This window comes from Arminella tubonensis (assembly GCF_003240585.1).
GTDB lineage: Bacteria > Pseudomonadota > Alphaproteobacteria > Rhizobiales > Rhizobiaceae > Rhizobium > Rhizobium tubonense.
Genome location: NZ_PCDP01000002.1, coordinates 1 through 55792 on the forward strand (window position 1 = coordinate 1; position 55792 = coordinate 55792).

Here is a 55792-nt window from a genome sequence, read left to right on the forward strand (position 1 = left end):
GGCAATCCTGAAGCGCTCGAACTGGGTCGATCCGGTAGAGCGTCGCAACGCGTACACCGCGCAGGGCTGGTCGAAGTTCGACGACACGCTCGATCCGTACGGCCCTGAGCAGATTGCCCAGGAACGCGCCCGGTACGGTCAGGCACGCGTCTAATGTGATTTGGGTCCCAGTCCGGAAGGTCTGGGGCCCTCATCGGTCCGTGGGCTGGGATTAGGGTCGGGTTCCTCTGAGGCGCGCGGCGCTGCCACTGGCACGTTAAATTTCGCTTTATAACTTCTCAGGACGAAGGCAACGAGAAGAGGTTCTCGAGCTTGGTAGTCTGGGTGGAGGCCTTGCAACCGGCAGCGGGCTCAATGCAGTTTCCGTTGTTTTCTGCTGAACCGGGCCGACGCCAAAAGGCCAGAAGGATCCTGCCACTACGACGCGCAAGTGACGAGCCAAGTATTGATTGGATGGCGTCGCCCAAGGAGGCCAACTGCTGCAATCAGTAAAGTCCCCACTTTTAACATGAGTATCCTCCCCGCATTCATGTGGCCAAGCCTCTCAGAGCCGCTCGGGCGTCAACGTATGTACCGTTGCCGTGCGGGAACCTGGGCAGATAAATCGCAATGTTGCGCCTAGAAACGGGATTAGTTCCCAATCCGGTGCCGATCTCTAGTTCGCTTGGAATAAGGCTCAGAAACGCTCGAGCATTTTTCGGAGCTGAGCGTTTTGCGCCTGCAACTTCGCAACCAATTGGGTTCTCAAGTGCTTGATTTCATCGTCGAGGTTGGCCGCTTCTTGAACGAAAGGATCCGCAGGCGGCGACAGTTTCGCGACCGGCTTCGCGGCGTGCACGACGAAACTTGGAACACCCGCCTCACCACCGAGGTTGCCCCCGGTCTTTCGGAACGTGCTCCGCGGCTTCCTGGGCGGCTTTGCAGGTGCTTTGCCCGCCGGCGGCGGAACTGTTGTCTTAGCCTTTGGCTCCTCGTCATCATCAATGGTTTTTAGCTTTATCTCTTCGCTTTCGGATTGCTCCGTGCCAAACCTCTCCGCTTGATCAGCGAATGGCGGACCAATATCGTCAGGGGAAGGAACTGCTTCCGGTGACGCGAGAAGTGGTGCTGAGATTGCCAGCGCCTCAACCTCTATGAGCCTACTATCGCTTTCCCGCGCAATCGGTTGCTCGGGAGTCTCGGCTGTCCGCTTCCGGGACACCAATTGAGCAAGATATTTCCATGGCGGTTTCATCAAGCTTCATCCCGCGCAATGCGCCCCACCGCGGCAACGCGGCTCTTTAACTCGGCTTGCAACGCAAGCCGAGTTTCCAACTGCCCTATATAATTGAGACTGACGCAATCGTGCAACTAACGACCGCTTCCCCAACGATCAGTCGCGGCCAAGACGCTTACGCAGGTCTGCATTTTCCGCACGCAACTTGTCAGCCAAAGCCTTACGAAGGCTTTTGTTTTCTTCTTCAAGCTGAATGAGATCAGCCATCTCATCGCTGGCCGTCACAGGCGACTTTGCGGCAGGTTCGGCAGGTACAACCACCTTGGTTTTTCCCGTGGCTTTGATGCCGTCCTTTGGTGCTGCTATCGCCGCGGCGAGCGCTTTAGAAGCGGCCGGCAGCGCTTCAGGTCGGGCGCTACGCTTCTTGCTGATCTTGGGGGACTTAGTTGCAGACGACGCAGACAGCGCTGCTTCGATTTCTGCCTTCGAACGCCGCGGCGCCCGCTGCGTCTTTGGCTCTGGCGCCGATACCGGCGCATTTGTCGCCCCAACTTCAACTGTCGCGTTCGTATTGTTCTCGTCAGCCATCTCAATTCTCCATCAGTGGTGTGGATCTTTTCGACGCAGCAACGGTCGGTGTCAACATGAACATCACAAAGCGCAGGCAGTTCAGACCGGAATGCAGCAAAAAAATCCACCACACTAATAGAAGTGGCCCATTGGGGCATATTGCGGGATTACCGTGCCGCAGCGGCGAGCTCCAGCGGTTTCGTAAACAGCGATTGAAAACCGAATTCACCTTTTGGCGCATCGCTCTCTTGTTTTGGGCGCTTCAAGGCTGGCAAACACGCTCAAGCGAAATCGATTAGCGCACTTTTGTGGCGCATGTTCGCTTCCACGGCTTGGCGTCCGAGATCTTTGCCGATCCCTGAGCTGTTGTAGCCGCCGGTTGGAATAATGTAATCCGCGGTCCGACCATAACGATTGACCCAGACTGTTCCGGCCTTGATGCTTCGCACCGCGCGCATCGCCTTGCCCAGGTCAGCTGTATGAACGCCTGCGGCAAGGCCGTAGATGGGATGGGAAGCAAGGCTCAGGCCCTCTTCCTCGTCCTCGAAGGATTGGCATGTTAAGACCGGACCGAATACCTCTTCTCGAGCGGCCTCCATGTCCGGGGTCACGTGAGTGAGAATGGTGGGTTCGTAGAAGGCGCCGTCCTGGATTGCAGCGAACCTCCGCCCGCCCACCACCGCCTCGGCACCGGCCTGAATGGTTCGGCGCACCATGCCATCAATCCGATCGAGTTGCGCCGTTGAGACAATTGGCGAGAGGCTGGTCTGAGAAGACCAGGTGGGACCGGCTTTGAGCGTGTCGGACAGGCCCGCAATCCGTTCGATCATCTCGTCCGCCACCGACCGGGCCACGATCAGGCGAGAGCCCGCGACGCAGACCTGGCCTGCATTGCCAAAAATGGAACGAGCAATATTGCGTGCGACCTTGTCTAGGTCGGCATCTGCGAAGACCAATTGCGGGCTCTTGCCCCCCAGTTCCAAGGTCAACGGCTTCACACCGCTTTCGGCCGCTGCCGCCATGATCGCAGCACCTGTTCGCGTCGAGCCGGTAAAGGAGATCTTACCCACCGTGGGATGCCTGCACAAAGCGTCGCCTGTCACCGGCCCGGTGCCTTGGACGACGTTGAGGACACCGGCCGGCATGCCCGCCTCGCTGGCGAGCTGAGCGAGCCGAACAGCTGTGAATGGCGTCAGTTCCGAGGGCTTCAGGACGACCGCATTGCCCGCTGCGAGCGCTGGGCCAACTTTAGTTACCGATTGCGTGACGGGGAAGTTCCAAGGTGAAATTGCTGCCACGACGCCATAGGGCTCCGAAATCACCATGCCAAGCATGTCGGTTCGGGTCGCCGCGATCTCACCGCCGAGCTTGTCTGCGAATTCAGCGAAGAAGCGGATGCAATCGGCCGCGTATGGCAGATCGACGGCCAAAAAATCCTTGATCGGGCGGGTCGATCCCATAGCCTCCATGCGGCCGAGTTCGATGGAGTACGCCTCGATCAAGTCTGCCCACCGGCGCAGAATGCGGGCGCGATCCCGCGGTGCTCCCGTTGCCCAGCTCGTGGTTCGGAAGGCGCGCTCAGAACTTGCGACCGCGCGATCCACCATGGCCGGCCCGGCGATAGCAAGATCCGCGTAGACTTGGTTGTCAGATGGGCGCCTGACTGGAAGGGAGTCCGAGCTTTCTAACACCAGTGCTCCGTCGATATAGTGCCCGTTCTGGACAATGACGTCGTCTGGATTGAAATCGAGCATGGCGGCACCTCTGAACTGGCTTTGGTAGAAAGCTAGGGGCGATGTCGCAGGCTTTGTCCCTTTTCCCAGTCTGCTCGCGGCAGCTTCTGCCGAAGATTGGCGGGCCGACGGCAAATGCGTAATCAGCGGGCCCTGGTTCGAACTTAAGCGGGGGCCTCACGTTCAAACAAAACTGGGCACGCCTGCGGGAGCGGCCCCACCGCCCATCACCAGCCCTTCGAGAACTGCCTGGCGGCCATGAATGCGGATTTCGGTATCGTCCACTTCCACCTGATCGATGACCGAGCGGATATAGAGCAGATGGGTCATCGTTCTTGAGGAGGCGCACAACTATGCTCGCCCCGCGCGACAGGGCGGGGATCGTCGTCAGTCGCTTTCGCGCAGGACCTTCGAGCGGATTGCAAAGAGGAACGGAATTTGGGCTTTCACCAATGGTCGCCAGCAGCGCCCTAGCGAAATTAACGCGACGATAATCAGCCAGTGAGCCAATTTCTTCTCGCACGGGCTTCAAAATCCTGACGTCCTTGCATCTGGAGAAGCGATTGTGTTTGGCAGCGCCGTCCATGTTCCGTCGCGGGTTCAGATCAACATACCCAGCCAAGAAACTTTAGCATAACATCAGCCCCTTACGCAGATTGGGGTAACCCGCCGTCCAAGCGGCGACAATCCTGCGAGGGGGCCGGGCTGTCTGGCCCGTCGTCAGCGTCGCCTCGACGCCAACGGCCCATTTTGCCGAGGAACTTGCCGGAGTGACCGAAGTCCGTGCGGGGGTCTTCGTGTTTTTCGATCTGTTCATGGCAGGCGTCGGCATCTGCGCGGTTACCGATATCGCGCTGTCCGCCCTTGCCACCGTCATCGATCACCAACGCGAAAAAAGCTGGATTTTGTCGATGCCGGATGGATGGCAATGTCCCGCGATCGCGGTACCGCCAGACAGCCGATCGACCAGGGCTATGGCCTGGTTTGCGATCTCGACGGTCGGCCCCATCCCGATCTCATCTTATCCGACGCGCACCAGGAGCACGGTGTTGTCACCGCAAGGGTCGGATCCGGCGCGCCGCTTCCCGAACTTGCGACCGGCGCGCGCGTACGCATTCTTCCCAATCATGCCTGCGCAACGGGCGCACAGCATTCGAGCTACAATGCGGTTCGCTCGGGCAGCAACGTCGTCGTCGCGGAGTGGCCGCGCTTTTCAGGATGGCGACCGCTATGATCGAGACGATATTGCCACAGTCCTCACGCGCAAAGCGCCGGTTCCGGCGGGACGTTACGTTAAGTGACGCGGCCGTTGTTTTGCAACTCATATAGATATGTCAATCCGATCCAGTTTCGCCGACGCGCTGCCCTTCTCGGATTGGTGTTTCCAGCCACCGCAGAAATGTTGCAATCGGGGCATGATGACAAAAGGATCGACCAGATCACCCACCTGCCGGCCCGCCGATCGGAACATTCATCTGTGGCATGCGGGAGGAACGGAAGAAAATACTGGTCCACCGCCAACTCCAGTCACTTCCGGCGACCTCCAAAGTTAGAATAGGCGCAACAAATTCACGCTCGTGCTGAAGCCGGAGAATGTTCATGACCGCCCCTTTGCAGATGGTCCAAACGGACGTGTCGCAGCCGATGACTGCGGATGTCGTTGTCATTGGTGGCGGAATCGTCGGCGTATTCACGGGTTATTATCTTGCCCTGCGCGGATTAAAAGTCGTCCTGCTTGAAAAAGGTCGGATCGGTGCGGAACAATCCAGCCGCAACTGGGGCTGGTGCCGCCAGCAGAACCGCGATGAGCGTGAACTGCCGATCGCGACGAAAAGCCTCGAGTTGTGGGAGCGTTTTGCCGCTGAAACCGGCGAGGACACCGGCTTCAGCCGTTGCGGGCTGTTGTATCTCAGCAATGACGACATCGAGATCGAAAAATGGGCGCGCTGGCGGGACTTCGCCAAAGCAGCAGGTGTCGTAACGAAGATGCTGGACAGTCGGGAAGCCAGCGAGCGCGGTCGTCAGACCGGCCGCGCATGGAAGGGCGGTGTTTTCTCGGCAACCGACGGCACCGCGGATCCCTCCCGTGCGGCCCCCGCCGTTGCGCGGGCGATCATGAAATTGGGCGGCACGGTCCTGCAGAGCTGCGCTGCGCGCGGCGTCGAGACAAGCGGTGGGCGACTGAGCGCAGTTGTCACCGAAAAAGGCACCATCCGGACGCCGATTGCCATCATGGCGGGCGGAGCTTGGGCTTCGTCCTTCTGCCACCAACTGGGGATTCGCTTCCCTCAAGCTACGATCCGATCCTCCATCATGTCCGTCACAGCGGGGTCGGACGTCCTTCCTGAAGCGCTCCATACGTCGCAGGTTTCAGTGACGCGGCACGGCGCCGGCTACCGACTTGCTATCACCGGACGCGGAAGGGTCGATCCCACCCTTCAGCAGATGCGTTTCGCGCCGCAGTTTTTGCCAATGTTCCTGCGTCGGTGGCGTGTTCTGGCTCCCGGTGGACTGGAAGGTTGGCGCTCCGGCCACGAGACGCTACGGCGCTGGACTTTCGACCGTCCGACACCGATGGAGCGGATGCGCGTTCTCGACCCGCGCCCCGATGCGGGAACGATAGCGCTCACGCGCCGGCGCGCGGTTGCCCTGCTTCCCGCGCTGGCACGGTCGCGCGTGATTGCTGAATGGGGCGGCTACATCGACTCAACACCCGATGGGGTGCCAGGTATCGGCGAAGTCGGCAGCATCCCAGGTTTTATCCTGGCCGCCGGGTTCAGCGGCCACGGCTTCGGGATCGGCCCGGGCGCGGGTCACATGATCGCTGATATCGCCACCGGTCAAACGCCGATCGTCGACCCTTGCCCTTATCAGCCGGAACGGTTCATGTCTTCCGTATGGGGCAAAGTCGCCGATTTCTGAGCCAACCCCGACATGCCCCAGATATCGGATTGACTGGTCGTCACCCATCACCGGCGTTGAGGGCTGATTAAATGCTGACACTGAGCCTTGTTTCGGGAAAACAGAAGAGCGAGCTGAGGCCTCCCGATGGCATCGCCGCCTTGACCACGCCATAGAAACAGGGCTCCCTTTTGAAGGAATCCTGTCGAGCGACAAGGCCTTTTTCTTCGAATAGAGAACGCGCATAGCCCTTTCTGGCTTCGGAATTGAAAACAGCTCAGTCAGAACGTTTGCCTTGAGGTAGCAACCTACTTACAATGGAGCAATGCAGTGGGGCTGCATAGCGCTGGGCACCCAAGTCCCGTCATCGATGGGAGGTGTCTAATGGGACGGAGCGATGGGGTTCGCCCGGCGATATTGCGCGTAAAAGAGCACCGCGCGCCGGATGTCCACCTCGATGTCATTGCATAGCACATCGTATTCCTTGAGGTTCGTGCGCGGCTTAGTGCCCCGAACTATCGCCTCCCGGTACATTACAGCCTCAGCGTAACCCGCGACCAGCTGCCTGAAATCATCGGATTGCTTAAAGGCGCTTTCGAGCTGGCCGCGCAAGCCGGGCCACTTGAGCTTGAGTAACGCGAGCCCAGACGCTTCTAAAGACATAAGCCGCACCCCCGGTTAATTCGGTGTGTCTACCTATAGGCCTGTTTAAGATTGGAAGTTATCCGTCTCCCCCACACAGCCTTTAAAGAGCAGCCTTTGAAGGAATCGAAGGATTGTTCCTAACCTGCGGGAACTCACTTGGGACTTCGTAGTTCTCAGCTTGATCGCCTGCAAATCGCGGTTGGCCAGTTGCATGAAAGAAGGCCCCTTCCAAAGCTGCAACTGGCCATTTCTTGTCGCCCACTATTAGCCGCAAAGACAAGACCGTCTACCCGTCAATTAATGAGAATCAAAATATGACTTCTACAAATCTCAGCCGCCATTCAGCGAGCCGTCCATCCACCTTGAATTTGGAGGATTTCAAATATCGCTTCATTGAACGCATGGTTCGGGGCGCTGCCGTCGGTGCCCTGAGGGAGGGTTTGTCCACGCGGAAATATGCTGAAGCGGTTGCTGCTTCCTACTGGGTCGAATTGCACTCGGGGGGAGCATCTCCCGAGGACTGTGCGGATAGCGATATGAGTTATTCTGACTGAGCACATGAGACCGTTGCCTTGCCTTGTCGGCTTGTAGAGGACTTTGGCGTGACCCACGCCCAAACACGGCCGCTGAAGCAAAGGTCGTTGACCGCCCCGCGCAATCAGGCGCTTCTTTACGGTTATGATCGGCGAGGCATTGGTGACAATCGTTGTTCGCAGGCTATCTTCGAAGACGATCGGGCTGAATATCTTGGGTTGTCGATCAAGGCAGCTTCTCGAAGGCCGAAAAAAAATTAATCGCACGCGGTCCGCAGGGATTTTCTTCGTCCGCAAGCCACCGGCTACAGCCAAATCGTAGCGGAGCAGGCCGAGACCGGTCTCCCTTGAGGAGCCTGAGCTAGGACCGGACGCCGCCTAGAGGGCGGCAGAACGAAGGTCGGTTAACCCAGCGACCGGCAATATCGCTGGCGACTTCGAAGGGCAAGGTGGATCTGTCAGCTTTGGCGGTTTTGAGGCTCGGCAAAAATAGCTCTCGCCGTCAACCTACCCTCGTCTTCGAAGCGCAATTCGATTGCGAACGTCGTAGCCGACGATTTCGCTGGCAATTGCCACCGCCTGGCCGATTGCATGTAGGTCTGGCGCGGTTCCCCTAAGGCAAATCCGACCGTTTTCCACCATCACCTCAATTTGAGAGGTTTCCAGGCCTGGGGTGTAAGCAATCTCCGAAGAAATCGATGCGCACGCGCCCGCTGTTGTGGAGCTCAAAAAAAAATTTGCAGGCAAATCCGGGGTGAGCATCAGAGACCTCCCTTCATGAACAACGTCCGAGATTCGGGATTGTTCATCGCCGTTCCTGAACGAATTTTGGGGGTGGCGGGACAACGGCGGCGGTCTGTCCCTGCATCAGTAGACCTTATCCACAGTGGTAGCGACGGCGGCGGGAAGATCTGCATCCTCGACCGACCGGTCCCGATGTAGCCGTCGAAGCCGTTGCTGTCCGAGGTTTTGATGCGGTGGAGATGGAAACCGGTGCAAATAGCGTCGATGACATTTGCTTTCGAAGGCACGTAGTCTGCTGGCAAACCTTCCATAGAAACCTCCTTGGGGTCACTCACGATCATGGGATCGGCTCTGGTTGGTAGAGGGCTTCGGATCGTCCGCTCCTGCTGAGATCGTTGTCGTCCTGCCGGAACTCTTCCATTTGCCTGAGACTGGGCTATGACGTGCGGCCTCAACACGTAGAGCCTCTACGATGCTTTCTTTAGTGTGGGGCTTGGTGACAATTTCAAAGCCTTGCTCGTTGTCGCCGATCAGGTCTGGGTTGCCCGTGACGTAGATGACAGCAACGCCGAAGCCCTTTTCCAGTTTCTGGGCTATTTTAGGACCTGTCAAACCGTCGGCCAGCCTGACATCCACAAATGCAAGGTCCGCTTCATTCGCCAGCTCCAAGGCTTCTCGTTCACATGTAGCGATGCCCACGACTTGATGGCCATCAGCCAAGAGAGCCGCTTCGATATCCAAGGCGATCACGCACTCATCTTCAACGATCAGCGCCCGCATATCATTTCTCCTGTTTTATCCAATCCAACCGATCCGGACTTTCGAGGAGGATAGTGCGCCAATCCAGACTATCGATAACCGTTGGACCATTGCCGGGAAACCTCAGACTTTAGTCGGACACGGGCGATCCGGAGACATAAAAACAGCCTTCAGGCGTTCGGACCTATCAAAATGACTTCACGGCCGCGCGTCGGTATTGACCATGGAGAAATATACGATAGCTCTCACCTGCCAAAGCCTCAGTTAGGGTCGTCATGTCGAGGGGTTCAACACTGCCATCGTCATCGAAACTGGTCTTCAGCACATGGGGCTCTCAATCGCTTGCCAGAAAATTCCTTCTGCTCGGCAGTGTCGTCTCGATAGTGGTGATGGGGGTGGTGGGCGCAGTGGTCACCAGTCTCATCGAAGACGCCGTTACACGAAATTCTGCTGCAGCGACGGCTCTCTACGTCGACAGCGTAATCGCTCCCCTTCTTCCCGACATGCAAACGACCGAGGTCCTGGATGATACGGTCACACGCGCGCTCGATGAAACTCTTGGCGAAGGCGCTCTCGGAGATCGGCTGATTTCCTTCCGCCTTTGGCGGGGCGATGGCACAATCTTGTACTCGAACAACCGAGACATGACGGGACGGCGTTTCGCCGTAAACTACAATCTGAAGACCGCGTTTGGCGGCAGCATGGTTGCCGAGTTCGACAAACTCGACGATCCTGAGGATCAGGAAGAAAAGGCGAGCGGCAAGCCCCTTCTCGAAATATACAACCCCGTTTTGCAGCCTTGGTCAGGTAAGGTGGTGGCGGTCGCCGAATTCTATGAAATTGCCGACGGTTTCCAACACAGCCTGCAAAAGGCGAGAACTCGCAGTTGGTTAGCTGTAGCAGGCTCCACCCTCATTTTTTTTCTGGCACTTTCGATCATCGTACTTCGCGGCAGCTCCACAATCGAAAGCCAACGCTCTGCTCTCAAACAGCGCGTGAAAGATCTGTCCGCTCTTCTGCAACAGAACGAAGCGCTTCGCGCTCGCGTCCAACATGCGTCTCAAATGGCGACGGAAACAAACGAACGCTTTCTCAGGCGACTGGGTGCTGATCTTCACGACGGTCCTGCGCAATTGATCGCCCTCGCCTCGTTGCGGATCGACAGCGAAGCTTTGACCAGCCCCGGAGCCTATGCAGATAAACGGGAAAAGGAGATCGCCTCGATAAAGTCAACCCTCGATGACGCGATGAGAGAGATCAGAGACATTTGCAGAGGCCTTGTCTTGCCGCAGATTGAAACGCTGTCTCTTAGTGAGCTTCTCGACAGGGTCGTTCTTTCTCACCAGCAACGTACCGGGACCACCGTAAGCCTGACAAATCTGACGCATCCTCCGACGTTAACACAGACCGCAAAGATATGCGTCTACCGTTTCGTTCAGGAAGCGCTGAATAATGCTTTCCGCCATGGCGGGGGTGTGGAACAGAGCGTCCATGCCATCGCAAGAGGTCCGAAGCTTACGATTGAGGTTAGGGACAGGGGCGATGGCTTTGATCTTCAAAGTTTGCCTACCACCAGCCTCGGGCTGGCCGGACTGAAAGAGCGGGTCGAAAGCCTCGGCGGCGAATTCGAAATTACGACGTCCCCCGAAGGGACCACCGTTCGGATGTCCCTCAATACGTCGGAACTGGAGACGATATGACCGGAGAAATCAAGATAGCGGTGATTGATGACCACCCGCTTTTCCGGGAAGGGGTTTCTCGAAGCCTGGCAGAGATCGAAGGATTTATGATCGTGGCTGAGGGAGGGAATTGCGAGGATGCGATCAGGATCGCCGAAACACTGAAGCCGGATGTCATTCTTATGGACATCTCCATGCCGGGCGGCGGCCTGGAAGCCTTACGTCAGATACTTCAACGTGAACCTGAACAGAAAATAGTTATGCTGACTGTGTCTGAAATGAACGACGACGTAACCCGAGCACTCGATTATGGGGCGATGGGATATGCCTTGAAGGGCGTCGGATCGCGGCTGCTTGCAGAAATTATACGCACCGTTTCATCTGGCCGAACCTACGTCGCTCCTACACTGAGCGCTCAATTGATCTCGACGGGTGGCAATTCGAAGCAAGCTCGAATGAGAAGGCTTACCGCTCGGGAGCGTGGCGTTCTCGAACTGGTTGCCCAAGGGCTGAGCAACAAACACATTGCCATAAGGCTTGATCTGCACGAGAAGACCATCAAACATCACATGACTCAAATACTGGCGAAACTTGAAGTGTCCAATAGAACCGAAGCGGCGCTTGCCCTGCGCGATGCGGCCAACAACCATTAGTGCAAAAAGCCTCGAAGTCTGTTCTCGTCGGATTTATATGCCGGGCGATTGACAATGGTTCGGCCTTTGGAATCCTTCATCACATAGCGGCCGTTCTGGATGGCCTCGCTCAATCCGTCAGGATGATGGACGGCAAGCGATGAATTGGTGTTCGCCGCTGAGCCCGTGCTGCTCGTTGCAGAAGTGCCGTTTCCGGTTTCAGAGCCGCTTGCTCCTGAATCGGAGTTTGTTGATCCATTGGAATTGGTGCCTTGGCTTTTTCCCGAATTACCATTGCTACTGCCGTTCCCATTCCCATTCCCGTTCCCGTTATTGCCTGATTTGCCGTTCCCCGACCCGTTGCCACCACCGTTTCCGTTTCCGTTTCCGTTGCCCCCGCCATTACCATTGTTGCCGCTGTTCTTTGCCTCTGCAGCGTCGGGTTCGAGTTGGACGGCAAAACCCCTTTGCGCCACCCGAAGGGGAGCCACCGCGAAGGCCGTGAACAATGTTAAAAATAATCTTCGTGAAAACATCGAGCATTCCAAAAGTTGATTTTCTCACCGTTGAGTTCCTACGCAAGGGCAGCGCCTCAGATTACATTCGAGGCGTTTTGTCGTCAAAAGATGTAGCTCAGACTATGGTCTGAACATTCCTTCCAAAGGCGGGGTGAAGAGTTGGACTGAAGTCCTACCGCGGAACGACCGCCCCCAGATCGCGTTTGCGCGCCAGAAACCCCGCTGCAGGAGTAACTGATTTGCGCCCTTGATGGTACACGTTTCTCGACCGCGCCGGCCACCCGATGCGAAGGCCGATTTTCTGCGGCCGCCTTCACATTGCCGGCAATCTTCGAGCTGCATTGAAGATCGTAGAACCAAGCCCGCAGTGCTTTGGTCTGGCAGACCGTGTTCTCGCGCGGGCAAAGGAGTACGGCGACGTTCGCGTCCTCGGTGCTGCCGACCCATTTTCCCCTGCCGGAACCGCACTCGATGAGGCCCTGGCCGCCCTTATGGTCGAGATGAAGATCTGCGCTGCAGCCTCTTCAAAGGATCGCATCGTTGCCACCGTCTTAGTCGTCAAGCTGATACCCAATCATGTGACGATCAGCGGCCTGAGCGCAGAGGCGACGGCCTACGAACCTGGACCAAAGTCTGATCCCTTGTTGGACTGAAGCCCAACTGCGGAACATCTGATGTTACTTGCTGTTTTCCGTATATCTCCATCGTCTGATCTCCAATGACGTCGGGGTATATTTACGAAACCAAGGAGAGTGTCATGAAGATTAAACTTATCGCAACTGCAATCAGCGTGCTGGGGCTGGCGACTGGGACGGTTTATGCCGGGTCGTCGGCAGTCAATGGTGCCGCTGGCGGTGCTGTAACTGGAGCCATTGTCGGGGGTCCCATTGGAGCCGCTGTTGGTGGCGTCACCGGCGCGATCGTCGGCGCTGCAATTGATCCGCCCCCCGAGCGGGTCGTTACCTACGTGCAGCAACAGCCGCTGCCAAGCGAGGAAGTGGTCGTGCGGGATCATGTTGTCGTCGGCGAGCCCCTGGCGCGCACTATCGTTGTAACGCCGGTGCCTGAAAGTCCCGACTACGCCTACGCTATCGTCAACCATCAGCGCGTGATTGTTCAGCCGTCTTCAAGAAAGGTTGTTCGGGTCCTTGACTGAACCGAGACCGGAGAGCGGGACCCGCTCTGCGTGCTTATAGCCTGCGGCAATGCCGCCTCACCCTGGAGAACATTATGAAGAACGCTCTCATCGCTTGCGCAGTCGGGCTTGCAGGACTTCTGTCGACGTCGGTGCCGATGCAAGCCCAATCGCTCACCATCACAACCGACGACGGTCAGTCCTACCATCATCCCCGCTACCATCGCGACGATGACTATCGCCCGGCTCACCGCCGATGGGATACTGACTATCAGGAGCAGGATCGGCCTTACCGACATCACGCAGGCTGCTTTGTAAAGACGGTGGAGCAGCATCATGACGGAATGACTGTCGTCAAGAAGACCCGCGTCTGTCGCTAGTCAACTCTCCGGATAACGCTGGCGATCTGTGGGGCAGCTCACCTAACAGCAGCAGGTTTGGTCATGAAGTATGGATTTCGTTCGTTCGCCGGGACATTGACAGCAATGTTGTTGGTAGCGGGATTGGCACAAGGAACCCTCGTCCATCCCCCGAAGAGCTCTGATAAACAAAAACCATACGCGACCTTGTCAAGCTCGACCAAGACAGATCGTCTAGCCTCGAACGTGTCGGCGTCTTTCAAGCCGATACCAGCGGCGCGCCGGAAAGTTCGTGTAGTCGGCGCGCCGTTTCTCCCTGATGAAAACCAAAGGCTGGTGTTTCCAGGGCGAGATTGACGGCAATGTACCTGCGCCTGTCGCAGGGCTCCTGTCTCAACCCGCAAATGCGGACGCGAAGTCCCCACCATACGAGTTGAGCTCAACGTCTAAAAAATGTTTGAACCTGAAGTATTGCCAACAGCCTAGGGCGTTCCTCTCCGCTCGTCCTCGAGGCAGAAATGCGCGCAGCGTTCATCAGATATTCTTTGTTCATCATTCTTCTAATCCTGTCATTGCCCAAGCTGCTGACGGAGACTGGAAGGTCGCAAAACCAGCCGTTCGGGGAAATATGCGCTCGTCAAAAGAGGCTGGATTACGGTCCATCCGTGGACATCGTGCGGAACGGAGCCTCGGTCTCGGCGGGCCGGAGAGGGCGCGTGCAGCTGGCACGAGGGGTTGAGAGCGTTTCGACGTCGGTCTTGTCAATCGGGCTCAGCTCGTCCATTTTCGTGCTATATCGACTGAGGAGACGTGGAGCGTGCCAACAGGTATTGTGAAATGGTTCAATGGCGAAAAGGGTTACGGCTTCATAAAGCCGGATGATGGATCACCGGACGTGTTTGTTCACATCTCTGCCCTTGAACGCGCTGGCCTGCAAGACCTGCAGGACGGACAAAAGATCGAATATGAACTCAGCCAAAGCCGCAAAACGGGCAAATGGACCGCTGACAGTCTCGAAATCCTGTAGATCATAAGGACCCGATCCGTAAACGGACAATGGTGCGATCCGCGCCGGTGGTTTTGGAGTATGCACGCGCTGCCGTCTACCTGTTGCAGATTATGATTGTTTCGAACAATGCAAAGGGGATTCAAATTCCTGTTCGTCCTCGGACCTTTCTTTCTCTCGCGAACAACAAAAAGCAATCTGTCAGGACACACGTGCCCCTCGCGGAAACTATTTGCGGCCACTCGCCGCCTGGAAGAGAATAGAGGCACCGACCCACGCGTCTCTTTTGCGTAACTCGCTATCATTTCAGCTTTTTGTCCAAGATCATCGCCTCAACGACGCTCCTGAGGACGCCACCTTTGCTTGGAGCGGCCCGGCCTCCCCGACGGCTCCTGCCAGCCGATCGGGGCGACGATGTTCTAGGCACAATCGCCGCGGCAAGCAGCATCGACCTTAGCCTTCCGTGTGAAGCGCGAGCGATGCTCGGAGCCGCCTCAACACCTTTCGACCGCATGCATGCGGCGCAGGCGTCGAAACGACGCAACTTAGGTGCTTGACCGTCATATATTAACGGCGCCTAATATTAATGCGGCGGCCCTGATTCGAAATGACCCTTGCTGGTCGGGCCCGTCACCTTAACCGGTGGCGGGTCTTTGTCGTTTCCGGGCCGCAAATGCGGTACCGTTCTTTAGGCTGGCACGGCCCCGGCTGTCAGCATCGCGCAATAGTTCAATTCTTTCATCATGCATTTTCAGGCGTGACAAGCCGCTCTTTGAATGCAAGGACGATCGCTGTCGGTTGCAGCCGGCCATTGCGAATAGAACCGCCAAATGGAATGGCGGCTCTCTACCACTTGACGCGGATACCGACAGTCCCACTCACAGTATAGCTGTCACCGAAGTTTTTCAGCGAGGACTTGGCTGCTGCCTCGCCGTAGAGCGAGAAGCGTTCGTTGCTCCAATTGTAGGCGCCGCCGAGGGTGAGACCCGCCCACAGGCGGTCGTTCTTACTCTCGAAGCCGGTGCCGGCGACATCGACGGCGGTCCCGTCCAGGAATTCGCTGTAGAGATTGGTGATGCCATAGACTCGCGCGCGGGCCATCTGGCCATCCGTCTTCTTCCAGCTCTCCTCGTGGTCGATCGCAAGGCCGAGCCGCCCGACCAGGCTGTCGCCTTGATCGAGCGAAACCCGCGCGCCGAACCTGTCGACGAAGCTGTCGAAGTTTACGGACGAGTAGATAAGCTGGGCCTGCGGCGTGATCGACCATGACCCCGAGGCAACCAAGCGCTTGCCGGTTTCAACACTCAGAGCATAGCCAAAACCATTGTTGCCATTCGTCATATCGCCGTTGACGAGATCGGATTTCAGGTTGCTGTCGTACCAGGTCGCCTGGCTCTGTGCGTCCACATAGAAACCGCTCTCGCCATACCAGGTGAGCGTCGCGCCGCCGCCGTAGCCGGTCGTGTCGATCTTGCCATCGCCGTAAACCGAGCCGATGTCACCGGAAAGGGTGCCATAGTGGGCGGTCAGGCCGCCGATCAGTCGGCCACTGCTGCCTTCGTAGAACTCGCCATCGAGCCCCGCCTCAAGCTTGAACAGGTCGTAGTCATAGCTGGTGCTGCTCGTGCTGGCGTCCGGCTCGATGCTGGCGTGCATGCCTTCGGTGCGCAGCCAGATGGCCTCCGGTCCGGTGACAGGTGTTTCGTTGCCGCCGACCGTCCAGTAGCGGTCGCCGACACGCTGCTGCAGCGTGGAGAGCCCGTTCATGCCGAGCAGCATTTGCGGATAGGCTTCATAGAGCGGAACACCGGGCTGGTAGAGCGGTGCGGAGGGTGCAGAGGGGTCCGCCGGGTCCGACAGGAGCGTCGAGCGCAGATACCAGTCCCCGTCCGCTGGCGTCGAGACGCCGCCCTGGTAGAGGCGGTAGGCATAGGCGCCGCCGACAACGGCCTGGTCACCATGGTATACATAATCGCCGGCGAGCGAGAAGGCGCCGGCCGAAATGCCGCCGACATCGACGATCTTGATGCCCTCGACGGTTTGCGCGCCACTGTCTCCAAGGTTGATCACTTTGACGTTTGTCGTACCTGATGTGTTGCCGGTGACAACCAGGCGGTCGGTTGGGGAGGCATCGCCATCAAGCTCGCTCTCGATTTCGAGTGTGCCGCCGCTGCCGATATAGTCGCCGGCAATCGTCAGCGTTCCGATGGAGTTACCGGGCGCAATCGTGCCGGCGTTGTCGGTCGTGCCGACCTGGCCGTTGCCCTGCAACCGTCCGCCCGCCAGAACATCCATCGTGCCACCGAGGATGCCGTTCACCGACAGCGTGCCCGCTTCGACGATGGTGTTACCAGCGAAGGCGGAATTGTCGGCGCTCAGGATCGTTTTCCCGCTGCCGACCTGGCGGATGGTGCCAGTGCCGAAGATGAGATTGTCGAACGTGAAGGCGTCCGAGCGATTGAAGGCCAGCGTCGCATTGTTCGTGATATTGCCGATGACGCTGCCGGTGGTGCCACCATTGCCAATCTGCAAGGTACCGTTTTGAATATCCCAGTCGGTCTGCGCCGTGCCGGTCCCGATCAGCGACCATGTGCCCGTACCGGTCTTCTCGAAGGTGTCGAAATTCCGGTATTGCGCCGACGCCCCGATGGCGGAAACGTCGAAACTGTCGGTGCCGCTTCCGCCGAGGCGCAGCGTGTCGTTGGCTGCGGCCGCATTACCGACGACGTTGCCCTCAATCACCGAGCCGGCCTGCAGTTCCAGCGTGATGCCGTTCGTTGCCCCCGCCGTCAGAAATATCGCATTGGCTTGCGCAGCGCCCGCGCGGATTGTGCCACTGTTGATCAGATTGAGACTAACGCTGCTTGAGCGACTCGCGATCGCTTCCGCTCCGTTTCCGCCCTCGACCAACCCCGTGTTGACGATTGCGCCATTGGTCGCGCTGACGAGAAGAATTCCGTTGCCGCCGAGGGTGGTACCCGTCCCGCCTCGCACCGTTCCATTGTTGGCGAAGGTAACGCCTGGGGCTGCGCTCACAAATATCGTGACGCCGTTCCCACCCACTCCGCTCAGGCCGGCTCCGCCCTGGATGATACCGTCATTGGTCACGCGTACGCTGTTGCGGAGTACAACGCCGCTACCCGTGGTCCCGCCGCCCGACGGCAGATTGCTGCCCACGACGTTACCCACCAATGTGAACGATCCTGTTCCGGACGAAAGGGAAAGAAAGCCGCCGCTGGTATTGCCCGCGAGAGTGAACGCGCCTGTATCGATGGTGATCGGTTTCGAAGGCGCTGTCAGACTGGTGCTGGACACCGCAAAAGTACCGGTCAACCGGATTGTCGCGGTCGGATCGGGATCGGCATTTGCGGCGGTGATCGCAGCGTTGAGCTGCGCCTGGCTGTTCGCCGTGTAGGTCGCCGCCATTGCCTCTGAAGGACCCAAGCCGGCAAGTGCGAGTGCTGCACAACTGACCCCAGCCAGAAGGTTTCGAGTTCGGAATTTCCCCAGGCCTACACCGCCGTCACCCATGCACAGCTCCCCAAAGTTGTTGCTAGGATAAAAATCATCTCGTGGATGATGATATATCACCGCATTTTCGGTTAAAGCAATTGGGGAGGATTGAATGCGTCAGGTAGTGGCAGCGCTGCAACAGCAGCTCTGATGAACGTTCATCGCCCCTCTATCCAAGGACTGAGGGAGAGTTGATCGGGTGACGCGCAAGATCGTGCCGAGTTTTGTGGCCTACGCTGTCGAGCGCGATTCCATACTCACGGCATGGCCAGTTTCTCTGTGAGGAGAATCGGAAATAAAGGTCCTTAGCGCGGTCAGTCGCGAGTGCAAATTTTGCTACAAATTCGGCAAGAGCGTAAAGGAACGACCGGGTATTCAGCCGGCCGCGCTTCAAGAAGTGTCTCCGTCATTCCGATGCTCAGAGCCCTGAATACGTTCCCAGGCTGCGACCGCTTGAGGGCCAACGCACTCCCACCAAAGCTGGGAGAAAAGTATGTGCTCCTTGATCATATGACCACGAGGGCATCGATTTGATCGTCAGTTCCATTGAAGAATGTTGCAGGCATCGCGGACGTAATTGTGATTGGCTGTCGGGATGGATCTCAAGCCTAGATCCAGGGATGATCGATATGGGAAGAGCCTCCTCCCTTCGCAGGCGGATGACGCCCGTTGATGGCGTTTCCGTCTCGAAGAGATTTTCGCTGCCAACCTACTTTTTGGCGCCCAGTCAATTTGCTTTCAAATTTCAGGGCCTCGACGCTGCCACCTGAACTTTAGGTTCGCGGGCACATTTCCCTGCCCCCTTTGCTCGCGCAAGTGACATCAGCATCTGGCCGATCGCGAAAGCGGCCTTTGGTCAATCGCAGGTTGGGCGACTCAATGAATCAAATCGCATGGAAGCATTGGCCTCCGCTTTGTGCTAGTCTCGGAGGAGCGGGAACTGGCGCTATGAGCGAAATGCGGAAAATTGCGGCGATCCTGGTCGCGGATGTGGTTGGTTACAGCCGTCTCGCTGGCGCGGATGAAGATCGAATCTTGGCGCGGCTGCGGACGCTGCGCAGCGATCTGATCGACCCAACCATCGCCGTGCACAATGGCCGCGTGGTCAAGCGCACCGGAGACGGAAGCCTCATCGAGTTCCGCAGTGTCGTTGATGCCGTCCGTTGCGCCATCGAAGTGCAGAACGGCATGGTCGAGCGAAATGCCGGCCTGCCGCCGGAACGTCGCATCGAGTTCCGCGTCGGTATCCATCTAGGCGACGTCGTCGAGGAGAGCGACGGCGATCTAATGGGCGACGGCGTGAATATCGCCGCGCGCCTCGAAGGGATTTGCGAGCCTGGCCGTATCTGTCTCTCCGAGCAAGCCTACTGGCAGGTCAAGGCAAGGCTCGATCTCGCGATCAACGATCGCGGCACAGTGCAACTCAAGAACATCGCCGATCCAGTCCGGGTCTATTCGCTGCAAGTCGGCGTTCCCGCCCAACCGAAGTCGGCGGTATCGGCTGCGAGCCGCGCGTCGGCAGAACCGTCGACGGTACCGCCTATTCCTGACAAGCCCTCCATCGCCGTGCTTGCATTCAACAATATGAGCGGCGATGCCGAACAGGAATACTTCTCCGACGGCATCAGTGAGGACATCATTACTGACCTCTCAAGGGTGCCAGAGTTGCATGTGATCGCCCGCAATTCGTCTTTCGTCTACAAGAAGGGCGCCGTCTCAGTACCGGACATGGCCAAGGCGCTTGGTGTCCGCTACGTGCTCGAGGGCAGCGTGCGCAAGGCTGGCAACCGGGTGCGGGTCACAGCGCAATTGATCGATGCGAGCGACGGTGGGCATGTCTGGGCCAACCGCTTCGATCGTGAGCTCACCGACATTTTCGCGGTTCAGGACGAACTCACGCGGGAGATCGTGGCTGCGCTCAGGTTGAAACTCTCCGTCGGCGCGCAGGATCGCTTAGCGCAGGGGCGCGCAGCAGATGTCGAGGCATACGAATTCTTCTTACGTGGCCGGGAGCAGGCGTCGGCCCACACCCGACGCGGAAATATTGCCGCCCGCAGCCTGGCCGCCGACGCCATCGCTATTGATCCGGGATATGTGGCGGCCCACGCCCTCATCGCCTTCACTCATGTGATCGACTACGCCAATGGTTGGACGAGCGATCCGGAGCACTCGCTGCAGATTGGGCTAGAACTCGCGCAGCGCGCCGTAGAAATGGCGGAGGAACAGCCCAACGGCCACTTCGCGTTAGGCATGGCTTGCATGTGGGGCCGACAGCTTGACCGGGCGCGGGCGGAGGCGCAACGCTGCATCGCCCTCTCGCCCAGCTCCGGGGAATTTCTTCGCTTGATGGCCCATGTTCAGATATTCTCCGGCGACCCCGCGGGGGCGCTTAAGACGCTTGATGCCTCCATGCGGTTGGACCCTCACTATCCAGAAATCGCGCTGCAATTTCTCGCCGATGCCCGTTTTTCCCTTGGCGAATATGAGCAAGCGATCGCCGCGATCCAACAGCGTCTCGCACGAAACCCTCAATCAGAGACAGCCTATGCCCTGCTGGCGTCGTGTTACGGCCACCTCGGCAGGCCGGAGGAGAGCAAACAGGCCTGGGAGCGCGCGCTCCAGATAAATCCTGGCTTCTCAGTCGAGCGCCGCCGCCGCGTCCTTCCATTCTTGAACCCCGAGGATTTTGAGCGCCGCGTTGAAGGAATCCGTAAGGCAGGATTAGCGGTCTGACGCGCTCAGCCACCTATGGATCAAAGAGATGGCGCTTGGCCGCTCCCTTGCCGTTCGGGCCGACCACCCCGACAGGGGTTCAGCATCAGGATCGCCGCGCCGGTGAGCCCGGACACGGTGAGTTCCGGCCAATCACCGTTCGAAAGGCCCTGACGAGTGGTCGACCCGCGCCGCGATCCACCAATTTCGTATTCGGCGCTCGCTCAAAATACAAAGTGGTCAGCAGGTATTCGTAATTTGTGCTGGATCTTGGCACCCGCTGAAGCTGAATTGATCATCCGAGGTCACGGAAAGCCGCAATGGGACCTACGGCCACGTCATGACATTGGCTTCGACAGCGCCCTTGCTGTAGCTCGCTTGCCCTTCGCCTTCACCTTCAGCCGGAGATGCAGGAACAAAATCGGCCGTCCCTAATTTTCACTGCGAGGAAATCCCTATGGCGTTGGGAGATCAAGCGAATGCTGTCAGATATGGATTGGTCGAGGGGCATATATGTTTCGACCACGGGAGCAGAGGTTTTCCAGTTGATAGACAACACCAGAAGTGCGCTGAAACTGCTCATGAACGCGTGGCCCGTCTCCGACGGCCGGCAATTTGTGAACGCCATGGTGCTTTGCCAATCTGTGCTCGATGGCCAACTTGATCCGGATAGGGCGCGAGACGCCTTCATCGAGGCAGCATGGGAAGCGAACGTTGTCGTAAGGGAGCGGGCCAAAAGTCATCCATAATATGCCCCAGGTCACATTTAGAACTGGTGCGTGGGTGGGAGAGGTTCTCAATGTCGCAAAGAATAAGCCGGGACGCTAACGTTCCGACCTTCTTCGATCTGTCGCAATACCACTGCCGTACATGCGGGTCAGCGCCGAAGACAAATTCAATGCCCCCAGCATGACAGACGCCTGTTGAAAATCAGCCAGTTGGTTCGAGTTGGCTGAGTTGACAAAGTGGGTTCCAAATCGGCTGAGCATGATTCAAGGCTGCTTTTTGAGAGCAGTATCGGCACCCGGCGCCTGCGGTGAGGCCGCGTGCACCGACTTGCTGGCTAGACCGTAAGGTTTTTACCGTCCATTCTCAGGGGCGAAGCACCGCCGGGGGACCAGTTATACTTATCGTACCTGCGAGGTTGCCTGTCGTCGTCCGGGATAGTAGCTTGCGACTTGCTACCGCAGCACTTGACCGTCGAAAGGCAAGCATTTGCCCTGTAGGTTCATGGCGCGCGTTAAATGACCGCGGAAAGTGGAAAGGAAATGGCATGCCCACCGGTACTGTGAAATTTTTTAGTGACGACAAGGGATATGGCTTCATTACACCCGAGAACGGCGGAACGGACGTGTTCGTCCACGTGTCCGCTTTGGAGCGAGGGGGTTCGCTCAGAGAAGGTGACAAGGTCAGCTTCGAGGTTGGCCAAGATCGCAAGACCGGGAAGTCGAAGGCCGAGAACGTCAGCGTGCTCTGATCAACTGGTCGTCGCGGTGTTTCCGATCTTGGCAATGGCCGATCCGATAGTGGATAAGTCCCGCTGCGACGAGGCGCCAAACCAAAGGAAGAGGTCCGCGAAAGATTGCCATTGAAGGGATTGGCAAAGCGGCGATTGGAGCGGTCAAACTGACGGTGCCGTCTTCGTTATTGCAGTGGAAACAACTCTTGCTCCCTGCAGAGCAACTGCAATTTTTGTTGCGATAGATCTAGTTGGTCCCAGCGCACCCTATATCCGCCATGCCGAGCTCGCAGTCGTAAGAATCGCAGAATTTCACTTCCGATGGCCGAGGCGGATAGCCGCTCAAGCAAAGCATATCCGCCAACGCGGAATTCCGTGATGATGAGATCGCCGTCTCCCTCCCGCTTCACGGCGCGCCGCCCTCTTCAATACGGCCTATGGACTTTCCGGCCTTGGAAATCACTGCTTTCCCGATCAACAATTCGATTTTGATCTCAGGCATGGTCATGCTCCTGGAATCCTTCCTATCAATCGATCGCGCAGCCAATCCTGCCAATCGAAAACGTCCGTCTCCCGAACGTCCACTTTCAACTCAACGTTCAGGCGAACCTCCTTGACCTCGCTCCAGAGGAAACGGTGAGGCTCCGAATGCTTGACGCCGCCGAGCTTCGTCGCCATCCTTCTCGTCCAGCGCTCGGGCCATGGGCCGAGGCGGCGAGCCATTGCAATGGAACCAATCTCGATCCCGATTATCCGCGGCGGCCTATCCGGCCGAAGCTCAGCAAGGATGCTGTCGACCTTTCCCATCTTCACGCCGTTTCGATCGACCAGCTGCTTGTCCAGGACGTCACGAACCAAATCCATCAGCTACCTCCAACTATCTCAAGGGGGATTGTCACGATCGCTAGCAAAGCCCCCAGAACGATGATGAAGACCGTTGCAAAATTGGAAATAACTCCGTTGCGATCATCGCCCATATATCGCTGATCATTCATCAGAAAAAGAAAGGGGATGACGGTCAGCGGTAGCGTCGCCGCCGTAAGAGCCATGGACAGAATAGTCAGCTTCAGCGGATCAAGTCCAAGGGCGATCGGGACTGCTGCCAGCAGAAGTGCCAATGTGTAAGCGGCACTGAATCCAGAGTCTTCACTCGGTTTTCGACCTTCGCCCCAGTTCCAGCCGAAGCCCTGCGCAACGAGATAGCCCTGCTGCAAGCCAAGCTCCAGGATCGCACCAAAGCAAGCGATCCCGAGCGATGCGACGAACAGCGTGTATCCTCAATGGCCAAATACCGGGATGAGCATCGTTGGAAGCTGGTGGTAGTCTATCACGTGGTTGACGCCATTTGGTGCCAGTATAAGCGCCGCGGTAATCAGCACGCCGACCGAGATCGTCCCTCTGAAGCTCGTGCCGAGACCGGCGATGGCGCGATTGACGCCGAGGTAGCTACGATCCCACTTATCTTCGATCGCGCCTGACGAGTAAAATAAGAAAAGGTAGGGTGAAATCGATGCGCCGAGAATGCTGACGACCATAAACCAGTATGTGAGGTGGTCATGGCGCGGCAGGCTTGGCACTGCACCGGCGGCCAACATCCTCGAATTGGGCTTTAGCAATATCGCAGAGGCAACAAAGCATAGCGTGACCATTCCGAGGATCGATACGCCCCAAAAGATCCTCTATTTCGCCGGAGCTGATCAAGGCTTTCGGTAGCTGGTCGTCGAAACCTATCTGGCGCTGGAGACCACCTGCGAAATGGACAACGCGCCGAACGAACATATTTCATGGTGTAGCTTGTCGCGCCGGCTCGCTTGCCGTGAAGCGAGATCGCTTGGAAACGTAGACCTTGAATTTTCCATGGACCCACAACCGATAGAACACCGCCGTTTGATGGCGTGTCCTTCGGGTTCTGTGTTTTGACTGCACCGGCGCCGATCGCGTGAGTGCCTTCCTGTCCGCAGGACAAAGTCTCCTTCGGTGCCAATCCTATAAGGGCCTGCGCCACGGTCTTTGATACGCACCTACGCAAGTCGCTTTTCGGAGTAGCGTTGAGGACGGCGAAGTTTTGCCCGGTCATCCCGTGATCATTCGGCTTGCAACGCCCGGAACTTGCGCACTCTTCATGCGATCCGCATGTTTTGTCCGAGCACCATCGCCTGGGACCGCCGCAAGACTGGTCCAGGAAAAGCCAGCCGCAATTTCGACCTTGGCACGCCCGCACGGGGCGGCGTTCGTCTCGCGACGTCAGTAACTCGGCGGCCAACGCGGCGATACGGTTGCTGATCGCATCCAAGTCCTTGGCGTCCGCGCGACGCCACGCGATATTGCCTGCAACGCGGCCGAGTGTTTGTTGCGACAGCCCACGTCGAGCATGTCGGCAACGACCTCGAGATCGTCCTGGCTGCTCCAGGGCTTACCAGACTCAGACAGGAAGAGGCGGCAGAGGGCCTCCCGCAATTGGCTCGACCGAGTTCAGCAACACTATTCAGACGCCGATCGGTTGGCCTTGACGACTAAAATATCGCGTTCTTTGTCGTCGATCACATCGCAGCGAGTGGCCCAGACGGGCGTGCACAAGTGAGCATTCGGTCAAAAACAGCGCCGGTCGTCTCAATGGCCAGATCCGAATAACGCCACTGGCCACCATGTGTCGCTCGGCACTTTACGGCCCAATCAGCCAGCGTTCCTCCGTCAACCAAGGCTGCCACGGTGGCGAGACCTGCTTCGTATTCTGGGCCGCTCGCCACTTCGAACTTCATCTCGCCGATGTGGTGGCGCATGGCGGCCTTATGTTTAGGTGGCATCGCGTATCAATTGCGAGGATTTCGATCTCGGCGGCTTCATGCCAAACCATTGAACTTTGATCCCTGCATCAATGCCCTTCCCAAACCCTTTCTTCAATGAGCGGTATAGGCCCCGTCCACCAAATAGTGCGCCCCAGTGATAAAACTGGCCTGGTCCGACAAGAGGAAACACACAAGAGCCGCGACCTCTTCCGGTTTTCCACGCCTACCCATTGGTTGGAGAGATGCCATGCGTCGCGTACTTGCTGCCTCGAGATGCTCGGACAAAAGTGGCGTTTCGATCCAGCCGGGACCGACGGCATTTATGCGTATACCCACTCTCGCATACTCCATCGCAGCGACTTTCGTCAGTCCAACAACCCCGTGCTTGGTTGCTGTGTATGCCGCCGCGGTGGGCAATCCAACGGAGCCAAGAGCGGAAGACATGTTCACGATTGCGCCGCCGCCCAGCTTAAGCATCGCGCCGATCTCGCACTTCATGCAATAGAAAATGCCATTTAGATTGACGTTCATCAGCTTATGCCAATTGTCGAGCGGATAGTCTGCGACCGCTGCGCGAACCCCATCGATTCCGGCATTATTGACGGCTAGGTCCAAGCCCCCACAGGTCTCGACAGCAAAATCAACAAGCTTCTGCACGCCATCACTATCACTGACATCGACGATAAATTCTCGGGCACGGCCCCCCTCTGACCGGATCGCAGAGGCAATCTTTATCGCTGCGTCTGCGTCAATATCGGCAACCACAACCTCAGCGCCCTCGTCCGCGAGTTGTCGCGAAACCGCGGCGCCAATTCCGGAACCTGCGCCGGTTACGATCGCGACTTTTCCTTCCAGGCAAAGCTTCATCGTTTGGGTCCTTGTTGATATGCTACTATTCGATCAGAGCGAGATGGTTGATGCAAGAAACTTCGGGGATGAACGAAAACGATAGTATTGCGCGTCTTTAGACGTTGCCCGCGTGGCAGGCTCATCAGTCCGCCGAGGTGGTTATCATTGTCAAAAAGCGCTGCGATGTTGAGTGGAATAAACGGGACTGACTGAATTACTTGGTAGGTGGAAATGGACAAACACCAAATTACACGCCGGGGGCTCATGCTAGGTAGCCTGACTTTGATGCTTTCAGAATGTACTTCGGACGATCGGCCGCCGCTGGGCTACGTATTTGCTATGGATCCGGATGTCGATCCCCGCTATCGGCGACAGGAGGTCGCGTATACGGGAAGCGAACCACCCGGAACCATCGTCGTTGATACAGCAAGCCGCTACCTTTACTTCGTGGAGGCGGATGGCAAGGCCACACGCTACGGCGTTGCCGTCGGAGAGGAAGGATTGAGTTTCAAGGGCGAGGCCACCATCGGCCGCAAGGCCGAGTGGCCTTCGTGGAAGCCCACCAACGACATGATTGAGCGTAAGCCCCGGCTGGCGCAATATGCCGATGGCGTGCCGGGAGGGCCGCTCAACCCTCTCGGAGCAGCGGCCCTTTATCTCTACCAAGGCGGACAAGATACCATGTTCCGGTTACATGGAACGAATGCTCCCTGGTCGATAGGCCATGCCGTATCAAACGGGTGCGTTCGCTTGACGAATGCGAACATACTCGACCTTTACTCTCGTGCTCGCGTGGGCACACGCGTGGCGGTCATCTGAGGGCGTTTACCATTTGAAATCGCAAGGTTGGCTATATATTGCGTATCTGCTAATGTAGAAATGTTGCACGTTGCATCATTTCTAGATTATCCAAAGTGCCGACTTTCGTTAAACTTTGAGGTTAGCCGACGAAAAGCTATCCCATGATGAGGAGAGGACTTCATGCTGATTAGAACTTTAGTCGTGATCGTCGCGATGTTTGCGGTGGCCAATCTAAGCGCTTGCGGGTCGATTGGCAAAGGCAAGGGGAAGGCCCCGCCGCCCGCAGAAGCAGTCTACAAGTAGCATATGGCGTTTGAGTCTGAGGAAGGGTCGCAGGCCCTTCCTCTTCATTACCATCATCTGCCATGCTTGCCCGGTTCGCAACTCACGGGGCAAATGGCATATTTGCTGACTTCAGCCTCGCGCTTGTGAGGGCTTGCATACGGAGCATAGTGAATGGCGCTTGGAAGAAGCGGTTTGTCGCTCGTAGTTATGTTGGCGGTCGTGGCATCGTCGTGCCAGACAGAAGACAAGAGGCCGCTACCGCATTATACGTCGAATGGCAGAGGTTTGGCTCGAACCAATGCGGCAGAAGACAAATCTAATCGACATTTCATCGAATTCCGCTCGCGCTATGCGCTGACCTATGGCCACACCTATGTCATTTTTGGGCGTACGGATAAGAACGGAAACATGATCAATCCCGAAGTCGCAGGACTTGCCCCAGCTTCGGCCGATGCCGCGCCCTATATCATAGGCCACTTCGTACCTGTTCCAGCCACAACCGGAGCAACAGACGGCGACCTGGAAGAGCAGTACAGGTCGGCAAGCTGGCGCGTGATGCTCACCGACGAGGAATATAGCGACACAGTAGCGTATATTCGAAAGCTGCAGGCCACCTCTCATCTCTGGGACGCGTCAATTTACAATTGCAACGCTTTCGTGGCGAATATCGCGCGGCACATGGGCTATAACCCTCCCAGCATTTGGCTTCGGCCGCAGCAATTCATTACAACCCTCCGTGAGACGAATGCGGGTTGATTGCGCGTGGGTATCCAAGACACGCTTTGAGAACGCGAAAGTCAGATCATAGAAAGGTTCTGGTGACTTGATTTTGAACTTATCAGTAGCCGCCGTCAGCGAGGTCGTCTGGGTTCTCGGAATTGTTGCATGGTGCATCATTCGATACCCATTTGAGCGACGTGCAAAGCGCGTGCCGATCGTCAGCAACCGCCGTACCGGTTCGGAGGCGGTCGGGCTTGCGGCAGCGCTCGCCGGGCTTGCGATCGTACCGGGATTCTACGTGGCGACAAGCTGGCCGGCAGCGGCCGACTATGCACCTCGTTTGTGGGCCATTGTGATCGGAACAATACTCTTGTGCGCCGCAATGTGGGTCTTTCGAAGAACCCACAAGCAATTAGGACGAAACTGGTCGATTACGCTGGAGATCCGCAAGCAGCACGAATTGATATGCGCTGGCCCGTACTCTCTAGTCCGCCACCCCATGTACACGTCATTCCTCCTGATGGGGCTTTCACAAGCATTTCTGCTGTCGAACTGGGTGGCAGGCATGGCGGGCCTGATCGGCTTCGGGGTTCTATTCATCGTAAGGGTGGACAAGGAAGAGCGTATGATGTTGGAAGTCTTCGGCCCGCGCTACCGCGCATATATGGCAAAGACCAAGCGCATCATCCCGTATCTTTACTAGAGGTGGCACGATGAGAGGCCGAACGATCAAGCTTTCGGCATCACGACGACTTGTCGCAGATCTGATGAGATTCTCAATCGGGGTGCCACGTGTGACAGTTCAACGGCAAATGAACCTTCGGCCCCTCTTGGATGCACGATGCTTACCCGACGCCCGGCCGTCCTGGACTGTGCTTTTCTTAAAGGGATACGCCCTGCTCTCTCAAGAAATCCCCGACCTGCGACGCGCTTACATCAAGTTTCCAAGACCGCAGCTTTACGAACATCCGGCAAGCGTGGCCTCGATCGCCCACGAGCGCGAGCATGACGGCGAGCGCGTCGTTCTGCTGAGCACCATCAACGAACCCGAGCAACGCTCGATCCCCCAGCTGGTGACACTGATCCATGCTGCGAGGTCACTTCCGGTTTTGGAGATCAAGGAGTTTCGGCGCTCTCTGGAGCTTGCTCGCGCGCCTGCGCCTGTTAGGTGGCTGATCATGTGGCTCGGGCTCAATCTCGGGCGGAAGCGTGCTCGCTATTTCGGCACGTTTCAATTGTCTGTCTATTCCGGCCTCGGGGCTGAGTCTCTCAACCCCCTCACCCCACTGACCACGCTGCTCAACTACGGTCCAATCGGCAAGGATGGATCGGTTGCGGTCCGCATCCACTACGACCACAGGGTCATGGATGGAGCAAATGTCGCACGGGCATTGGAACGGTTCGAAAGGATCTTGAACGGCGAGGTCGCCGGCGAAGTAAAAAGCCTCGCCCAGAGCGAGACGCCTGCCAGTCTGCCGGCGGTAGGGAGATCGAAATGACCATGAAAGATGAGCTTCGTTCATCCGTTGTCGTGGTCGGTGCTTCACGCGGCATCGGACGAGCAATCGCCAAGGTTGCCGCCCGAGAACACAATGTCGTCGTGCTCGTCGCGCGCTCGCCTGAAGGCCTCGCTGCTGCGGCGGTCGACGTCCAGCAGGCCGGCGGTGAGGCGTTCACGCTGGAGCTGGATCTCATTTCAGCCGATGCCTCGGCGCGTCTTGAGGCTTTTCTTACCGCAAACGATTTGGTCTGCGGCGTCCTTGTCAATAGTGCTGGGTATGGTCTTCGCGGTGCAGCAACGTTACTCCCCGTCAACGATCAGCTTGGGATCATCGATCTCAATATTCGCGCCCTGGCCGACATGACCCTTCGCTTCCTGCCTGGAATGCTGGCTCGCGGACGGGGCGGCGTGATCAATCTCGGCTCCGTAGCGGGTCTCGTTCCCGGGCCGTACATGGCTTTGTATTACGCAAGCAAGGGTTTCGTGCGCTCTTTTTCGGACGCGCTCCATCAGGAGGTATACCGCTTTGGCGTTACCGTGACATGTGTCGCCCCGGGACCGGTATCCACCGAATTTCTTGAAAGGTCCGGCGCGAACCGGACGGCTCTTTTCAAGATATTGCCCACGCTGGACGCAGAATATGTCGCTGAGCGTGCCTGGAGCGGTTTCAAATCCGGCCATCGCCGCGTGGTTCCTGGCATTTCAGCCAAGTTGATCACTCTTGTCGCCGCGCTTTTGCCGACTGCAACTATTCTCCCCCTGATCGGTCGCCTGCAGCGCAGGAGCAAAGATCCATGTCCTGCCGATGCTCAAGGAATATTGCCGTAGTCGGCCCCGGGGCACGAACCAAGCCAAAGATCAGTGCATGTCGATGAGGGGTGGAGGGTAAGCAAAAATAGTATAATTCACGGCCTTGACGGTTTTCTGATCCATAGGTCGATGGTGTGATAGTGGCGACTGCGAGGTTGCTAAGCGTCGTTCCCGGGAGCAGGCGTCGCCGTCCGGGTGCCGATCAGACGCTCGATATGGCCGTCAAAGCGGGGCACACCGAGCGGTCAACCGACGCACCACAATGGGTCTGCTATTGGTGCCGTGGGCAAGCGGACCTAAGCACGAGATGATCTGACGACAGTCAACAGGCCGCGGATCTCTTCTTTTCTTGGAAGGCAAAGGCAGTATAAGATCGTCGGCAAGAGTAGGGGCTATTCTGTGGAACAACGCCAAAGGAAATTGGCATGTTCCAGAACATTTCCCCTGACCACTCCGACCTGCTGGGAAACAGCGGAGCCGCCTGTATGCGCTTTTTCGAAGCAGACGGCGTTTCGTATATTCCGCGCAGTAATTCCTAGCGGCAGCTTAAAGGATTTCGCCCTGATCTAAGCCAGGGCATTGTGCCGCGCTTGCGCTGCAGAGCAAAGGGTTGCGACAGTTGTTTCGCTTCGGCCCTATCGTCTATTCGGCGCCCAGCGAAAGAGGTTCGGTCGACGTCTTGAGGTGGATGATCATACTGATCTCTACCTGGGCGATCTTTTGACTATGTGTTCATTGAGGCATTGCTTTTCCTTCGCTTAATCTGCTTATCGGATAGCTCGATCCACACCGGTGCATGATCGCTGCTATGCTCCCAGCCGCGCACGTGTTTGTCGACCTTGGCTTTGGCCAGTCGCTCAACAAGGTCGGGACTGAGCAGGAAGTGGTCAAGCCTCAATCCCGCGTCGTGTCCATAGGCGTTACGGAACTAGTCCGAGAACGTGTAAATACGCTCCCCCGGATGCATCTCCCGAATCGCATCTGCCCAGCCCTGATCGACAAGGTTTCGGTAGGCTTCGCGGACCTCGATGCGAAACAGGGCGTCGTCTGTCCACCGCTCCGGCTTGTAGACGTCGAGTTCCGTCGGGGCGATAATCGTCATGCTGTCCCTGCGTTCGCGCTGGTCGGCGGCATCTGGCTGATGTGGTGGATGGGCTTCAACGCCTCGGTGGCTGTTGCGGTCGGCTTCATCGCCCTCGCCGGGGTAGCGGCAGAAACAGGGGTAATCATGCTGATCTATCTCGACCATGCCATGAAGGAGCAGCGAAAAGCCTGCGAAAGGGAAGGCCGTGCCTTCTCGAAGCTGGACCTCAATCGAGCGATCATGGTCGGCGCGGTTGAGCGCGTTCGGCCCAAGATGATGACCATTGTCGCCATCATGACGGGACTGGTGCCGATCCTTTTAGGACAGGGACAGGTTCCGAGATCATGCAGCGCATAGCCGTGCCGATGATCGGCGGCATGGTGTCGTCGACGTTGCTGACGCTGGTCGTCATTCCGGCGGTCTATGGGCTCATAAAGGGATGGCGGCTGCCACCTGTGACTGCGGCCGATCAATCCATCACCGAGGGCGACGAACGCAGTCTCCGGGCTGCCGAGTAACATCCTGGCCGGCGTCGTTACGCGGCTCCGGCCGTGCCCCCTCTGCGTTTGTGATCTTGGCCATCAGCAAACGCCGCTAGCCGCAGCATGCACGCTTTCCAGCCGACGGGCTGCCGCAAGATGACGCCTGTTGCTCGGCGAGCCAGCGATCACGCGGCTTGCAGCTGGCCGGCCGCGGTGACAGCTCGACGTGCAAGGCGCCGTCACGAAGCGTCGGCATAGCGGCGCAATATAGTGACATCGGCCGCACGCCATCGCTGACCTCAAATGTTAGCTTCGCCGATTCGTCCAGCTTCACATGCTCCGACACCTTGCGGATGATGGCCGAGAACTTGCCGCCCGGCATATGCGTTCGGCCGTCCTCATCGATGTCCCACAGCTGCACGAAAATCTCCGACCAAGCTTCCGAATTGGCACCGCAGTCGAGCGCGGAAAAATGTCCGGCCTTGACCTCCGTCACATGGTAGCCCGTCTTCACCGGGCGCCCATCGAAGTGGAACACCAGCGGCAGATCCTTGGCGCCGGCCAGCGTGTCGAGAAGCAAACCGAGGCTGATGTCTTCAGATGGAATTTTGCTGTTGTCGATCACAGCCATCTGCGGTAGTCCTCGTTTCAATACTTAAAGGATGATTGAAATATGGATCAACGTCAAGCCCTCGGCGCCTTCGCTGCCCTCTCTCAGGAGACCCGCCTGCAGATCGTGCGCTTGCTCGTCGTCGCGGGCCCCGATGGTATGGCCGCCGGTGCGTTGGCCGAGAAAGTCGAGGTCTCGCCGTCAAACATCTCCTTCCATCTGAAGGAGCTCGAGCATTCCGGGCTGATTGCCGCGCAGCGGCAGTCGCGCTCGATCATCTACACCGCGAACTACGAAGCACTGGGCGGCCTCGTACGCTTCCTGATGGAGGATTGCTGCTCCGGACACCCTGAAATCTGCGCGCCAGCCGCCGAGGTTGCCGCCTGCTGCGCTCCGACAGCCAAGGAGAACCTGCAATGACCGCCGATCGCATTTATAATGTGCTCTTTCTCTGCACGGGCAATTCCGCACGCTCAATCCTGGCGGAATCCATCCTCAACGCCGAAGGAAAGGGGCACTTTCGCGCCTACTCGGCCGGCAGCCATCCGAAAGGAACGGTAAATCCCTGGGCGCTGAAAACGCTGGACGCGCTTGACTATCCCGCGACCGGGTTCAGCTCGAAAAGCTGGGACGTCTTTGCCGAGCCCGGCGCTCCGCAGATGGACTTCATCTTTACCGTCTGTGACAACGCGGCAGGCGAAGCCTGCCCGGTCTGGCTTGGCCATCCGATGACCGCCCATTGGGGTGTCGAGGATCCTGCTGCGGTAGAGGGTGCCGATATTGACGTTGGCCGTGCCTTTGCCCTGGCGGCACGCTACCTCAAGAACCGCATTACCCTCTTCATCAATTTGCCGATTACGTCGATCGACAAGCTGGCACTGGAAACGCAACTCCGTCAGATCGGTAGGACCGAAGGCGCCACCTCGCTGGCGCTCCTTCCGATCACCGGACATGAAGACGAACTGCGCAGCGCTCTCGAAAACGCTGACCTTCCAACTGATGACCTTGACGACGCAGGGCGAACATTCTTCCGGATTGCCCGTGGCGTCGATACGGTGGGCTATGGTGGATATGAGTTGCATGGTGACAATGCGCTGTTGCGATCGGTAGTGATCACGCCGGCCAACCGCCACAAGGGGCTCGGCCGTCGGGCTACCGACCTCCTCCTACGACGCGCCTATGCGGATGGCGCTCGTACTGGCTATCTTCTGACCACGACCGCCGCTCCCTTCTTCGAAACCCTCGGCTTCAAACCGATTGACCGTGCGACTGCGCCGGCCGCGATCTTGCAGACCCGTCAGGCGGCGAGCCTCTGCCCGGCCTCGGCAGCACTGCTTGCCAAACCACTGCAGGGATAACGACTATGTCTACATTTGAACGCTATCTGACGGTGTGGGTGTTTTTGTGCATCGTTGCCGGCATTGCTCTCGGCCACCTGATGCCGGACGTCTTCCACGTGATCGGAGCGGCTGAAGTCGCCAAGGTCAACATTCCTGTCGCGGTGCTGATCTGGCTGATGATCATACCGATGCTGATCAAGATCGACTTTGCGGCCCTGGGCCAGGTCGGCAGGCATTGGCGCGGTATTGGTGTGACGCTCTTCGTCAACTGGGCAGTCAAGCCCTTCTCGATGGCACTGCTCGGTTGGCTGTTCATTGGCTACCTGTTCAGGCCAATGCTGCCAGAGGTGCAGATCGCCAGCTATATCGCTGGACTGATTATCCTTGCCGCGGCACCGTGCACAGCGATGGTGTTCGTCTGGTCGAACCTGACCAAGGGCGAACCACTATTCACGCTATCCCAGGTCGCACTGAATGACGCCATCATGGTGTTGGCCTTCGCGCCGATCGTCGGCCTGCTGCTTGGCCTTTCGGCTATCACAGTGCCGTGGGCAACACTGGTGTTCTCGGTCGTGCTCTACATCATTCTGCCGGTGATTGCCGCGCAGATCCTGCGCCGCAGCATGCTCACGTCCGGAGCGACAGCGTCCCTTGATCGCCTGCTCAAGACACTGCAGCCTCTGTCCCTGGTGGCGCTCCTAGCTACGCTGGTGCTGCTGTTCGGATTCCAGGGCGAGCAGATCATCGCCCAGCCGACCATCATCGCCTTGCTGGCCGTCCCAATTCTTATCCAGGTCTACTTCAACTCCGGCCTCGCCTATCTGCTCAACCGCATCAGCGGCGAGGAGCATTGCATCGCCGGTCCGTCGGCCTTGATCGGCGCCTCGAACTTCTTCGAATTGGCGGTCGCAGCTGCGATCAGCCTGTTCGGCTTCAACTCCGGCGCCGCTCTTGCAACGGTCGTCGGCGTCCTCATCGAGGTGCCGGTGATGTTGTCGGTCGTCTGGATCATCAACCGCAGCAAGGGCTGGTACGAGCGCGGCGCCGCCGTGCAGGCAAACTCTCATTCCAATCCCGAAGCCATTGAAAGGGTCTGATCATGGACGCCACCATCTACCACAATTTGGATTGCGGCACGTCGCGCAACACGCTGGCGATGATCCAGAATGCCGGTATCGAACCCACGGTGATCGAGTATCTGAAGAACCCGCCGTCACGCGACCAGCTTGTCAGGATGATCACTGACGCCGGCCTGGCCGTGCGCCAGGCGATCCGCGAAAAGGGCACGCCTTATGCGGAATTGGGGTTGGACGACACGTCCTTGACCGATGATCAGTTGCTCGACGCCATGCTAAAGGACCCGATCCTGATCAACCGACCGTTCGTCGTCACGCCGCTGGGCACAAGGCTTGCCCGTCCATCCGAGGTCGTCCTGGAAATCCTGCCGGAAACGCATAAGGGCGCCTTCACGAAGGAGGATGGCGAAAAGGTACTCGATAGCGAGGGCAAGCGCGTTGTCTGATTTGCCTGCCGCGTCAAAAGAACATCTCGAGCTTCCCGATCTGGCTGCGTTGCGCCCAGCGCTCTCGACCCACAAGCCCCGCATCCTGATCCTTTACGGCTCACTGAGGCAAGTATCTTACAGCCGCTTGCTCGCGCTTGAGGCTGGTCGGCTGCTCGAACACTTTGGCTGCGAGGTCCGGATCTTCGACCCGGAAGGCCTCCCTCTTCCTGACGGTGCTCCGATAACGCATCCAAAGGTACAGGAACTGCGCGAGCTATCGACCTGGTCGGAAGGCCAGGTCTGGGTGAGCCCCGAGCGCCATGGCGCCATGACCGGCATCATGAAGGCGCAGATTGACTGGATTCCGCTGTCGGTCGGATCGGTCCGGCCGACGCAGGGCAAGACGCTGGCTGTGATGCAAGTCTCGGGTGGATCGCAGTCGTTCAATGCCATCAACCAGCTTCGGGTTCTTGGGCGCTGGATGCGGATGATCACGATCCCCAACCAGTCTTCGGTCGCCAAAGCGTTCCAGGAATTCGATGCAGACGGTCGCATGAAACCGTCCTCCTACTACGATCGCGTCGTCGATGTCTGTGAGGAGCTGGTGAAGTTCACTCTGCTGACACGGGATGTGTCTTTCTATCTCACCGATCGCTACAGCGAACGGAAAGAGGATGCTGAAAAGCTCGAACAGCGCGTGAGCCTGAAATCTATATGACGGAACGTCCACCGGTCGTCGCCATTCTCGCCCTCGGCCTTACTCAGATCATCGGTTACGGCACCCTCTACTACAGCTTCAGCATCCTCGCGCCAGACATGGCCCGGGGTCTGAACTGGTCGACGGAATGGATCTTCGGCGCGCTTTCGGCGGCACTTCTCCTGGGCGGACTGAGCGCGCCGTGGCTGGGCAGGGCGATCGACCACTTCGGCGCGGGCCGCGTGATGACGGCTGGGTCCGTCATTGCCGCTCTTGCCCTGATCGCCTGCGCTTTCGCGCCCGGCAAGATTGCCTTCGTCGTTGCGTTGATCGTGATCGAGATCGCCGCAAACTTGGTACAGTATGGCGCATCCTTCGCGCTGCTGGTGCAGATTCGGCCGCAGACCGCCCAACGGAGCATCACCTATCTGACCCTAATCGCCGGTTTTGCTTCAACAATCTTCTGGCCGATCACCACAGCGCTTTCTGCCCATCTGTCGTGGCAGAACATCTATCTAGTGTTCGCCGGGCTCAATCTCCTCATCTGCCTGCCTCTCCATGCCTGGTTGTCCCATGGTCTTGCCAAGGGTCGGCGACAGGAACAGAACGGGTCGGTACACGGCGTGGAAGGTGTTCTCAGCCCGGAAGTCAGACGCCTTGGGTTTATCCTAATGGTCGCCGGCTTCTCGTTGCAGTCGCTCGTCAGCGCGGCGGTGTTAGTCCATATGGTTCCGCTGTTGTCGGGCCTCGGTCTGGGCGCCACGGCCGCCATGGTCGGCACGCTGTTCGGCCCGTCGCAGGTTTTGAGCCGCTTCACGAATATGGTGCTCGGCGGCAATCTCCCGCCACTGGCTTTGGCGACGATCGCCGCCGTGCTAATCCCCGGTGGCGTGCTGATCTTGATCCTCACAGCGCCCTCTGTGATCGGAGCGATGGTTTTTGCCATCGTCTTCGGTCTGGGCAACGGCCTGTTCAGCATCGTCACCGGCACTCTGCCATTGATGCTGTTTGGCAGCGAGGGATACGGCAGGCTTCAGGGCAAGGTCATGGCCGCGAGGCTGATCGTCTCTGCGGCCGCACCGTTTGCCCTGGCATCAGCCATGGCCAATATCGGCGCGACCTGGTCACTCGCGATCACAACGGGGCTCGGCGCACTCGCAGTTCTGGCGTTCCTTGGGATCGGCCGACTAACGAACCTCCGCGGTCACCTCGGCGGCGCAGCCATAGAGGTCGCAGTAGCTGCAAACCCCCTGCGGGTTGACCGTCCAAGGTCGGGATTGGATTAGGGATGCCAGACAAGAGAGCTGGGTTCGGAAACGCCATTGGTTGGAGCGGATTGGTATTCGATCTCGTCGCAATGAACCTCGTCCGGATCAGCCGGAGTGCAATTTCTCGGAACTAGGGGAAGGTAGAGAACTGCTTCGTCTTCCAATGCGAGACTTCGGCACAGCCGCAACATTCGATTTGTCAGCAGGGTGATCATCGATTGCATCAGGGGCAACGGAGCGCAGGTGAAACGCTGTCATAGGGTTTAGGTACAACGAACGGGCCGCTGGCCAAATAGGCCCCGATGCGATACTTTGAAACTATCAATTCCTGTCAATTTTGGATTGACAAATATAGCGAATGTTAAAGTCAGCTTGATATTTACTTTGAATTTGTGCCACAATGTCTATTATTAATGAACAATCGACGCCCAAGCTAAAGCACGGGCGGGACACAAGATTCCGACTCAGGTACTTGCTGCCGGCCAGTCATTTGCCGGCTCTTCGATAGCATCTTCGGACACATCGTCTGCAGGGTCGGGATCACGTTCATTCGCAATCCGCAAGCGCTCGATTTCTTCGATCGTGGCTTTAAAGACATCGGCCTGCTTGGCTCCGGAAACGCCAGCTTGGTCCAGCAGGCTTTCCAAGCCATTGCGCAGTTCGTCCCGCCAGTCATTACTCATTTCGTTTTCTCCGCTTGATCTTTTTATCGGATAGCTCGATGCACACCGGTGCATGATCGCTGGTATGCTCCCAGCCGCGCACGTGTTTGTCGACCTCGGCCTTGACCAGTCGTTCGGCCAGGTCGGGACTGAGCAGGAAATGGTCGAGCCTCAAGCCCGCGTCCCGTCCATAGGCGTTACGGAAATAGTCCCAGAAGGTGTAGAGGCGCTCTCCGGGATGCATTTCGCGAAGTGCATCCGTCCAGCCTTGAGTTACAAGGTTTCGGAAGGCTTCGCGCACCTCCGTGCGGAACAGGGCGTCGTCTATCCAACGCTCAGGCTTGTAGACGTCCAATTCCGTCGGCATGACGTTATAGTCACCCACCAGGACGACGGGTACCTCTAGCGCCAGCAATTCGGCAGCATAATCGTGCAGACGCTGAAACCAACGAAGCTTGTAGTCGAACTTCGGGCCGGGATAGGGATTGCCATTCGGAAGATAGAGGCCGCCAATCACCACGCCATCCACGATGGCCTCGATAAACCGGCTCTGCTCATCTTCTGGCTCCCCCGGAAGGCCTTTTCGCGTCAGATGCGGCTCCTGCCCTCGCGCGAGGATGGCGACGCCGTTCCACGATTTCTGACCGTGCCAGATGGCGCCATAACCGGAAGCTTCGATCGCCTTGATGGGGAACTTGGCATCCGGCGCCTTTAGCTCCTGGAGAACGACAACGTCTGGCTTCGCCTCGTCCAGCCACCGGAGCAGGACGTCGAGGCGGCCGTTTACGCCATTGACGTTGTAGGTGGAGATTTTCACTTGGACTTGTGGTCGCCCTTGTCGCCCTCGCCGGGCTTGGCGTCGTTTTTTGCCTGATGTCGCTTGTCGGCAGAGAGGGATCGGCCGACGTCAACCGATTCCTTAAACTTACCCTCGTCGTCGCGCCGCACATAGCGTTTGTCGGCTCCGGTATCGATGAGTTCGCGCTTCGACATCATGGTCTCCCATTGCTTGTGCACCGAAAACCCACAACAGGCCGAAAAGTTGCAGATCGGTGCCAACGGGCCTTGAAGTGGACTGAGACGACTCTATTACATTAGAGATGGAATACATTCCGGGTCCAAAAACGCTTACCGGACATCCCGATCGTTTTCTAAACTGTCAGGAAGCGATCGCCGACGCATTCAGGCTATTGACTGAGCAAGCGGTGATGGCCGGGTGGGGAGGGACCGAAGTCGCCGGCGCACTGGTGGATATTGCCGACTGCCAACATGCTTTCGCTGGCGTCCAATCTGGAAACAGAGGGGATGATCGACCAAGCGATCAAAGGCGGGCGCTAGGATAATGTCGGACCGATATCCTGATACGCCTGACGGGCGATATTTCGTCGTCCGCGGACGGTTGTGGCGCAAGAGCGATCCAACTCTCGACGAACCCGTTAGGAAGGGACTGGTCAAGGATTTGATGTCTGCAAGAAGGGCCGTTCGCGACGCCAAGGGCGACCCTGGTGCAATTGCAGAAGCCCGACATCTGGTCGATGATGCCAAGGTTGCTCTCGGCGAGCGCGGTCCGCCCTGGTGGGATGATGGCGCTCCGGACTATAACCGGCACATGGCGAAAACACGCCCTTTGCCGACTGGTTCGCCACCCTTGAAAAATAGGCCGGCGTCAAAGCAGCAGAGGCGCCTCGGGTGCAGACTTCTTTTTCGCCCACAGCTCGCTTGTCCGCTCCATCGTCACCAGCTCGGGCGGAAATGTCCGCTTCTGGAACGCCAGTGCCTGATCGAAACTGCCGCGAAGCCATTGCTCGTATTCGTCGCTGCGTAACAAAACGGGCATCCGGTTATGCACGGGTGCGATTGCTTCATTCGCATCCGTCATGACGCCGGAATAAACGGGACCCCACTCGTCGCTGATCCGCCACAGCCCTGCCCAGGCGAAGATCGGCTGGTCCTTCAGCGTAAACCAGGTGCGGGTCATCCTGCCCTTCTCACCCTCGGCTTCTGCAAATCCCGTGACCGGGATCAGGCACCGCCACTGCGGCTTGCGGGCAAGCCCGATCCACATGCCTTTTGCCAGGTCAGCGATGTTGTTGACCGGCTTTGGCCTGGCCTCTGGCTTCATCCCTTTCAAGCGCAGGGGGAAGCCCCACACCATCGAGCGAAGCTCGCGAACCCCCTCATTCTCGGTCACGACCATCCCCGGCGTTCCCGGATAAACTTCTTCGGGAGCGTTCGATTGCATGGGGTTCGGGACGCGGAAGTACGCGGCGACTTCTGCAGCGGAGAGACGGACAGTATACAAGTTGCACATATGGCAAACCTTTCGGCGCAAACGGCGCCTAGATAAGCATGTTGTTCCGACGGGGTGAAGCCTTGGATGGCGAAACGCCGCTTTGCCAGCGATCGCGCGTATGCAGGATTTCAAAATCATCGGATGACGGTGGCTCGCGAAACTGGAAGGCGATGACATCCTCGATCGAACCGTGAAGCCAGCGGTCGTATTCCTCTGGCCTGAGTAGAACGGGCATGCGGTCGTTGAAAGGCCTGATCTTCTCGTTCGCGGTCATGGTCATGCCCGCAAAGACCGGGCCGAAGTCGGGAGTGTTCCTGCAGAACCCCGCCCAGGCCATCAAGGGTTGGCCGTTCAACGAAAACCATGATCTGGTTTTCTCGCCTTTGACACCGTCAGGGTTGGCGAAATGTGTGAGCGGGATCAGGCAGCGGTATTTGGCATCGACGACAATGCGATCCCAGAGCGGGTTTGTCAGGTCGGCAACGAGGCCGATGCGCCCCGGCGGCTCGCCTTCGCGCCGCATGTCGCGTGTCTGTCGCGGAAAGCCCCACGAGATCGACTTCAGCAGGCGCAACCCATCCTTTTCGAGAACGATCAGCCCCTGGGTGCCTTCGACAGTCTCGCTCGGCACCTCGATCGGTGGCGTCATGTCGATCGCAAAATGGGCGACAATCTCATCCAGTCCTTTGGTGACTGCAAACAGGCGCGACACGTCGGTCTCCTCAGTGGAAGTTTCTGGATTTGATCTTCAAACTATCGATATGGAGGTCAGGAATATAGATGTCGCGCGCCTGCACGACGGGCTTGGGATTGTCCCGAGGATCCGGTCCTCCTCCATGCTTGACCTGATCGCCACGGCCGTGCGGCAGCGGGAACTCGCCCGTCTCTCCATCTCTGTCCCCAACGCTCGACAGGTCGGCCGAAAAATCGAACAGGCGCTGGGCGACGAGGTGGACGACCTCGCCTTCTCGCTGAATGCGGCCATTGATCGCCATCATGCTCGCGGTCATCAGGACCCGCCGCTGGCGTTCGAACAGTGATGGCCAGACGACGGCATTGACGATGCCGGACTCGTCTTCGAGCGTGAGAAACATGACACCCTTTGCCGATCCCGGCCGCTGTCGCACGAGAACCAGGCCAGCCGTCCAAAGCCACTTCCCGTCCCGCTGCCCCATTGCCTCGGCGCAAGTGACGATACCTTTCCGGTCGAGGTCTTTTCGGAGAAACGAGACCGGGTGCGCCCGCAGGGTGAGACCAGTATGCGAGTAGTCCTCGACGACCTCCCTTCCCTCGGTCATCGACTTCAACGCCACTTCAGGTTCCTGCATCTCGGCGATGACTTTGGATTCGCGTTCAGAGGCGGCGGCCCAAAGCTCCAAGGGTTCATCCCGGAGCGCCCTGATGTCCCAGAGTGCCTGCCGCCGCTCCAGTTCCAGCGATGGAAGGAAGGCATCTGCCTCCGCCAGCTTGACCAGCGAGGACGGAGACACACCGGAGCGTCGCCACATGTCATCGGCGGACACGAAAGGCTGCTCTGCGCGCGCCAAGATAATCCGCGCGGCGTCGTTGGTGGTCAGGCCTCTCACGACGCGCATGCCAAGCCTGATGGCAAAGCGGTCGGAATTGTCGATCCGTTCCATGGTGCAGTCCCAGCGGGAGCGGTTGACGCAGACCGGCCGAACTTCGACGCCGTGGTTTCGGGCATCCTGGACGATCTGGGCAACGCTGTAAAATCCCATCGGCTGGCTGTTGAGCAAAGCAGCACAAAAGACATCGGGGTGGTGACACTTCACCCACGAGCTCGCGTAAGCGATCAGCGCAAAGCTTGCGGCGTGGCTTTCGGGAAAGCCATAGGAGCCGAAGCCTTCTAGCTGAGTGAATGTCTTTTCGGCGAATTCGCGAGTGTAGCCGTTCGTGACCATGCCCTCGACGAGCTTGTCCTTGAACTTGCTCACCCCACCCGTGAACTTGAAGGTGGCCATAGCGCGTCGCAACTGGTCGGCCTCACCTGCGGTAAAGCCCGCGCAGGTCATCGCCACCTTCATCGCGCTCTCCTGAAAAAGCGGGACGCCAAGCGTCTTGCCGAGAACGGCCTCGAGCTCGGGCGTCGGGTACTCAACCTTCTCCTTGCCCTCGCGCCGCCGAAGATAAGGATGGACCATGTCGCCCTGGATGGGTCCCGGTCGGACGATGGCCACCTGGACGACGAGATCGTAAAATGTTCGAGGCTTCAGCCGCGGCAGCATCGCCATCTGGGCGCGGCTTTCGATCTGGAACGTGCCGAGCGTGTCGGCCTTGCGGATCATCGCGTAGGTGGCAGGATCCTCCTGCTCGACATCGGACAAGCCCATGGGGATATTTTTGTGGTCCCGCAACAGCTCGAACGATTTTGCCATGCAGGTCAGCATTCCGAGCGCAAGCACGTCGACCTTCATAAATTTCAACGCCTCGATATCGTCCTTGTCCCACTCCACAACCTGGCGGTCCTTCATGCTTGCCGGTTCGATCGGCACCAGATCGTCCAGCCTGTCCTGCGTCAGAACGAAGCCGCCCGGGTGTTGGCCAAGATGGCGGGGGGCGCCCATCAGCTGGGCAGCAAGGTCCAGCGCCAGCTTCAGGCGGTAGTCGGCGGTGTTCATGTTATTCTCTTTGAGCTGCTTCTCGCCGACGCCTTCAGACCAGCCCCAGACGCCGGAAGAAAGCTGCGTAATGAGATCTTCAGGCAGCCCCAAGGCTTTGCCGACGTCGCGCAGCGCGCCCTTTGCGCGGTATCGGGTGACGGTGGAGCAAAGCGCCGAGCGCGAGCGTCCATAGGTCTCGTAAATCCATTGGATGACCTCCTCGCGACGGGCGTGTTCGAAGTCAACGTCGATGTCCGGTGGCTCGTCACGTTCCATTGAGACGAAACGCTCAAACAGCAAATCACCGGTTTCAGGGTTGATGCTGGTGATACCGAGGCAATAACAAACCGCCGAGTTTGCGGCCGACCCGCGCCCCTGGCACAGGATTCCTTGAGACCGGGCAAACCGGACGATGCTGTAAACTGTCAGGAAGTACGGCGCGTACTTCATCACCCGGATGAGTTCCAGTTCGTGCAGGATCGCCTTGCGGACCTTGTCGGGGATCCCCTCAGGGTATCGCGTTGCGGCGCCTTCCCAGGCAAACTTCGTCAGTGACTGTTGCGCATCAAGACCCGGCACAAGGGCTTCTTCGGGGTACTGATACTGAAGCTCGCTCATGTCGAAACGACAGCGGTCGACGATTTCACGGGTACGCGCCAGCGCTTCCGGATATTCCGAAAACAGCCGGTGCATCTCCTCGGCAGCCTTGAGGAAACGATCAGCATGGCGCTCGCGATCGAAGCCGACACTGTCGATGGTCGTCCGATTGCGAATACAGGTGACAATATCCTGCAACTGCCGGCGGCCGGGATCATGAAACAGGATGTCATTGGTGATGACGGTTTTGACCTTATGACGCGCGGCCATGTTCGACAGATTGTGGAGCCGCAGGCGATCATTCGGGCGACGGCGCAGGCAGAGCGAAACATAGGCCCTGTCGTCGAAGATCGCGGCTATCTTCCTGAGCTGGCCTGCATAGATGTCGTCGGCCTCGTCCGGGACAAGGACAGCAATCAGGCCACCACTATAGGCTTCGACATCCGAGAGATCGAGGATGCACTTGCCCTTGCCGCCCCGGCTCTTGCCGAGCGAAAGCAGGCGGGTCAGTCTCGAATAGGCTGGGCGGTCGGTTGGGTAGACCATGATAGACATACCGTCTGAAAGGTCGAGACGACAGCCGACCACCAGGCGGACGCCCGTGGTCTTTGCCGCCTCCCAGGCGCGCACGATCCCGGCCAGCGAGTTGCGATCGACCACCCCGAGGGCATCGATCCCAAGGGCGAACGCTGCCGCGAACAGTTCCTCCGCCGAACTGGCGCCCCGCAGGAACGAAAAATGTGTGGTGACCTGGAGCTCGGCATATCTCATCCGAACACCCCGTGCAGAAACCAGAGGTGCGAGCCCGTGTCGGTATCCAGGCCGTCGCCGGCGCGGTAAACCCAGTAGCGTTCGCCAGCCTCATCCTCGACGACGAAATAGTCCCGAACAGCGTTGTGTTCCCTCGGACGGACCCACCACTCGCCGAATATGCGCTCCGGCCCGTCTGCTCGTTTCACCCGCCGTCGCTTGCCGCGCCAGGTGAAGACCGCAGGCGGCTGGTCGGGGAGAAGAGCCGTCACGTCGATCCGTTCCGGGTTTGCCAGCAGCCGCGAGGGCCTTGGCCATTTGGCGGCCCATGTCGCGCCGGTCTCGTCGGCCGTCGGACCGATGCGCATCACCGACCGTTCGGGAACGTCGGAGGCGACGGGCGTGACCCGGTAAAGACGCTGACCGCGGTTGCCGAGAATATCCACGAGCGGCGTCACGTCGACCACCTGTTCCTCAATGAGAGACGATGCGACCTGTCGCTCTTCCAGAGGCTCCACGATCAAGGCGACGAGCACGAGCCGTTCGATCCCAAAGCCCGGGTCGATCTTTTCGATACGATCACAGAGAAGCTTTGACAGCCGCGCCGGATCCCGGACCGGTTTTGCCAGCCCGGCCCGAATGCACTGGCGCGTGTTATCGACACGGTGGATGATCAGATCGGAACGTCTGACGCCAAGACCGCGCTCCTCCAGCCTTGAGGTCAGTTCGCCGACCAGGCGACGGACATATTTGGCGATCGTCTCCGCGGCGCCGATCGGCTCTTGAAAGTTCTTCGAAGCCTCGACCAGCTCCGGAGTGCGCAAGGGCTCGATGGGTTCTGCCATCCGCCCAAATATTTGATCCAGCCGCCGGCCGACCTCCGGCCCATATCTCAGCGTCAACGGTGCGCGCGGCATCGCGGAAAGTTCGCCGACAGTCTCGATGCCCATCACCCGCAGTCCATGGATCGTGTCGGGGCCGAGCCGCAGACAGTGGATCGGTAGACGAGTGACTGCCTTCGCAACGCCGCCCACCGGAACGACGGTCGTCTCCGCAGAAGTCATTCGGGTGATCGCATGCGCAGCACCCCAAGTATCGGCGACGGCGGCGCGGGCGGTCAGGCCTCGACCTCTGAGCCCGTTTACCAGCCCGGAAATCAGCAGGCCTTCGCCGCCCTGCAGGTGATCGGCACCTTCGGTATCCATGACGATACCGTCAGCACCATCGACGGCGACGACAGGGCTATATTGCCGGAGCGCCCATAGCGCCAAGCGTTCGAGGGCGGCCGCGTCCGCGCTTGGATCGGCATTGATCATCGTGAGATTGGCGATGATGGCCTGGGCTTTGCTCGCGGGCATGTCGAGCTTGAGGCCAAGCTTTCGCGCGGCGGTGTCGGCGGCAGAGACCCAGCGCTTCGAGCCCGACTTTGAAATGACGACGAGAGGCCTGTCAGCCGGCACGGATCCCTCTCCATGCCGGCGTATCCGGTCGGTTGGCAGATAGGGGAAGTAGACACAGACGACCCTTGGCATCACAGGCTCCTAATTCAAACTCAGCACACTCGCCTGCTTTCACGCGCATCAATTCCGCCAGCCATCTCGGGCGACCAACGCCCGCGACTGGCAACTCCTCCGACGGAAGCACGCTCACCCTCCATCGTGTCGTCGAGGCGGTCGGGTTGCCGAAGTCCGACGCCTCAGTCTGTCGCCGCCACCTGCGGACGACGAGCCCCATGGTCCCGGTTTTTTCAGCCGCCAGCTGAAGTCGCCGGGAAGCCGTCATCGGTAGGCGCACCAGTTCCCCGACCACTGCTGCCAATGCACCAAAGGAGAGCCCCTCTTCCATGGAAGCGAGAACATCCTCCTCCTTGTCGCCTTCGCAGAAGATCACGCGGTCCGGATGCAGGCCTGCCTGTGCGATAGCTGGGAAGAAGAGGTCAGGCCTCGTCAGGCACCAAAGGACCTTGCCCTTTGCGCGCGCGGCAATTCCGGCGGCAAACAGAGCTGCGGCCGCGCCGTCGACTGTACCAGCGCCGCCGCCTGCGATTTCATGCAGAGCCCCGTAGGAAAGTCCCCCACCCGGCAAATGCTCATCGATCTCCCGAACGCCGAACGGCAGCACGGCGGCTTTCTTTGCCGCGCGACACTCCAGATGGGCGATACGGTCTCTCAACTCCTCGATGATGCGAGGGTTAAGGGCGCGCGTCATTGTTCACGGGACCTCCTCGGCTCGGGTTGCACAGGACATCATGTCCCCGAATAGCTACTGTTCCTCTTTTGTTCCGGGTACCTAGAAGAGTCAAGCTGGCTTGGAGATGGTTTTTTAGGCCCCTCTAAAGCGCTATCGGACAAATGATGAGATGAATCAGGCGTCTGGGCATGTTTCAGCCAAGCGACTCGCCGGCTTATTTTTTGGGGTAGGCCTAGGATAGGCACGCCTTGAGGAGCATGGGACCAGCCGCTGCTTTTAAAATGTCCTGAAAACGAAAAAACCTGAGGCTGTCGCAAAGACGACGCCAAGGCTCACACCGTTCTCGTCGAACGCCTCGACATTGTTGGCAAGGCTAATCCGCGCTACTTTCGTCTCCCACGCTCCCGCCACCCCTGCATCCACGCCACTGTGCGATGCCCTTTCCTTGGATCGGCACCATTCAATACCCATAGAACCCCAGTCGACGCATCAGCACGTTCGGAAGCGGCCGGGAGTATGCGGTGCGAAATCCGACCCAGTCACCAGCAAATCCGGCCCTCAATGACCGATACCCCCATAATCCTGGTCTTCGCATAATCGACGGCGCCGGCGTAGATTCGCAATTGCGGACCCTTGTCGGGGGATTTTCGACGCTGGCGATGCGGGCCTTGACGTTGAGGGCCAGGGTGCGGATCGAGCCTGCTGGTCGGTGAAGTGCTCAAGGTCATCCGCGATCTTGCAGGAGAGGGCCGAACTATGCTGCTCGTCACCCACGAGATGCGATTTGCCCGCGACGTCTCCAACCACGTGCTTTTCCTACATCAGGGGCGGATCGAGGAAGAGGGCTCGCCGAAGCAGATCTTCGACGCTCCCCTCAGCGCCCGCTGCCGGGAGTTCACCGGCACACTGACCCACTGATCTTTGCCGCGCTTTCACAAACAACAACACCAGGAGAATCCCGCGAATGAAACTGCTTCCCATGCTTTTTGCCGGCGTCACACTTGCTCTTTCCCCCATGGTAGCACAGGCCGAAGTCCGTTTCGGTGTCATGAACGAATCTTATCCGCCCTTCTTCGCAAAGGACGCCTCCGGAAAGTGGCAGGCTGGGAAATCGACCTTATGAACGCCGCCTGCGAGCAGATGAAAGAGAAGTGCGCGATCGTGGAGCTCTCCTGGGACGGTCTCATACCGGCCCTTCAGAGCAAGAAGTTCGATCGAGGCAGCGAAGGCTTTCGGCATGGGGCCGTGGCTGCGTTTCCGGCGCATTATCTTGCCAGCATTGTTGCCTAACGCCCTGCCCGGTCTTGCCAATTTGTGGATGTCGGTCACCAAGGACAGCGCGCTGGTCGCCGTCGTCGGCTACCAGGAACTCGCCCTCGCCACGCGCCTCGCAGGCGCCAGCACTAAGCATTACTTCATCTTCTTCCTGGCCTCCGCCCTTCTTTATCTCGTCCTTACGCTTGTCTCCAACGTCGTCTTCAATCTGATCGAGCGCCGGGTGCGACGCGGTCAACCGAAGCTTCTCTGAGGAGTACGCCGCATGACCTTCTCATGGATAATGTCCTATTGGCCACTTCTCTTGGCAGGCGCCGGGCAGACGATGTTGCTGCTGGTGATCTCGGTGGTCTTCGGCTTCTTCCTCGCCATCGGCCTTGCCTTCGCGCAAGTAGGCGGCGGCCCGCTTGTCCGAAATCTTGCTCGCGGTTACTGCACCTTCTTCCGGGGTACACCCCTGCTCATCCAGCTTTGGCTTCTCTATTATGGTGTCGGTTCGCTATTGCCGATGATCCCCGGCATCCGTCAGAGCCTGCTTTGGCCGATCCTGCGTGAAGGCTTCTTTTTCGCGGCCGTGAGCTTCACCCTGAACTACGCGGCCTATGAGGCGGAGGTGTTGCGGGGCGCGCTGCTCGCAGTACCAAAGGGTGAGTTGGAAGCAGGCCGCGCATTCGGCATGCGGCCCTTCACGCTGACCCGTCGCATCTGGCTACCGCGCGCGGTTCGCATCGCGCTGCCGACAATCGGCGGCGAAATCGTGATGCAGCTCAAAGCAACGCCGCTCGCCTTCACCGTCACCGTGATGGATCTCTGTGCCGTAGCCAGCAAGGTGCGCCAGGACACGCTGCTCGTCTACGAGCCGCTGATCGTCGTGACTGTCTTCTATCTCATTCTCACTGCGATCATCGCCCGCGCCTTCCGCCTCCTGGAGGCGCAGGTGCCGGCGCGACGCTAGCGCAATTCGCCAAATGCAGAAGGTCATGCCTTCGCGCTTGTCTAATTTATTTACGGAGATCTATCCATGAGCAGCATCTGCATACTCGACGGCGGTATGAGCCGCGAACTCCTGCGCCTTGGCGCCGAACTAAAGCAGCCTGAATGGTCGGCGCTGGCGTTGATCAACTCGCCTGACATTGTTCGAAAGGTACATGACGAATTCATCGCCGCCGGCTCGCAAGTCGTTACCACCAACAGTTATGCGCTGGTGCCGTTCCATATCGGCGAGGAGCGGTTTTGGCAGGAAGGGGCTGCACTTATCGCACGCTCAGGCCAGTTGGCGCGCGAAGCAGCCGACGCCTGCAGGGATCGGAAGGTGCTGGTCGCCGGTTCGCTGCCGCCGATCTTCGGTTCCTACGAACCGCAGAACTTCGATCCTTCGCGGGTGCAAGACTATCTCAAGGTTCTGGTCGAAAATCTCGATCCCTATGTCGATGTGTGGCTCGGCGAAACCCTCAGTCTGATCGCCGAGGGGGAAGCAGTTCGTACCGCGGTTGCGGCGACCGGCAAACCATTCTGGATCTCGTTCACGCTGGCCGATGACTGGGCGCAGAGAAAGGACGGCGAACCGAAACTGCGGTCCGGTGAAGAGGTTGAAAAGGCAGCGATATGGGCGGGCTCCTCAGGTGCACAGGCGCTGCTGTTCAATTGCAGCAAGCCTGAAGTGATGCGCGCGGCAGTCGAGACGACGTCTCGGGTGTTCAAGAATGGTGATTTCGCCTTAAGCATCGGCGTCTATGCCAATGCCTTCGAGGGTGAGCTAGGCGATTCCGCCGCCAATCACAGCCTGCACGACACCCGGAGCGATCTCGACGACGACACATATTCGCGCTTTGCCTGCTCATGGGTTGACGCAGGCGCAACGATGATCGGCGGCTGTTGCGGAATTGGCGCCGGACATATTCACCAACTCAGAAGGGCCCTCTTGGGCGCGAAATAGCCCCGAGCAAACAGTCGGCAATCGGATCATGGATTGAGACGAAACGCTGAAGCTGCCGCGCTGATTTGAGGCGTTCCGTGATCCGCTCTCCGGCGGACAGGCTGATGGGAATTTCCGCACCGTTGTTCAGGCCTTTATCGGAGCGATGTTCGACACCAGGCATGAAATCACGCTTTGCCGCTCCGTATGATCTCAGCTTGTCGTTGACCATCACGCGCGGTGCATGGCCTTGCCCTTTCAGAAGCGTTCACATCAAACGCTTTGCAGCCGTGGCGTCGCGGCGGCTTTGCACCAAAACATCGAGAACGAAACCGTCCTGGTCGACGGCCCGCCAGAGCCAGATGAGTGTTTCTGTCCGCCAACAGTGACAACGACCTCGTCAAGGTACCATTTGTCGCCGAGCCTGCCAGGCGAACGGCGGTGTATGACACTGGCAAAGCCCCGACCGAACTTTGCCGCCCCACATTGGTACCGTCTAATGCGAGACGGTAATGCCGAGGGCGGCCAGGATATCTTCCACCATCAAGCTCGGTGCAACCGGAATACAGCCATACGGCATAAGCGATCACTTCGGGTGGAAATCGGTGGCGACGATAGAGCGGATCCCGGGCAAAACTGGTCATACCGCCAGATCGCATCTTTCTGGAAAACCAGTCAACTCGACGATGCCGAACTACGTGTTTGGTCAGCGCATTTCTAATATATGTAGCCACTTGCCACGATAGCTATCTCCGATCACAGCGAGCACGATAACGGCTCCTATCACGATCGGTTTGACATTGTCGTCGGCGCCCAGCAACTGCAAGCCGGTCGACAATACCTGCAGAATGCAGGCGCCAACCAATGTGCCGATGATAGAGCCTTTGCCTCCCGACAAACTCGTTCCGCCGATGATGACAGCCGCGATTGCATTCAGCTCGTAGCCTATCCCCGCGACTGGGCTGCCGACGTTCAATCGAAGGAGGTAAACCATGGCGGCGATCCCCGCCGTCAGCCCCGAGATCGCAAAGACGGCGATCTTGTAGCGCCGCGGCGTGTGGCCGGAAAGGCGAACGGCCTCCTCATTCGTGCCGATCGCAAAGACGAAGCGTCCGAAAACCGTATATTTCAGGATAAACCAGCCGATAAGGACGACGACAATTGCGATCAGGAAGATTGACGGTAACACGCCCCAGAAAATGAGATTTCCGAAATCAACGAACGGCTGCGGCAGGCCTGTAATCGTGGAGTTATCGCTGACAACGCGCGCCAAACCGCTAGCGACGTTCAGCATGCCTAGCGTGACGATGAAAGAAGGCAGCTTCCATCTTTCACAAATCCAACCGTTCAGCGCCCCCAGAACGAGTCCTACGCCCATGGAAGCAAATGAGGCTAGTACTATTGCCTGCCAGGGTGACAGCCGCGGATCGATCATGATTGTGGCGCCGACGACCGTGCAAAGCGCGAGAAGCGACCCCACCGAAAGATCGATACCCCCGACGAGGATGACGAAGGTCATGCCGGACGCCAGGACAGTGTTGATCGCCGTCTGCACGAAAATCTTCAGGAAATTCTCGGGTGTCGCAAAGTATGGCGCCGCCGCCGAGAAGAAGATGAGGAGGAGGACGAGTGCGATCGCGACACCGGCTTCACGCATTGAAATACGCAGAATGGTGTCCACCAGACGCACCCGGTTTACGTCACTCTTGGTTTCAGCTTTCTCGGACACGACTATACTCCTTGTAGGCCAGTGAGAGGATTTTGCTCTCTTCAAACTCTTCGCGCGTCACTTCACCGGCGATTTTTCCGGCTGATAGGACGATGATGCGATGGCAGATGCCCATCAGCTCTGGCAGATCGGATGAAACCACGAGAATACCCTTCCCTGCGGCAGCCAGTTTCCAGACAAGCTCATAGATTTCGGCCTTCGCGCCGACATCGATTCCGCGGGTCGGTTCATCGAAGATGAGTACCTTCGGACCGCGGAAAAGCCATTTCGCAATAACAACCTTTTGCTGATTACCCCCGGAAAAGGTTCTGACGGCCTGGTGGATCGAGGGCGTCTTTATACGTAGTTCCTGCACCAGACGCCTGGAATTGCTATCTTCCACCTTCTTCAGGATCAGTCCGTTGCGGGAGATCTTGCGCAGGTCCGTTATCGTCGAGTTCTGAGCGCAGGTCATGTCGAGCATGAGCCCTTGCGTTTTTCGGTCTTCGGTCGCAAGGCAAAGACCGGCGTTCACCGCATCCTTCGGCGATTTGATCTCGACCATTTTTCCGTCAACTCGAATTTCCCCGGCAGCCCTCAGATCGGCCCCGAAGACGGCACGGACAACCTCGGTTCGACCGCTGCCAACTAGGCCAGCAATGCCGACAATCTCGCCCTTGCCAACAGAGAACGACAACTCCGGACTGCTGCGGGTCACCTTGAGGCCCGATACACCGAGCGCCTCGCCGTATACGGGACTATCCTTGCGGAACACATTGAGGTTGGCAATCGTGCGGCCGACCATGAGCTCGACAATCTCCGGAATTTTAAGTCCAGCAAGCGGCCGGGTAGTGACGTGCTGGCCATCGCGCAATATGGTCACGTCGTCGCCGACTTCAAAAATCTCTTCAAGCCGGTGAGAAATATAGAGCGTGGTTACGCCGCGATTTCGCAAGCGCCTGAGAATTTCGAAAAGGCGGTCGACCTCCTTCGACGTCAGGGTTGCAGTGGGCTCATCAAGGACGAGAAACTCGCTTTCGTAACAGAGCGCCTTTGCAATTTCGAGCAACTGCAGTTGCGCTACGCTCAGCCGGCCGGCTTGCGTTGTTGGCGCGACATCGAGCCCGACTTCAGCGAGCAATTCAGCCGCGCGTCGGTTCATCTGCTTGTAATCGACCAGTCCATGGCGCCGCGGCAAACTCTCAAACAGGAGGTTTTCCGCAACAGTCAGGTTGGAAAGCGGATGGAGCTCCTGATGGACGATGCGGATACCGGCGCTAAAGGCCTCAAATGGCGACCGAGGCTCATAGCGTTTGCCGTCGAACCAGATCTGCCCGTCATCGGGTTTGAAAACGCCCCCCAAGAGGTTGATGAGCGTGGATTTGCCTGCGCCGTTTTCTCCAAGAAGAACATGCCCTCTACCGCGGCCAATATTAATGGAAACGTCTTTGAGTGCCACCACGCCGGGAAAGCGCTTGCCGATCTTATCCAGCCGCAAAATCGTGTTCTCGGTTTCATGTGCCAAGTCGACCTCATGCATCGTTGGAACCGGATGACAGTCGGGAGCACTTCGACACTCTGACGACAGTCGACTCGGTTATTCATGAACGAAAATTTTGCAAATGCCTGGCAAGGAGATGATGCGCCGGCTTTGGCCGGCGCATCCACTTTTCCCTGAACCACAAAAGGGGTGATTTACTTCGTTACGAGCTTGATGTCTGTCTTGACCCAACCGGTAAACTTCTCGCCCTTCATTTCACGAAGACCGTAGTCGATGCCCATGGCAGCCATCTGGGCACCATATTGCTCGACGGTTGCCAACACCTTGCCATCTTTGATCAGAGGCTGAACGGCGGGAATATTGTCGAAGCCAACAACTTTGATCTTGCCACTCAGACCAGCGGCATCGAGCGCTTTCACCACGCCAAGCACCATCGAGTCGTTGGCAGCCATGACGCCCTGAATATCATGATATTTGGTCAGGAAATTCGTCATGACGGTGTTGGCTTCTTCCGTCTCCCAATGTGCAGTCTTGCTATCGAGAAGCTGCAGTCCACCGGCCTTGATCGAGTCGGCGAAGCCCTTCGCGCGTTCCTTGGCGTTGTCGGCTTCAGGGTTGCCTTCCAGGACGACGACCTTGCCCCCCTTGCCGAGATCCTTGGCAAGCGCATCGCCAGCCAGCTTTGCGCCTTCCCTGTTGTCTGGACCGAAAAACGCAAGATCGACACCGGCGGCTTTTTTCGCATCCTCATCGAGCGCAACGTCGATGTTGATGACCTTCACGCCTGCTTTTACCGCTTTAGCCAATGGCGTTACCATGGCCTTGGAGTCTGCCGGAGCAACGACAATGATGTCATACTTCTGCGTAACGAAATTCTCGACTGCATCGACCTGCGAGGCGAAATCGCGCTCGTCCTTCATGCCGACAGCCTTGAAATCGAACTTGTCGGCATTCTTGGCGGCGTAATCGTCGGCGCCCGCCTTCATCTGTTTGAAAAATTCGTTGGAAAGCGACTTCATGATAAGGCCGACCTTCGGCTTGTCAGCAGCCACAGCGGAAGCAGTGCCCATCGACAACGCGACAGCCACAAGAAGCGAGCCGGCCGCACTGAGCTTCAGCACGTTGCGACGAGTTTTCATATGAAAAGCACTGCGAATTTGTAGATTCGACATTTAGATCCTCCCCATTATCCTGGAAACCAGGGCCTCCTCGCCCTTGTGAACCGTTTCCAATGCTTGACGGATACCAAGCCATATTTGCGCTGTCAATGCCCGCTCCGCGGCGAATATTATAGCGTGAAGATATGTATGACCAGGAAATTGACAGCGCGCTATGAACCGGTTCACTATCGCGAATAGCTCTTGGTCGTCAAACTCAGTTCAGACGACGGCTATTGAGAACGCGGATTTTCATCGATATGAGACAAGGTTGATCGGAGGTTCGATCTCCAGAGCACATGGACCAAGCCTGAAAATGAAGAAGGTCGGGATACGAGAGGTTGCCAGGCGCGCCGGAGTGGCGACCGGCACCGTTTCCAGGGTGTTGAATGGCCACGCTTCGGTGGCGCAGGAGGTGCGAGACAGCGTCGGAAAAGTCATCGCAGAGCTTGGCTATCGGCCGGATCCTCATGCGCGCAGCATGCGCAGCAGAGTGAGTAGGCTGATCGGTATCGTCATCCCCAATCTCTCCAACCCATTTTTTGCTGAAGTCGTTCAGGGTGCGGAACAGGCCGCCGCATTGTTTGGATACGATGTCATATTCATGACCTCGCTCGACGATGTTGCAAAGGAAGCCGATCGACTAGAGCAGTTGGCCGGACGCAAGGTCGATGGGATCATACTTGTTCCCAGTGACGGTTTTCACGCGACGAAGCCCCCGCGCGGTTTGCCGCTCGTCGTTCTTGACCGGCTGATCAAAGATTATCCGGGCGTTGCCGCGGACCATCGCCAGGGGGCAAGGCTCGGCGCGGAATATCTTTTGAAACTGGGCCATCGCCGCATCGGCATCGTGTCTGGGCCATTCGATTCGGTTCCTGCGAATGATCGTCTCGGTGGCTACCTAGAGGCCGTTGAGGCTTTTAACGGCGGTAACGAACAATCTTGCAGCACCATGGTCGTCGAAGCCGCATTCGACTACGAAGGTGGATTGCGGGCCGGCGGCTATTTATTGGCACAGGCGCGCAACGAAAGACCGACAGCGATCTTGGCAAGTTCGGATCAACAGGCAATCGGCTGCATGCGGGCTGCCTACGACCTCGGCATTCCCATACCGGCCGCTCTCAGCATCGTCGGGTTCGACGGCATTCCCCTTTCGAACATGACGACGCCGCGATTGACCACTATCCGACAGCCAATAGCGGCAGTTGCAGCGGCGGCGGTTGAAATAATCTTGGGCAGCCGAGAATTTTCGCCGGACGAGAAGCCCCTTCTTCTGGAGTGCACGCTCTCCGAGGGCGAAACCACGTCACCACCCAGCCAGGTCCCGAAGCGGAATTAACATGGCCTGTTAGCGATCGATCAATCGATGCTTTCTGGTAGCCATAAACAGAATCATCAAACAAAAACGTGCGCGATCTGAGCAGTGCGTTCGCAGGCATCGTAAACTTAACTGGTATCCAGGAAGATGTGCGATCTGGCGGTATGACCGGTTTTGCCCGGGATCCGCTCTATCGTCGCCACCGATTTCGACCCTCCAGTTCGCACTGAGCTTGATGGTGGAAGATATCCTGGCCGCCCGCGTCATCACCGTCTCGCATCCGCCAAGCCTCAATGCGAAGAGGATGCCGGCCGTCCTTGGGAACGGAGTGCAATATCGCGAGCGTCTACCGTCATGGCCACGCCAACATGACTGCCATCGCGACGGCCGACAGCACGCCCGCCGCTGTGAGGCCGAGCGACACCTGCTCCGATACGCCTTTCATTTCTCCGTTGTGGAGTTCATGGTCGGTCTGGAGGACGGCAGCGACCCCGGCGCCCATCCAGCAGACGAGCGTTGTTGCTCCGAGAAGTATTGCGAAATAAGATCCATGCATCTTGACGTTCCTCGTTGAGATAATCGAACCAAGAGGGTCTGCCAATGTTCCAACTCATTTCACGCGACCGGAACAATCGCTTTCGGGGACTGTTGGCGCTTGGACAATGCGAAGCGCGTTCGTAATTCGTAGAACGTCCCCATGAACGAAGGAGCGGGCTCTTGAAGCATCCGTCCACAGCACTCTTCGCTGGTAAACGCGTATTGATCGTCGAGGACGAATACTTCTTGGCTGACGAAACCCGGCTGAAGCTCGAGGATTTAGGAGCGATCGTCGTCGGTCCGGTCGCAACGGTCAGAGCCGCGCTGGACCTGCTCGACAATGAACAAGTTGATGCCGCTATTCTCGACATTCACCTGGGTGACGGGCTTGTGTTCCCGGTCGCGGAAGAACTCGAG

General features: G+C 58.2%; 51 protein-coding genes and 12 pseudogenes (1 of these 63 cut by a window edge). 34 read left to right on the plus strand and 29 right to left on the minus strand.

Features of this window, described 5'->3' with window-relative positions; translation table 11 throughout:
• Positions 1–676 precede the first annotated feature (676 nt).
• From CPY51_RS03345 to CPY51_RS32430, 4 genes are all read right to left on the minus strand, one after another.
• Positions 677–1234, minus strand: a complete 558-nt coding sequence (locus tag CPY51_RS03345; RefSeq protein WP_111158660.1) for a hypothetical protein — start codon at positions 1232–1234, stop codon at positions 677–679.
• Positions 1235–1372: 138 nt separating this feature from the next.
• A complete protein-coding gene (locus CPY51_RS03350) occupies positions 1373–1804 on the minus strand; it encodes a SyrB-like regulator (protein WP_111158661.1) in 432 nt (143 codons plus the stop codon).
• A 263-nt stretch (positions 1805–2067) separates the two neighbouring features.
• The gene (locus CPY51_RS03355) at positions 2068–3540 is read right to left on the minus strand and encodes an aldehyde dehydrogenase family protein (protein WP_111158662.1); all 1473 of its coding nucleotides are present in this window, start codon (positions 3538–3540) and stop codon (positions 2068–2070) included.
• Between the two features lie 162 nt (positions 3541–3702).
• The gene (locus CPY51_RS32430; protein WP_154677711.1) at positions 3703–3849 is read right to left on the minus strand and encodes a hypothetical protein; all 147 of its coding nucleotides are present in this window, start codon (positions 3847–3849) and stop codon (positions 3703–3705) included.
• A gap of 338 nt (positions 3850–4187) precedes the next feature.
• On the opposite strand from CPY51_RS32430, the pseudogene CPY51_RS03360 reads away from it, so the two are divergent.
• Both CPY51_RS03360 and CPY51_RS03365 read left to right on the plus strand, forming a co-directional pair.
• Positions 4188–4753: pseudogene (locus tag CPY51_RS03360) on the plus strand (type III PLP-dependent enzyme domain-containing protein); the annotation flags it as partial.
• 365 nt (positions 4754–5118) lie between these two features.
• Positions 5119–6441, plus strand: a complete 1323-nt coding sequence (locus tag CPY51_RS03365) for an NAD(P)/FAD-dependent oxidoreductase (RefSeq protein ID WP_111158663.1) — start codon at positions 5119–5121, stop codon at positions 6439–6441.
• Positions 6442–6801: 360 nt separating this feature from the next.
• Here CPY51_RS03365 and CPY51_RS03370 read toward each other — a convergent pair whose 3' ends face one another.
• From CPY51_RS03370 to CPY51_RS03385, 4 genes are all read right to left on the minus strand, one after another.
• Positions 6802–7083: a hypothetical protein gene (locus tag CPY51_RS03370; RefSeq protein WP_111158664.1), complete on the minus strand. Its 282-nt coding sequence runs from the start codon at positions 7081–7083 to the stop codon at positions 6802–6804.
• A gap of 1022 nt (positions 7084–8105) precedes the next feature.
• The gene (locus tag CPY51_RS03375) at positions 8106–8360 is read right to left on the minus strand and encodes a BON domain-containing protein (protein WP_111158665.1); all 255 of its coding nucleotides are present in this window, start codon (positions 8358–8360) and stop codon (positions 8106–8108) included.
• Positions 8360–8653 carry a hypothetical protein gene (locus tag CPY51_RS03380; protein WP_111158666.1) on the minus strand — a complete coding sequence of 98 codons (294 nt, stop codon included), beginning with the start codon at positions 8651–8653 and terminating at the stop codon, positions 8360–8362. The genes CPY51_RS03375 and CPY51_RS03380 overlap by 1 nt, the downstream gene beginning before the upstream one ends.
• 16 nt (positions 8654–8669) lie before the next feature.
• Positions 8670–9122: a response regulator gene (locus tag CPY51_RS03385; RefSeq protein ID WP_111158667.1), complete on the minus strand. Its 453-nt coding sequence runs from the start codon at positions 9120–9122 to the stop codon at positions 8670–8672.
• A 254-nt stretch (positions 9123–9376) separates the two neighbouring features.
• Between CPY51_RS03385 and CPY51_RS03390 the strand changes: the two genes are divergently transcribed.
• From CPY51_RS03390 to CPY51_RS03420, 7 genes are all read left to right on the plus strand, one after another.
• Positions 9377–10801: a sensor histidine kinase gene (locus CPY51_RS03390; protein WP_111158668.1), complete on the plus strand. Its 1425-nt coding sequence runs from the start codon at positions 9377–9379 to the stop codon at positions 10799–10801.
• Positions 10798–11433 (plus strand): response regulator, encoded by a 636-nt coding sequence (locus CPY51_RS03395; protein ID WP_111158669.1) that lies wholly within the window; start codon positions 10798–10800, stop codon positions 11431–11433. The genes CPY51_RS03390 and CPY51_RS03395 overlap by 4 nt, the downstream gene beginning before the upstream one ends.
• A gap of 144 nt (positions 11434–11577) precedes the next feature.
• A complete protein-coding gene (locus CPY51_RS32435) occupies positions 11578–11967 on the plus strand; it encodes a hypothetical protein (protein ID WP_154677712.1) in 390 nt (129 codons plus the stop codon).
• A gap of 304 nt (positions 11968–12271) precedes the next feature.
• Entirely contained in the window at positions 12272–12583 is a 312-nt protein-coding gene (locus CPY51_RS03405) for a hypothetical protein (protein WP_195909404.1), read from the plus strand.
• Positions 12584–12687: 104 nt separating this feature from the next.
• Positions 12688–13086, plus strand: a complete 399-nt coding sequence (locus CPY51_RS03410; RefSeq protein WP_111158672.1) for a DUF1236 domain-containing protein — start codon at positions 12688–12690, stop codon at positions 13084–13086.
• 74 nt (positions 13087–13160) lie between these two features.
• Positions 13161–13445, plus strand: a complete 285-nt coding sequence (locus tag CPY51_RS03415) for a hypothetical protein (protein WP_111158673.1) — start codon at positions 13161–13163, stop codon at positions 13443–13445.
• A gap of 796 nt (positions 13446–14241) precedes the next feature.
• Positions 14242–14451: a cold-shock protein gene (locus CPY51_RS03420; RefSeq protein WP_111158674.1), complete on the plus strand. Its 210-nt coding sequence runs from the start codon at positions 14242–14244 to the stop codon at positions 14449–14451.
• 825 nt (positions 14452–15276) lie between these two features.
• Here CPY51_RS03420 and CPY51_RS03425 read toward each other — a convergent pair.
• The gene (locus tag CPY51_RS03425; protein WP_111158675.1) at positions 15277–17961 is read right to left on the minus strand and encodes an autotransporter family protein; all 2685 of its coding nucleotides are present in this window, start codon (positions 17959–17961) and stop codon (positions 15277–15279) included.
• A gap of 930 nt (positions 17962–18891) precedes the next feature.
• Here CPY51_RS03425 and CPY51_RS03430 point away from each other — a divergent pair.
• From CPY51_RS03430 to CPY51_RS03440, 3 genes are all read left to right on the plus strand, one after another.
• Positions 18892–20676 carry an adenylate/guanylate cyclase domain-containing protein gene (locus tag CPY51_RS03430; RefSeq protein ID WP_111158676.1) on the plus strand — a complete coding sequence of 595 codons (1785 nt, stop codon included), beginning with the start codon at positions 18892–18894 and terminating at the stop codon, positions 20674–20676.
• Positions 20677–21146: 470 nt separating this feature from the next.
• Positions 21147–21404 carry a DUF982 domain-containing protein gene (locus CPY51_RS33965; RefSeq protein WP_420820663.1) on the plus strand — a complete coding sequence of 86 codons (258 nt, stop codon included), beginning with the start codon at positions 21147–21149 and terminating at the stop codon, positions 21402–21404.
• 524 nt (positions 21405–21928) lie between these two features.
• Positions 21929–22132 (plus strand): cold-shock protein, encoded by a 204-nt coding sequence (locus CPY51_RS03440; RefSeq protein ID WP_111158678.1) that lies wholly within the window; start codon positions 21929–21931, stop codon positions 22130–22132.
• 486 nt (positions 22133–22618) lie between these two features.
• Here CPY51_RS03440 and CPY51_RS03450 read toward each other — a convergent pair whose 3' ends face one another.
• From CPY51_RS03450 to CPY51_RS03465, 4 genes and pseudogenes are all read right to left on the minus strand, one after another.
• Positions 22619–22978 carry a hypothetical protein gene (locus CPY51_RS03450; RefSeq protein ID WP_111158679.1) on the minus strand — a complete coding sequence of 120 codons (360 nt, stop codon included), beginning with the start codon at positions 22976–22978 and terminating at the stop codon, positions 22619–22621.
• Positions 22978–23763 (minus strand): annotated as a pseudogene (locus CPY51_RS03455) (divalent metal cation transporter). The gene CPY51_RS03450 and the pseudogene CPY51_RS03455 overlap by 1 nt, the downstream one beginning before the upstream one ends.
• Positions 23724–24335 (minus strand): CGNR zinc finger domain-containing protein, encoded by a 612-nt coding sequence (locus CPY51_RS33970; protein ID WP_420820664.1) that lies wholly within the window; start codon positions 24333–24335, stop codon positions 23724–23726. The pseudogene CPY51_RS03455 and the gene CPY51_RS33970 overlap by 40 nt, the downstream one beginning before the upstream one ends.
• Before the next feature lie 676 nt (positions 24336–25011).
• On the minus strand, positions 25012–25767 hold the full coding sequence (locus CPY51_RS03465; RefSeq protein WP_111158680.1) for an SDR family NAD(P)-dependent oxidoreductase: 756 nt from the start codon (positions 25765–25767) through the stop codon (positions 25012–25014).
• A gap of 213 nt (positions 25768–25980) precedes the next feature.
• On the opposite strand from CPY51_RS03465, the gene CPY51_RS03470 reads away from it, so the two are divergent.
• The 6 genes from CPY51_RS03470 (at position 25981) to CPY51_RS03495 (ending at position 29884) form a co-directional block, all read left to right on the plus strand.
• Positions 25981–26568, plus strand: coding sequence for a L,D-transpeptidase (locus CPY51_RS03470; RefSeq protein ID WP_111158681.1), 588 nt, complete (start codon positions 25981–25983; stop codon positions 26566–26568).
• A gap of 162 nt (positions 26569–26730) precedes the next feature.
• On the plus strand, positions 26731–26853 hold the full coding sequence (locus CPY51_RS33065; protein ID WP_111158682.1) for an ABC transporter: 123 nt from the start codon (positions 26731–26733) through the stop codon (positions 26851–26853).
• A 153-nt stretch (positions 26854–27006) separates the two neighbouring features.
• The gene (locus CPY51_RS03480) at positions 27007–27591 is read left to right on the plus strand and encodes a hypothetical protein (RefSeq protein ID WP_111158683.1); all 585 of its coding nucleotides are present in this window, start codon (positions 27007–27009) and stop codon (positions 27589–27591) included.
• A gap of 73 nt (positions 27592–27664) precedes the next feature.
• Positions 27665–28258 carry a protein-S-isoprenylcysteine O-methyltransferase gene (locus CPY51_RS03485; protein ID WP_111158762.1) on the plus strand — a complete coding sequence of 198 codons (594 nt, stop codon included), beginning with the start codon at positions 27665–27667 and terminating at the stop codon, positions 28256–28258.
• 10 nt (positions 28259–28268) lie between these two features.
• The gene (locus tag CPY51_RS03490; protein ID WP_111158684.1) at positions 28269–29054 is read left to right on the plus strand and encodes a hypothetical protein; all 786 of its coding nucleotides are present in this window, start codon (positions 28269–28271) and stop codon (positions 29052–29054) included.
• The gene (locus tag CPY51_RS03495) at positions 29051–29884 is read left to right on the plus strand and encodes an SDR family NAD(P)-dependent oxidoreductase (RefSeq protein WP_111158685.1); all 834 of its coding nucleotides are present in this window, start codon (positions 29051–29053) and stop codon (positions 29882–29884) included. Before CPY51_RS03490 ends, CPY51_RS03495 begins: the two co-directional genes overlap by 4 nt.
• A 706-nt stretch (positions 29885–30590) precedes the next feature.
• Here the strand turns inward: CPY51_RS03495 and CPY51_RS03500 are convergent.
• Positions 30591–30959, minus strand: a pseudogene (locus CPY51_RS03500) (exonuclease/endonuclease/phosphatase family protein); the annotation flags it as partial.
• On the opposite strand from CPY51_RS03500, the pseudogene CPY51_RS03505 reads away from it, so the two are divergent.
• A pseudogene (locus CPY51_RS03505) lies at positions 30958–31468 on the plus strand (efflux RND transporter permease subunit); the annotation flags it as partial. The pseudogenes CPY51_RS03500 and CPY51_RS03505 overlap by 2 nt on opposite strands.
• 76 nt (positions 31469–31544) lie before the next feature.
• Here the strand turns inward: CPY51_RS03505 and CPY51_RS03510 are convergent.
• Complete coding sequence (locus tag CPY51_RS03510) at positions 31545–32063, minus strand: DUF6428 family protein (RefSeq protein ID WP_111158686.1); 519 nt, start codon at positions 32061–32063, stop codon at positions 31545–31547.
• 42 nt (positions 32064–32105) lie between these two features.
• On the opposite strand from CPY51_RS03510, the gene CPY51_RS03515 reads away from it, so the two are divergent.
• The 7 genes and pseudogenes from CPY51_RS03515 to arsK all read left to right on the plus strand — a co-directional run bounded on the left by CPY51_RS03515 (position 32106) and on the right by arsK (position 36869).
• Positions 32106–32462 (plus strand): ArsR/SmtB family transcription factor, encoded by a 357-nt coding sequence (locus tag CPY51_RS03515; protein WP_111158687.1) that lies wholly within the window; start codon positions 32106–32108, stop codon positions 32460–32462.
• A pseudogene (locus tag CPY51_RS33070) lies at positions 32459–32965 on the plus strand (arsenate reductase ArsC); the annotation flags it as partial. The gene CPY51_RS03515 and the pseudogene CPY51_RS33070, both read left to right, overlap by 4 nt.
• 45 nt (positions 32966–33010) lie before the next feature.
• Positions 33011–33400: pseudogene (gene arsN2, locus CPY51_RS33075) on the plus strand (arsenic resistance N-acetyltransferase ArsN2); the annotation flags it as partial.
• 5 nt (positions 33401–33405) lie between these two features.
• Entirely contained in the window at positions 33406–34479 is a 1074-nt protein-coding gene (arsB, locus tag CPY51_RS03525) for an ACR3 family arsenite efflux transporter (protein ID WP_111158688.1), read from the plus strand.
• Entirely contained in the window at positions 34476–34904 is a 429-nt protein-coding gene (gene arsC / locus CPY51_RS03530; protein WP_195909417.1) for an arsenate reductase (glutaredoxin), read from the plus strand. Before arsB ends, arsC begins: the two co-directional genes overlap by 4 nt.
• Positions 34879–35604 carry an arsenical resistance protein ArsH gene (gene arsH / locus CPY51_RS03535; protein ID WP_244598430.1) on the plus strand — a complete coding sequence of 242 codons (726 nt, stop codon included), beginning with the start codon at positions 34879–34881 and terminating at the stop codon, positions 35602–35604. Before arsC ends, arsH begins: the two co-directional genes overlap by 26 nt.
• A complete protein-coding gene (gene arsK, locus CPY51_RS03540) occupies positions 35601–36869 on the plus strand; it encodes an arsenite efflux MFS transporter ArsK (protein ID WP_111158691.1) in 1269 nt (422 codons plus the stop codon). The genes arsH and arsK overlap by 4 nt, the downstream gene beginning before the upstream one ends.
• Positions 36870–37315: 446 nt before the next feature.
• On the opposite strand, the gene CPY51_RS03545 is transcribed toward arsK, so the two are convergent.
• The 3 genes from CPY51_RS03545 to CPY51_RS03555 are packed head-to-tail and all read right to left on the minus strand — an operon-like array spanning position 37316 to position 38506.
• The gene (locus tag CPY51_RS03545) at positions 37316–37534 is read right to left on the minus strand and encodes a hypothetical protein (protein WP_111158692.1); all 219 of its coding nucleotides are present in this window, start codon (positions 37532–37534) and stop codon (positions 37316–37318) included.
• Positions 37527–38330 (minus strand): exodeoxyribonuclease III, encoded by an 804-nt coding sequence (gene xth, locus CPY51_RS03550; RefSeq protein ID WP_111158693.1) that lies wholly within the window; start codon positions 38328–38330, stop codon positions 37527–37529. Before xth ends, CPY51_RS03545 begins: the two co-directional genes overlap by 8 nt.
• Positions 38327–38506 (minus strand): hypothetical protein, encoded by a 180-nt coding sequence (locus tag CPY51_RS03555; RefSeq protein ID WP_111158694.1) that lies wholly within the window; start codon positions 38504–38506, stop codon positions 38327–38329. Before CPY51_RS03555 ends, xth begins: the two co-directional genes overlap by 4 nt.
• A 349-nt stretch (positions 38507–38855) precedes the next feature.
• Between CPY51_RS03555 and CPY51_RS33080 the strand changes: the two are divergent.
• A pseudogene (locus CPY51_RS33080) lies at positions 38856–39172 on the plus strand (hypothetical protein).
• Positions 39173–39179: 7 nt separating this feature from the next.
• Here CPY51_RS33080 and CPY51_RS03565 read toward each other — a convergent pair.
• The 6 genes and pseudogenes from CPY51_RS03565 to CPY51_RS33085 form a co-directional block, all read right to left on the minus strand.
• Positions 39180–39824: an SOS response-associated peptidase gene (locus tag CPY51_RS03565; protein ID WP_111158695.1), complete on the minus strand. Its 645-nt coding sequence runs from the start codon at positions 39822–39824 to the stop codon at positions 39180–39182.
• Between the two features lie 28 nt (positions 39825–39852).
• Positions 39853–40518, minus strand: a complete 666-nt coding sequence (locus tag CPY51_RS03570) for an SOS response-associated peptidase family protein (RefSeq protein ID WP_111158696.1) — start codon at positions 40516–40518, stop codon at positions 39853–39855.
• Positions 40519–40528: 10 nt separating this feature from the next.
• On the minus strand, positions 40529–43795 hold the full coding sequence (locus tag CPY51_RS03575; RefSeq protein WP_111158697.1) for an error-prone DNA polymerase: 3267 nt from the start codon (positions 43793–43795) through the stop codon (positions 40529–40531).
• Positions 43792–45306 carry a Y-family DNA polymerase gene (locus tag CPY51_RS03580; protein ID WP_195909408.1) on the minus strand — a complete coding sequence of 505 codons (1515 nt, stop codon included), beginning with the start codon at positions 45304–45306 and terminating at the stop codon, positions 43792–43794. The genes CPY51_RS03575 and CPY51_RS03580 overlap by 4 nt, the downstream gene beginning before the upstream one ends.
• The gene (locus CPY51_RS03585; protein WP_111158699.1) at positions 45224–45982 is read right to left on the minus strand and encodes an ImuA family protein; all 759 of its coding nucleotides are present in this window, start codon (positions 45980–45982) and stop codon (positions 45224–45226) included. The genes CPY51_RS03580 and CPY51_RS03585 overlap by 83 nt, the downstream gene beginning before the upstream one ends.
• 578 nt (positions 45983–46560) lie before the next feature.
• Positions 46561–46658: pseudogene (locus CPY51_RS33085) on the minus strand (DUF736 domain-containing protein); the annotation flags it as partial.
• Between the two features lie 8 nt (positions 46659–46666).
• On the opposite strand from CPY51_RS33085, the pseudogene CPY51_RS03595 reads away from it, so the two are divergent.
• From CPY51_RS03595 to CPY51_RS03615, 5 genes and pseudogenes are all read left to right on the plus strand, one after another.
• Positions 46667–46882, plus strand: a pseudogene (locus CPY51_RS03595) (histidine/lysine/arginine/ornithine ABC transporter ATP-binding protein); the annotation flags it as partial.
• A 46-nt stretch (positions 46883–46928) separates the two neighbouring features.
• Positions 46929–47179, plus strand: a pseudogene (locus CPY51_RS03600) (transporter substrate-binding domain-containing protein); the annotation flags it as partial.
• A pseudogene (locus tag CPY51_RS03605) lies at positions 47178–47492 on the plus strand (ABC transporter permease subunit); the annotation flags it as partial. The pseudogenes CPY51_RS03600 and CPY51_RS03605, both read left to right, overlap by 2 nt.
• Positions 47493–47504: 12 nt before the next feature.
• Positions 47505–48194, plus strand: a complete 690-nt coding sequence (locus CPY51_RS03610; RefSeq protein WP_111158700.1) for an ABC transporter permease — start codon at positions 47505–47507, stop codon at positions 48192–48194.
• A 66-nt stretch (positions 48195–48260) separates the two neighbouring features.
• Positions 48261–49175 (plus strand): homocysteine S-methyltransferase family protein, encoded by a 915-nt coding sequence (locus CPY51_RS03615; RefSeq protein ID WP_111158701.1) that lies wholly within the window; start codon positions 48261–48263, stop codon positions 49173–49175.
• A 13-nt stretch (positions 49176–49188) separates the two neighbouring features.
• Here CPY51_RS03615 and CPY51_RS03620 read toward each other — a convergent pair.
• The 4 genes and pseudogenes from CPY51_RS03620 to CPY51_RS03635 all read right to left on the minus strand — a co-directional run.
• Positions 49189–49798, minus strand: a pseudogene (locus tag CPY51_RS03620) (IS6 family transposase); the annotation flags it as partial.
• Positions 49799–49860: 62 nt separating this feature from the next.
• The gene (locus CPY51_RS03625) at positions 49861–50811 is read right to left on the minus strand and encodes an ABC transporter permease (protein WP_244598431.1); all 951 of its coding nucleotides are present in this window, start codon (positions 50809–50811) and stop codon (positions 49861–49863) included.
• Positions 50812–50866: 55 nt separating this feature from the next.
• Positions 50867–52402, minus strand: coding sequence for a sugar ABC transporter ATP-binding protein (locus CPY51_RS03630; protein WP_111158703.1), 1536 nt, complete (start codon positions 52400–52402; stop codon positions 50867–50869).
• A gap of 155 nt (positions 52403–52557) precedes the next feature.
• Positions 52558–53535: a sugar ABC transporter substrate-binding protein gene (locus CPY51_RS03635; protein ID WP_111158704.1), complete on the minus strand. Its 978-nt coding sequence runs from the start codon at positions 53533–53535 to the stop codon at positions 52558–52560.
• Between the two features lie 301 nt (positions 53536–53836).
• On the opposite strand from CPY51_RS03635, the gene CPY51_RS03640 reads away from it, so the two are divergent.
• Complete coding sequence (locus CPY51_RS03640) at positions 53837–54859, plus strand: LacI family DNA-binding transcriptional regulator (protein WP_111158705.1); 1023 nt, start codon at positions 53837–53839, stop codon at positions 54857–54859.
• A gap of 331 nt (positions 54860–55190) precedes the next feature.
• On the opposite strand, the gene CPY51_RS03645 is transcribed toward CPY51_RS03640, so the two are convergent.
• Positions 55191–55394 carry a hypothetical protein gene (locus CPY51_RS03645; protein ID WP_111158706.1) on the minus strand — a complete coding sequence of 68 codons (204 nt, stop codon included), beginning with the start codon at positions 55392–55394 and terminating at the stop codon, positions 55191–55193.
• A gap of 161 nt (positions 55395–55555) precedes the next feature.
• On the opposite strand from CPY51_RS03645, the gene CPY51_RS03650 reads away from it, so the two are divergent.
• Positions 55556–55792: the 5' portion of a response regulator gene (locus tag CPY51_RS03650; RefSeq protein ID WP_111158707.1), read on the plus strand. 150 nt of this gene lie beyond the right edge of the window; the window shows 237 of its 387 coding nt (coding positions 1–237); its start codon is at positions 55556–55558; its stop codon lies beyond the right edge, outside the window.

What these genes read in the sequence shown, in the direction of transcription:
- CPY51_RS03345 (WP_111158660.1), bottom strand. Translation starts at nt 1,234, where the DNA reads ATGAAACCGCCATGGAAATATCTTGCTCAATTGGTGTCCCGGAAGCGG.
- CPY51_RS03350 (WP_111158661.1), bottom strand. Translation starts at nt 1,804, where the DNA reads ATGGCTGACGAGAACAATACGAACGCGACAGTTGAAGTTGGGGCGACA.
- CPY51_RS03355 (WP_111158662.1), bottom strand. Translation starts at nt 3,540, where the DNA reads ATGCTCGATTTCAATCCAGACGACGTCATTGTCCAGAACGGGCACTAT.
- CPY51_RS32430 (WP_154677711.1), bottom strand. Translation starts at nt 3,849, where the DNA reads ATGACCCATCTGCTCTATATCCGCTCGGTCATCGATCAGGTGGAAGTG.
- CPY51_RS03365 (WP_111158663.1), top strand. Translation starts at nt 5,119, where the DNA reads ATGACCGCCCCTTTGCAGATGGTCCAAACGGACGTGTCGCAGCCGATG.
- CPY51_RS03370 (WP_111158664.1), bottom strand. Translation starts at nt 7,083, where the DNA reads ATGTCTTTAGAAGCGTCTGGGCTCGCGTTACTCAAGCTCAAGTGGCCC.
- CPY51_RS03375 (WP_111158665.1), bottom strand. Translation starts at nt 8,360, where the DNA reads ATGCTCACCCCGGATTTGCCTGCAAATTTTTTTTTGAGCTCCACAACA.
- CPY51_RS03380 (WP_111158666.1), bottom strand. Translation starts at nt 8,653, where the DNA reads ATGGAAGGTTTGCCAGCAGACTACGTGCCTTCGAAAGCAAATGTCATC.
- CPY51_RS03385 (WP_111158667.1), bottom strand. Translation starts at nt 9,122, where the DNA reads ATGCGGGCGCTGATCGTTGAAGATGAGTGCGTGATCGCCTTGGATATC.
- CPY51_RS03390 (WP_111158668.1), top strand. Translation starts at nt 9,377, where the DNA reads ATGTCGAGGGGTTCAACACTGCCATCGTCATCGAAACTGGTCTTCAGC.
- CPY51_RS03395 (WP_111158669.1), top strand. Translation starts at nt 10,798, where the DNA reads ATGACCGGAGAAATCAAGATAGCGGTGATTGATGACCACCCGCTTTTC.
- CPY51_RS03410 (WP_111158672.1), top strand. Translation starts at nt 12,688, where the DNA reads ATGAAGATTAAACTTATCGCAACTGCAATCAGCGTGCTGGGGCTGGCG.
- CPY51_RS03415 (WP_111158673.1), top strand. Translation starts at nt 13,161, where the DNA reads ATGAAGAACGCTCTCATCGCTTGCGCAGTCGGGCTTGCAGGACTTCTG.
- CPY51_RS03425 (WP_111158675.1), bottom strand. Translation starts at nt 17,961, where the DNA reads ATGGGTGACGGCGGTGTAGGCCTGGGGAAATTCCGAACTCGAAACCTT.
- CPY51_RS03430 (WP_111158676.1), top strand. Translation starts at nt 18,892, where the DNA reads ATGAGCGAAATGCGGAAAATTGCGGCGATCCTGGTCGCGGATGTGGTT.
- CPY51_RS33965 (WP_420820663.1), top strand. Translation starts at nt 21,147, where the DNA reads ATGGATTGGTCGAGGGGCATATATGTTTCGACCACGGGAGCAGAGGTT.
- CPY51_RS03440 (WP_111158678.1), top strand. Translation starts at nt 21,929, where the DNA reads ATGCCCACCGGTACTGTGAAATTTTTTAGTGACGACAAGGGATATGGC.
- CPY51_RS03450 (WP_111158679.1), bottom strand. Translation starts at nt 22,978, where the DNA reads ATGGATTTGGTTCGTGACGTCCTGGACAAGCAGCTGGTCGATCGAAAC.
- CPY51_RS03465 (WP_111158680.1), bottom strand. Translation starts at nt 25,767, where the DNA reads ATGAAGCTTTGCCTGGAAGGAAAAGTCGCGATCGTAACCGGCGCAGGT.
- CPY51_RS03470 (WP_111158681.1), top strand. Translation starts at nt 25,981, where the DNA reads ATGGACAAACACCAAATTACACGCCGGGGGCTCATGCTAGGTAGCCTG.
- CPY51_RS33065 (WP_111158682.1), top strand. Translation starts at nt 26,731, where the DNA reads ATGCTGATTAGAACTTTAGTCGTGATCGTCGCGATGTTTGCGGTGGCC.
- CPY51_RS03480 (WP_111158683.1), top strand. Translation starts at nt 27,007, where the DNA reads ATGGCGCTTGGAAGAAGCGGTTTGTCGCTCGTAGTTATGTTGGCGGTC.
- CPY51_RS03490 (WP_111158684.1), top strand. Translation starts at nt 28,269, where the DNA reads ATGAGAGGCCGAACGATCAAGCTTTCGGCATCACGACGACTTGTCGCA.
- CPY51_RS03495 (WP_111158685.1), top strand. Translation starts at nt 29,051, where the DNA reads ATGACCATGAAAGATGAGCTTCGTTCATCCGTTGTCGTGGTCGGTGCT.
- CPY51_RS03510 (WP_111158686.1), bottom strand. Translation starts at nt 32,063, where the DNA reads ATGGCTGTGATCGACAACAGCAAAATTCCATCTGAAGACATCAGCCTC.
- CPY51_RS03515 (WP_111158687.1), top strand. Translation starts at nt 32,106, where the DNA reads ATGGATCAACGTCAAGCCCTCGGCGCCTTCGCTGCCCTCTCTCAGGAG.
- arsB (WP_111158688.1), top strand. Translation starts at nt 33,406, where the DNA reads ATGTCTACATTTGAACGCTATCTGACGGTGTGGGTGTTTTTGTGCATC.
- arsK (WP_111158691.1), top strand. Translation starts at nt 35,601, where the DNA reads ATGACGGAACGTCCACCGGTCGTCGCCATTCTCGCCCTCGGCCTTACT.
- CPY51_RS03545 (WP_111158692.1), bottom strand. Translation starts at nt 37,534, where the DNA reads ATGAGTAATGACTGGCGGGACGAACTGCGCAATGGCTTGGAAAGCCTG.
- CPY51_RS03555 (WP_111158694.1), bottom strand. Translation starts at nt 38,506, where the DNA reads ATGTCGAAGCGCGAACTCATCGATACCGGAGCCGACAAACGCTATGTG.
- CPY51_RS03565 (WP_111158695.1), bottom strand. Translation starts at nt 39,824, where the DNA reads ATGTGCAACTTGTATACTGTCCGTCTCTCCGCTGCAGAAGTCGCCGCG.
- CPY51_RS03575 (WP_111158697.1), bottom strand. Translation starts at nt 43,795, where the DNA reads ATGAGATATGCCGAGCTCCAGGTCACCACACATTTTTCGTTCCTGCGG.
- CPY51_RS03580 (WP_195909408.1), bottom strand. Translation starts at nt 45,306, where the DNA reads ATGCCAAGGGTCGTCTGTGTCTACTTCCCCTATCTGCCAACCGACCGG.
- CPY51_RS03585 (WP_111158699.1), bottom strand. Translation starts at nt 45,982, where the DNA reads ATGACGCGCGCCCTTAACCCTCGCATCATCGAGGAGTTGAGAGACCGT.
- CPY51_RS03610 (WP_111158700.1), top strand. Translation starts at nt 47,505, where the DNA reads ATGACCTTCTCATGGATAATGTCCTATTGGCCACTTCTCTTGGCAGGC.
- CPY51_RS03615 (WP_111158701.1), top strand. Translation starts at nt 48,261, where the DNA reads ATGAGCAGCATCTGCATACTCGACGGCGGTATGAGCCGCGAACTCCTG.
- CPY51_RS03625 (WP_244598431.1), bottom strand. Translation starts at nt 50,811, where the DNA reads ATGCGTGAAGCCGGTGTCGCGATCGCACTCGTCCTCCTCCTCATCTTC.
- CPY51_RS03630 (WP_111158703.1), bottom strand. Translation starts at nt 52,402, where the DNA reads ATGCATGAGGTCGACTTGGCACATGAAACCGAGAACACGATTTTGCGG.
- CPY51_RS03635 (WP_111158704.1), bottom strand. Translation starts at nt 53,535, where the DNA reads ATGTCGAATCTACAAATTCGCAGTGCTTTTCATATGAAAACTCGTCGC.
- CPY51_RS03640 (WP_111158705.1), top strand. Translation starts at nt 53,837, where the DNA reads ATGAAGAAGGTCGGGATACGAGAGGTTGCCAGGCGCGCCGGAGTGGCG.
- CPY51_RS03645 (WP_111158706.1), bottom strand. Translation starts at nt 55,394, where the DNA reads ATGCATGGATCTTATTTCGCAATACTTCTCGGAGCAACAACGCTCGTC.